This is a genomic window from uncultured Bacteroides sp., from assembly GCF_905207245.1.
Lineage (GTDB): Bacteria > Bacteroidota > Bacteroidia > Bacteroidales > Bacteroidaceae > Bacteroides.
The window spans coordinates 57,672-108,844 of record NZ_CAJLKP010000010.1 but is presented as its reverse complement, the minus strand read 5'-3'; the positions used below and the strand labels follow the sequence as shown (position 1 = coordinate 108,844).

General features: G+C 42.3%; 40 protein-coding genes and 8 pseudogenes (1 of these 48 only partly in view). 36 read left to right on the top strand and 12 right to left on the bottom strand.

Features of this window, described 5'->3' with window-relative positions; translation table 11 throughout:
- Positions 1-74 precede the first annotated feature (74 nt).
- Genes mobC through QZ135_RS05415 form a run of 4 tightly spaced genes read left to right on the top strand, consistent with a single transcriptional unit; the run spans position 75 to position 3,096 of the window.
- Entirely contained in the window at positions 75-446 is a 372-nt protein-coding gene (mobC, locus tag QZ135_RS05430; RefSeq protein WP_005650044.1) for a plasmid mobilization relaxosome protein MobC, read from the top strand.
- A 4-nt stretch (positions 447-450) separates the two neighbouring features.
- A complete protein-coding gene (locus tag QZ135_RS05425; protein ID WP_005944378.1) occupies positions 451-1,371 on the top strand; it encodes a relaxase/mobilization nuclease domain-containing protein in 921 nt (306 codons plus the stop codon).
- Between the two features lie 29 nt (positions 1,372-1,400).
- Positions 1,401-2,162 carry a hypothetical protein gene (locus tag QZ135_RS05420; RefSeq protein ID WP_016270710.1) on the top strand — a complete coding sequence of 254 codons (762 nt, stop codon included), beginning with the start codon at positions 1,401-1,403 and terminating at the stop codon, positions 2,160-2,162.
- A 7-nt stretch (positions 2,163-2,169) separates the two neighbouring features.
- Positions 2,170-3,096 carry a site-specific integrase gene (locus QZ135_RS05415; RefSeq protein ID WP_005641960.1) on the top strand — a complete coding sequence of 309 codons (927 nt, stop codon included), beginning with the start codon at positions 2,170-2,172 and terminating at the stop codon, positions 3,094-3,096.
- A gap of 68 nt (positions 3,097-3,164) precedes the next feature.
- Here QZ135_RS05415 and QZ135_RS05410 read toward each other — a convergent pair whose 3' ends face one another.
- Positions 3,165-4,085, bottom strand: a complete 921-nt coding sequence (locus QZ135_RS05410) for a helix-turn-helix domain-containing protein (RefSeq protein WP_004295301.1) — start codon at positions 4,083-4,085, stop codon at positions 3,165-3,167.
- 279 nt (positions 4,086-4,364) lie between these two features.
- Between QZ135_RS05410 and QZ135_RS05405 the strand changes: the two genes are divergently transcribed.
- The 9 genes and pseudogenes from QZ135_RS05405 (at position 4,365) to QZ135_RS05365 (ending at position 16,594) form a co-directional block, all read left to right on the top strand.
- A complete protein-coding gene (locus QZ135_RS05405) occupies positions 4,365-5,519 on the top strand; it encodes a lactonase family protein (protein WP_016270711.1) in 1,155 nt (384 codons plus the stop codon).
- 24 nt (positions 5,520-5,543) lie between these two features.
- A pseudogene (locus tag QZ135_RS05400) lies at positions 5,544-7,152 on the top strand (carboxymuconolactone decarboxylase family protein).
- Positions 7,153-8,321: 1,169 nt separating this feature from the next.
- The gene (locus tag QZ135_RS05395; protein WP_016270713.1) at positions 8,322-11,018 is read left to right on the top strand and encodes a SusC/RagA family TonB-linked outer membrane protein; all 2,697 of its coding nucleotides are present in this window, start codon (positions 8,322-8,324) and stop codon (positions 11,016-11,018) included.
- Positions 11,019-11,030: 12 nt separating this feature from the next.
- Positions 11,031-12,644 carry a RagB/SusD family nutrient uptake outer membrane protein gene (locus QZ135_RS05390; protein WP_294606553.1) on the top strand — a complete coding sequence of 538 codons (1,614 nt, stop codon included), beginning with the start codon at positions 11,031-11,033 and terminating at the stop codon, positions 12,642-12,644.
- Between the two features lie 9 nt (positions 12,645-12,653).
- Complete coding sequence (locus QZ135_RS05385; RefSeq protein WP_016270714.1) at positions 12,654-13,019, top strand: cyclic nucleotide-binding domain-containing protein; 366 nt, start codon at positions 12,654-12,656, stop codon at positions 13,017-13,019.
- A gap of 97 nt (positions 13,020-13,116) precedes the next feature.
- A complete protein-coding gene (locus QZ135_RS05380; RefSeq protein ID WP_005641953.1) occupies positions 13,117-13,674 on the top strand; it encodes a PPC domain-containing DNA-binding protein in 558 nt (185 codons plus the stop codon).
- Positions 13,675-13,800: 126 nt separating this feature from the next.
- On the top strand, positions 13,801-14,973 hold the full coding sequence (locus tag QZ135_RS05375) for an aldo/keto reductase (RefSeq protein WP_004295292.1): 1,173 nt from the start codon (positions 13,801-13,803) through the stop codon (positions 14,971-14,973).
- Between the two features lie 7 nt (positions 14,974-14,980).
- Positions 14,981-16,012: an alpha/beta fold hydrolase gene (locus QZ135_RS05370; protein WP_005641952.1), complete on the top strand. Its 1,032-nt coding sequence runs from the start codon at positions 14,981-14,983 to the stop codon at positions 16,010-16,012.
- Between the two features lie 42 nt (positions 16,013-16,054).
- Positions 16,055-16,594, top strand: a complete 540-nt coding sequence (locus QZ135_RS05365; protein ID WP_004295290.1) for a flavodoxin — start codon at positions 16,055-16,057, stop codon at positions 16,592-16,594.
- 88 nt (positions 16,595-16,682) lie between these two features.
- Here QZ135_RS05365 and QZ135_RS05360 read toward each other — a convergent pair.
- A pseudogene (locus tag QZ135_RS05360) lies at positions 16,683-17,685 on the bottom strand (phage integrase SAM-like domain-containing protein); the annotation flags it as partial.
- 1,378 nt (positions 17,686-19,063) lie between these two features.
- Between QZ135_RS05360 and QZ135_RS24885 the strand changes: the two are divergent.
- The 14 genes and pseudogenes from QZ135_RS24885 to QZ135_RS05300 all read left to right on the top strand — a co-directional run bounded on the left by QZ135_RS24885 (position 19,064) and on the right by QZ135_RS05300 (position 31,354).
- Positions 19,064-19,273, top strand: coding sequence for a hypothetical protein (locus tag QZ135_RS24885; protein ID WP_004295287.1), 210 nt, complete (start codon positions 19,064-19,066; stop codon positions 19,271-19,273).
- Between the two features lie 161 nt (positions 19,274-19,434).
- A complete protein-coding gene (locus QZ135_RS05355; protein WP_005641945.1) occupies positions 19,435-19,887 on the top strand; it encodes a ferritin-like domain-containing protein in 453 nt (150 codons plus the stop codon).
- 102 nt (positions 19,888-19,989) lie between these two features.
- Positions 19,990-20,637, top strand: a complete 648-nt coding sequence (locus QZ135_RS05350; RefSeq protein ID WP_005650034.1) for a MarC family protein — start codon at positions 19,990-19,992, stop codon at positions 20,635-20,637.
- Between the two features lie 50 nt (positions 20,638-20,687).
- On the top strand, positions 20,688-21,170 hold the full coding sequence (locus QZ135_RS05345; protein ID WP_004295284.1) for a ferritin: 483 nt from the start codon (positions 20,688-20,690) through the stop codon (positions 21,168-21,170).
- Between the two features lie 28 nt (positions 21,171-21,198).
- Positions 21,199-22,248 (top strand): class I fructose-bisphosphate aldolase, encoded by a 1,050-nt coding sequence (locus QZ135_RS05340; protein WP_004295283.1) that lies wholly within the window; start codon positions 21,199-21,201, stop codon positions 22,246-22,248.
- Positions 22,249-22,261: 13 nt separating this feature from the next.
- Entirely contained in the window at positions 22,262-23,011 is a 750-nt protein-coding gene (gene gpmA, locus QZ135_RS05335) for a 2,3-diphosphoglycerate-dependent phosphoglycerate mutase (RefSeq protein ID WP_004295282.1), read from the top strand.
- Between the two features lie 67 nt (positions 23,012-23,078).
- The gene (locus tag QZ135_RS05330) at positions 23,079-23,507 is read left to right on the top strand and encodes an Hsp20/alpha crystallin family protein (protein ID WP_004295281.1); all 429 of its coding nucleotides are present in this window, start codon (positions 23,079-23,081) and stop codon (positions 23,505-23,507) included.
- A gap of 85 nt (positions 23,508-23,592) precedes the next feature.
- Positions 23,593-24,048, top strand: coding sequence for an RNA polymerase sigma factor (locus QZ135_RS05325; protein ID WP_005641942.1), 456 nt, complete (start codon positions 23,593-23,595; stop codon positions 24,046-24,048).
- Positions 24,014-24,088 (top strand): annotated as a pseudogene (locus QZ135_RS24880) (RNA polymerase sigma factor); the annotation flags it as partial. The gene QZ135_RS05325 and the pseudogene QZ135_RS24880, both read left to right, overlap by 35 nt.
- A 25-nt stretch (positions 24,089-24,113) precedes the next feature.
- Complete coding sequence (pfkA, locus tag QZ135_RS05320; protein WP_004295279.1) at positions 24,114-25,097, top strand: 6-phosphofructokinase; 984 nt, start codon at positions 24,114-24,116, stop codon at positions 25,095-25,097.
- Between the two features lie 13 nt (positions 25,098-25,110).
- Complete coding sequence (locus tag QZ135_RS05315; protein ID WP_016270716.1) at positions 25,111-27,357, top strand: cation:proton antiporter; 2,247 nt, start codon at positions 25,111-25,113, stop codon at positions 27,355-27,357.
- A gap of 21 nt (positions 27,358-27,378) precedes the next feature.
- Positions 27,379-29,937, top strand: a complete 2,559-nt coding sequence (gene glgP, locus QZ135_RS05310) for an alpha-glucan family phosphorylase (RefSeq protein ID WP_004295277.1) — start codon at positions 27,379-27,381, stop codon at positions 29,935-29,937.
- A 16-nt stretch (positions 29,938-29,953) separates the two neighbouring features.
- Positions 29,954-30,763, top strand: a complete 810-nt coding sequence (locus QZ135_RS05305; protein ID WP_004295276.1) for an arginase family protein — start codon at positions 29,954-29,956, stop codon at positions 30,761-30,763.
- Positions 30,764-30,817: 54 nt separating this feature from the next.
- Positions 30,818-31,354 (top strand): methylglyoxal synthase, encoded by a 537-nt coding sequence (locus QZ135_RS05300; protein WP_004295275.1) that lies wholly within the window; start codon positions 30,818-30,820, stop codon positions 31,352-31,354.
- A 210-nt stretch (positions 31,355-31,564) separates the two neighbouring features.
- Here the strand turns inward: QZ135_RS05300 and QZ135_RS05295 are convergent.
- Positions 31,565-31,693, bottom strand: a pseudogene (locus QZ135_RS05295) (transposase); the annotation flags it as partial.
- Between the two features lie 128 nt (positions 31,694-31,821).
- Positions 31,822-31,998: pseudogene (locus QZ135_RS05290) on the bottom strand (Ppx/GppA family phosphatase); the annotation flags it as partial.
- Positions 31,999-32,071: 73 nt separating this feature from the next.
- Between QZ135_RS05290 and QZ135_RS05285 the strand changes: the two are divergent.
- From QZ135_RS05285 to QZ135_RS05255, 7 genes and pseudogenes are all read left to right on the top strand, one after another.
- A pseudogene (locus tag QZ135_RS05285) lies at positions 32,072-32,388 on the top strand (helix-turn-helix domain-containing protein).
- A gap of 224 nt (positions 32,389-32,612) precedes the next feature.
- Positions 32,613-32,984, top strand: coding sequence for a transposase family protein (locus QZ135_RS05280; protein WP_005641938.1), 372 nt, complete (start codon positions 32,613-32,615; stop codon positions 32,982-32,984).
- On the top strand, positions 32,938-33,402 hold the full coding sequence (locus tag QZ135_RS05275) for an IS5 family transposase (protein WP_005650024.1): 465 nt from the start codon (positions 32,938-32,940) through the stop codon (positions 33,400-33,402). The genes QZ135_RS05280 and QZ135_RS05275 overlap by 47 nt, the downstream gene beginning before the upstream one ends.
- A gap of 8 nt (positions 33,403-33,410) precedes the next feature.
- A complete protein-coding gene (locus QZ135_RS05270; protein WP_004295270.1) occupies positions 33,411-33,722 on the top strand; it encodes a helix-turn-helix domain-containing protein in 312 nt (103 codons plus the stop codon).
- A gap of 863 nt (positions 33,723-34,585) precedes the next feature.
- Positions 34,586-34,834 (top strand): DUF234 domain-containing protein, encoded by a 249-nt coding sequence (locus QZ135_RS05265; protein ID WP_294606532.1) that lies wholly within the window; start codon positions 34,586-34,588, stop codon positions 34,832-34,834.
- Positions 34,835-35,302: 468 nt separating this feature from the next.
- Positions 35,303-35,602, top strand: coding sequence for a type II toxin-antitoxin system HigB family toxin (locus QZ135_RS05260; protein WP_294606530.1), 300 nt, complete (start codon positions 35,303-35,305; stop codon positions 35,600-35,602).
- Positions 35,603-35,613: 11 nt separating this feature from the next.
- The gene (locus QZ135_RS05255; protein WP_294606529.1) at positions 35,614-35,976 is read left to right on the top strand and encodes a helix-turn-helix domain-containing protein; all 363 of its coding nucleotides are present in this window, start codon (positions 35,614-35,616) and stop codon (positions 35,974-35,976) included.
- A gap of 85 nt (positions 35,977-36,061) precedes the next feature.
- On the opposite strand, the gene QZ135_RS05250 is transcribed toward QZ135_RS05255, so the two are convergent.
- The 7 genes from QZ135_RS05250 to QZ135_RS05220 all read right to left on the bottom strand — a co-directional run bounded on the left by QZ135_RS05250 (position 36,062) and on the right by QZ135_RS05220 (position 48,780).
- Positions 36,062-38,029: an alpha/beta hydrolase-fold protein gene (locus QZ135_RS05250; RefSeq protein ID WP_294606527.1), complete on the bottom strand. Its 1,968-nt coding sequence runs from the start codon at positions 38,027-38,029 to the stop codon at positions 36,062-36,064.
- A gap of 126 nt (positions 38,030-38,155) precedes the next feature.
- A complete protein-coding gene (locus tag QZ135_RS05245; protein ID WP_294606525.1) occupies positions 38,156-40,114 on the bottom strand; it encodes a glycoside hydrolase family 13 protein in 1,959 nt (652 codons plus the stop codon).
- Between the two features lie 21 nt (positions 40,115-40,135).
- Positions 40,136-41,239: a glycosyl hydrolase 53 family protein gene (locus QZ135_RS05240; RefSeq protein WP_294606523.1), complete on the bottom strand. Its 1,104-nt coding sequence runs from the start codon at positions 41,237-41,239 to the stop codon at positions 40,136-40,138.
- Between the two features lie 95 nt (positions 41,240-41,334).
- A complete protein-coding gene (locus QZ135_RS05235; RefSeq protein WP_294606521.1) occupies positions 41,335-42,807 on the bottom strand; it encodes a DUF5115 domain-containing protein in 1,473 nt (490 codons plus the stop codon).
- A gap of 36 nt (positions 42,808-42,843) precedes the next feature.
- On the bottom strand, positions 42,844-44,010 hold the full coding sequence (locus QZ135_RS05230) for a SusE domain-containing protein (RefSeq protein ID WP_294606519.1): 1,167 nt from the start codon (positions 44,008-44,010) through the stop codon (positions 42,844-42,846).
- Between the two features lie 40 nt (positions 44,011-44,050).
- Positions 44,051-45,727: a starch-binding outer membrane lipoprotein SusD gene (gene susD, locus QZ135_RS05225; RefSeq protein WP_294606517.1), complete on the bottom strand. Its 1,677-nt coding sequence runs from the start codon at positions 45,725-45,727 to the stop codon at positions 44,051-44,053.
- A gap of 20 nt (positions 45,728-45,747) precedes the next feature.
- Positions 45,748-48,780 (bottom strand): TonB-dependent receptor, encoded by a 3,033-nt coding sequence (locus QZ135_RS05220; protein ID WP_294606515.1) that lies wholly within the window; start codon positions 48,778-48,780, stop codon positions 45,748-45,750.
- A gap of 1,030 nt (positions 48,781-49,810) precedes the next feature.
- Here QZ135_RS05220 and QZ135_RS24875 point away from each other — a divergent pair.
- Positions 49,811-49,921 (top strand): annotated as a pseudogene (locus QZ135_RS24875) (AAA family ATPase); the annotation flags it as partial.
- Between the two features lie 13 nt (positions 49,922-49,934).
- Positions 49,935-51,004 (top strand): annotated as a pseudogene (locus QZ135_RS24870) (AAA family ATPase).
- A 98-nt stretch (positions 51,005-51,102) separates the two neighbouring features.
- Here the strand turns inward: QZ135_RS24870 and QZ135_RS05205 are convergent.
- A protein-coding gene (locus QZ135_RS05205) for a glycoside hydrolase family 2 TIM barrel-domain containing protein (protein ID WP_294606514.1) crosses the window boundary here: on the bottom strand, positions 51,103-51,173 show its final stretch. The gene runs 2,401 nt beyond the window's last position; only the last 71 of its 2,472 coding nucleotides appear in the window; the start codon falls outside the window, past its right edge; its stop codon occupies positions 51,103-51,105.

Genomic DNA, 51,173 nt, shown 5'->3' with positions numbered 1-51,173 from the left:
CTGGGAGGGCAAATCCGCTCCCGCCGGTCGCAGATTTTGGAATGAAAGAAGTACGGACGAAAAAGAAAAAACATATGACAAACGATGTGAATGGGATGAAGAAAAAATGTGGCCGTCCGGCACTGGGCAGGACGCGTAAATTGACCAGAGGCGTGACGGTGAAGTTCTCCCCCGTCAGCTACGAGGCTCTCAGGTTCAGGGCAGGGAAGTCCGGCCGGAGTCTGGCGGTCTATATCAGGGAGGCAGCACTGGCGGCCACCGTTACGGCAAGGCATACACCGGAGGAGAACGCACTGTTGCGCAGCCTGGCGGGAATGGCGAACAACCTGAACCAGCTGACAAAGCTCTCGCACCAGACCGGCTTTTACAGGACAAGGCTGCTGATAGAGGGGCTGCTGGGAAAGCTGAAGCGGATCATGGATGATTACAGGCCGAAAGGAGGATAGCCTCATGATAGGGAAGATCAGGAAAGGCCGCTCGTTCAGCGGCTGCATACGCTACGTGACGCAGAAGGACGACGCAAAAATCATCGCCTCGGAAGGCGTGCTGCTGGGAACGGTGGAGGAGACGGCACGCAGTTTCCGGTGGCAATGCCTGCTGAATCCGGACGTGGCGAAACCGGTGGGGCACATTGCGCTCAGCTTCAAGCCGGAGGACGCACCGAGGCTGACCGACGCGTTCATGGCAAGGCTGGCGGAGGAATACCTGGAGCTGATGGGGATACGGAACACGCAGTTCATCGTGGTGAGGCATCACGGGACGGACAACCCGCACTGCCACATCGTCTTCAACCGGGTGAACTTCGACGGGAAGGTGATTTCCGACAGCAACGATTTCAAGCGCAACGAGAAAGTGACAAAAATGCTTAAGGACAAGTATTCGCTCACCTATTCCGAAGGCAAACAGTCCGTTAAAACGGAAAAGCTGCATGCTTCCGAAAAGGTGAAATACGAAATATACCGTGCGGTCAAGGAAGCTTTGAGGAGTGCAGATACATGGAAAGAATTTCAAAATAAGCTCTTAAAAATGGGCGTGGAAATGGAATTCAAGTACAAGGAAAACACTAATGAAGTGCAGGGCATCCGCTTTATAAAGAACGGTCTGTCATTCAAGGGAAGTGGGATTGACCGCAGTTTCAGCTGGTCAAGGCTGGATGCGGCATTGGACCATAACCATGTCACGTCCCTGGAAAATGACGTTTCCCAAAAGCAACCGTACCATGAACAAAGTCATGGTTCTGTTATTGATAACCTGGTCGAAGTCACCGGTACGGGTGGCGTGTTCATGCCGTCGGTGGCACCGACGGAGGACGAGAAAGAGGCGGAACGCCTGCGGAGAAAGAAGAAGCGCAGGAAAGGAAGGAGTTTGTGAACCATATGTATAACAAAAAACTTTGAAAGATGAAAGAGGAAAATTATCTGGAAGGCATCTACGGATGCCTTGAAAGGATCGAGAAGAAAGTGGAGACGCTGCCCGTGGAAGGCACAAGCCCCGCAGTTGGAAACCGGACCAGTTCCCCGGAAGGGATTGCGGAACTGAAAATCCGTCTGGAACGCCTGCAATCCGCGGTGGAGAAAAACGGCTTGGAAATAGCAGCGGTACGTAACCATACCGTCCGGTTGTCGGAAGGCTGGCCGTTGTCTGCCGAAACGTTTGCCGGGGAGATGGAAAAGATTAGATACTGCCTGAGTCAAGACTGCCAAGCTGTAAAGGAGACAGTGAGACGGCTGGATGAGAGAATGGTCCTGCTGAAAAAGGAACCGGAGCGCAGACTGGTGACCTACCGTCTGGAAAGCGCATCCAAGGCAGTGGTAACGACAGCTTCAGCACTGATCCTGGCACTGATCATTTCCGTCTGGACCAACTGCAACCAGTACCGCACGAACCGGCTTTTGAAAGATGCCGATTTGAAATACCGAGCCATCAGGATCTGCCTGCCGGGGGATGATCCCGACATCGCCTTCCTTGAGAAGCATTTCACCATCAAGCGGGACGAGGAAAAGATCCGGTGTGTGGAAAGGCTGGTGACCGCTTTTGAGGACTCGGTCAGGAACCGCATCCGTAACCATGAAATGGCAGCCTACAAGGACAGTCTGGCGCACCGGCTGTTCAGGGAGGCACAGGAAATCAGGAAGCAACTGGACAATCCCAATTCAAAATGACTGCACTATGGCAACAATCAGAACCAAATTCAGGTCCTCGTCCGCGGAAGGCAGGGAGGGCGCACTGTATTATCAGGTGATTCATAACCGTGTGGTCAGGCAGATCAGTACCGGATACAAACTTTTCGCTTCGGAATGGGACCAACGTTCCGAAGCGGTCATTCCCTGTCAACATCCTGCAGGGATGGAACGGGACAATTATCTTCTATCGGTAGGGGAACGGATAAGACGGGACAAAATCCGACTGGAAAAGGCTATCAGGACATTAAGCCAATCCGGTCCGTTTACAGCGGATGATATCGTCATACGTTTCCATGACAGCGGACAAGAACCTTCGTTTAACGACTATATCCGGCAACAGATAGTAAGGCTGAAACGTTTGGGAAAGATACGGACCTCTGAAACCTATACAGCCGCGCTCAAAAGTTTCAGCAGTTTTATGAAAGGTAGCGATATACTGTTTGGCGAACTTAGCTCTGACTTGCTCATGGAATACGAGGCTTATCTGAAAAACAGGGGGAACTCACCCAATACAATCTCGTTCTACATGCGCATTCTGAAAGCGGTCTACAACCGTGCGGTGGAGAACGGACTGACCGGACAGCGGAACCTGTTCAAGTCTGTTTATACAGGTGTGGAAAAGACCTTGAAACGGGCCATTCATTTAAATGATATCAGGCGTATCAAAAGACTGGACTTGTCCCTGAAACCCCACCTTGATTTCGCACGTGACATGTTCCTGTTCTGCTTTTACACACGGGGGATGTCCTTTGTGGACATGGCTTATCTGAAAAAGGGAGACATTGCGAACGGAATCCTGACTTACCGCAGGAAAAAGACCGGACAACAGCTGTTCATCCGATGGGAAAAGTGTATGCAGGAGATCATCAAACTTTTTTGTTTATCGGTTCAAGATTTCAAAGTTGTTCATTAATTGCTTTGTTGGTTATATCCAGAGTATTATTTGTAAGAGACTCTACGAATAAATGATGATAAGACCAGTTAGTTTATCGCTTGTTTTATAATTTCATTGCGATATTCGTTCGGTGTGCAACCTTCCATCTTCTTGAACCAACGTGTGAAATGTTGCGGGTATTGGAAACCCATTTCATCTGAGATTTGACTGATACTTTTTTGCGTGTTCATGATGCGCTCTTTGGCTATATCCATAATTTTTTGCTGGATATGCTTGATTGCTGACATACCGGTTTCCTTTTTTACCAGGTCACTGAAATAATTGGTGGAAAGACACAGTTGGTCAGCGCAATACTGTACCGTCGGAATACCTTTACTCGTTGGCAAGGCAGAATGATAGTAATTATTGAGCAACAATTCAAAACGCGCCAACAAATCGTTGTTGGCATTTTCCCTTGTAATGAACTGGCGGTCATAAAAGCGGATGCAGCGGTCAAGGAGAAGCTTCATGGTATCAATAATCAAAGAACGGCTGTGCTTGTCAATAGGATGCCTCAATTCTTCTGCTACATTGTTTATACATTCAATGACTACTTTGCGCTCCTGTTCTGACAGGTGCAGTGCTTCGTTGGCATTATATGAGAAATAAGAATACTCTTTTATTATATGTGCAAGGGAAGTACCGCGCAATAGTTCGGGATGGAACATCAGGGCCCATCCGGCCGGCTGGTGCAGACTGCCATCATCGTCAGAACCCATTACCTGCCCCGGAGCGATAAACAGCATGGAGCCTTTTTCATAGTCATAGAGGCTCCGTCCATAATTCATCGTACCGCAGTCAGTATCTTTCAGCAACACAGCATAAATGTTGTACAGTTTCTTTGAGTGTCTGATGGGCTGCACCTCGTAACAATTCACAACGCTGACCAACGGGTGCAGAGCTTCGACTTCGAAAAGGTCGCAGTACTGCTGAACTGTATCTATTCTTGTTATATCTCCCATAACCATCCTTTTGTTTTTTACAAAAATAAGTATTTATATTGACATTGCTGTCTGAGGAACAGCTGTTTCTTTTCTATCCCTTATTTATTTTATTCCATGACGACAAAGTTAGTTCATTCAATCAACGAACATATAACCCTAATCACAGACTGTCTTACCATTTTCACAGATAACATTTAACCCGGTCCAAGCCCGATGAAAGTGGTAATTTTATCAGTGATTGAGGTCTAATCTTCAGTATGTGAATGCTGTAATTTTGCAAGTGAAACCAAAAAGGTAAATAAGATGAAACCAAAAGCTTTATTTGTCATGTTAATCTTATGGCTTAGCTTCACTACGATTCAAGCGCGGTCAACCGAAGATGTCCCGGATAAGGGAACTTATGCAAAATTTCTGTTGGTAGGATGTTATATGAAGTCAGACGAAGAAGGTGTCAGAATGTACCGGTTTGACGGACAAACTGCCGATGTCGACTATCCGTGTGGGCTGAGAGGGATTTCAAATCCTGCTTTCCTTACATCTGATAGCACTGGTAATCGAATTTATGCCATAGGCGATGATGAAGGGAAAAGTTCGACTGCCAATGCTTTGCTTTTTGATAAGGAAAGTGGTCTGCTGTCTCTGCTTAACTCGCAATCTACAGACGGTGAACTTCCTATTTATATTACTCTCAGTCCAAAGGAATACTTTGTTCTGACAGCAAATTATAAGGGTGGCAGCATCACGGTATTCTCACAGGATAAGAAAGGAAAGTTGCAACGTGATACAAAAATAATTCGTTTTGCTGGAAATGGGCCGAATAAAAAAAGGCAGGAACAATCGCATCTGCATTGCGTGACCTTTACACCTGATGGCAAATTCCTTCTTGCTACCGATTTGGGAACAGATTGTATCTATCTGTTTCCGATAGGCAAACGACCGGAAGCAGGTAAGGCTCATTCTCTGTTGGATGAATCAAGAGTAGTCCGCATACAGATGGATTCCGGCTCAGGACCTCGACATATATGTTTTCACCCGAATGGCAGATTTGCTTATCTCATCAGTGAACTCTCGGGTAAAATAACTGTATTCTCCTATAATGAAGGCAAGTTGGAACGTTTACAAACAATTGTCTGCGACCCTTTCGTTGCAGAGGGAAATGCAGATATCCATGTTTCATCCGATGGCAAATTCCTCTATGCTTCCAAGCACTTGAAAGAAGATGGCATAATTGTTTATTCCATTGATTCCCAAAAAGGAACATTGGTTCAAATAGGATTTCAGCCAACAGGTCTTTATCCGCGAAGTTTTGCCATCTCTCCGGATGGTTGCTATTTGGCAGTGGTTTGCAGGGATGCCAACTGCATACAGATATTCGAAAGAAACCGAAATACGGGGTTACTGAAGAATACGGGAAAAAATATCCGACTGGAAAGACCGGCGTTTGTCAAGTTCTTATAAATTCATCACTAAACAGAAAGCAATATGAACAAGTTAATTACAACCATCGCCTGCCTGATATGCTGTATCGTTTATACGCAGGCACAAAACAAGAACAATATGTTAAGCAAGAAAGAACAAAGTATTGCCGCCATCAGTATGTATGCCGCACGTGGCAATCAGGACAGCCTCAAAGTGATCCTTGCCAGAGGACTTGACTGTGGGCTGACCGTGAGCGAAGAAAAAGAAGTACTTACCCAGCTCTATGCCTATTGCGGCTTTCCACGCAGCATGGGTGCATTGGTTACGCTGATGAATCTCACCAAAGAGCGTGCAGCACAAGGCATAAAGGATGAAGCCGGACGGGAGCCTTCTCCGGTAAAGAGTTCGGATATGTTTGTTGTCGGTGGACAAAACCAGCTGAAACTGTTCGGTCGTCCGGCACTAGGAGAAGTGCTGACATTTGCTCCGGCATTGGACCAATTTCTGAAAGCTCATCTGTTCGGTGACATATTCAGCCGTGACAATCTCGACTGGCGTACCCGTGAACTGTCTACTGTGGCTGCCTTGTCGGTGTTGGACGGCGTGAAGAATGAGTTGAATACTCACATTGCCCATGCCAAGCACAACGGCGTGACACAGGCTCAGATAGACGAAGTACTTATCATGGCGGCACGCTGTCGGAACGGAATGGTGCTTTCTGAATCCGATGAACCGGCAAAGACTTTTCAAACAGATCCGACAATTACTGTCCGTAAGGTCTTTTATAAAAACAGGTATGATATCATGCTTTGCGCCGAAATGTACCTCCCGAAGGATTTCAATGAAGCGCAACACTATGCAGCCCTCATCATCGGACACCCGTTCGGGGCTGTGAAAGAACAGTGTAGCGGACTCTATGCACAGGAAATGGCACGGCGAGGCTACGTGACTCTGGCTTTTGATGCTTCCTATCAAGGCGAAAGTGGAGGAGAACCGCGTCACACGGTATCGCCCGACGCATTGGTGGAAGACTTCAGTGCTTCTGTAGACTGGCTCGGACTACAACCGTTTATTGACCGCAACCGTATCGGTGTGATTGGCATCTGCGGAAGCGGCGGGTTCTCTGTCTGTGCGGCTTCTCTCGACCCCCGCATCAAGGCATTGGCAACCGTGAGCATGTATGATATGGGGCGTGCCACCCGTAACGGTTTGGGGGATTCGATGACGGATGAACAAAGACGCAAACTGTTGGATGAAGTTGCCGAACAACGTTGGAAGGAAGCAGAAACGGGAGAAGCACGTATCCGCTTTGGCACACCGGAGAAACTGCTGGGAAATGCCAATGCCGTGCAGAAGGAGTTTTTCGATTACTATCGCAACCCCTTGCGTGGCTATCATCCGCGCTATCAAGGTATACGCTTTACCAGTCAGGCGGCATTGATGAACTTCTATCCGTTTGCCATGATTAAAGAGATTTCACCACGCCCCGTGCTATTCATTGCAGGCGAGCATGCACATTCGCGCTATTTCAGTGAGGGATGCCTATCAAGAAGCCAGCGAACCGAAAGAACTGTATATCGTTCCCGGAGCCAATCATGTAGACTTGTATGACCGGATGGATAAGATACCGTTCGAAAAAATTTCGGAATTCTTCTGGTATGCTTTGCGGTAATTCAGATGAAAATGGTAATGCTATCCGTGATTATGATACAGCAAAGCGAATACGCAGGAGGGTAACTTTGCAACAGAAACAATTTAAAGATTATAGTATTTGCAACCAGTTATTACTCAATATTTTGTGAGTTATAAGTCAGAAATATGGGCATAACCTTTAGGGGTACATTCTAAAAGGTGAAGATTTAACCTTTTTATTATTTCTTAACACTCAAAGAGCGGTGGTAGAGGGTATTTTCCCTCTTTTCGGTACTTTATTGATGGTTCGATGTTCCCATCTTTCCACATTGCTTGGCTCGTTCGCACAAGCCACTACAAAGGTACTACAATTTCCAATAAAGGCAAGAGGACAGCAATTCAAATCTATTATTTTTGAGGGAGTGAAATCTGCCGCTTGCCAAATTTCTCTCTGTCGAAAATAATAGTCCTCTGAAAAGAATGAAAACAGCATTGATAAAATTGCCTTATTAAGGGGGGGCTATGCTGTTTTATGCTATTATTTCGTCAGTCGTTTATCTCCGTTGCCGGATGCAGTTTTCAGCCAAGCCGATGAATAAGAAAAGGTTTTGGAGCTGTTTACTCTCCAACGGAGGACGAAACTGCTCCAAATGGTTTACCGCTTGAACTTTTCGTTTTCTAAAAGAGGTTTGGCAACCTTTGCATCCGACAAAAGGAGATAAATGACCAGATATATAACAGTAGTATTACATTAAGGTAAAGAACAACCATGGTATAGTATTATTGCAATTTAACTATTTAAAGTTTGTTTATAATCAAATCATTTAAAGATTTTTGTCCTTCTATGATTTTTTGTATTTGATAAATGTCGTAATTAAATAAAAAATATCACGCATAATGACTTTTTCTTTTTTCTAAATTTCTTCAAATGACAAATTATTGTTACCTTTGTAATGTAATGTAGTTAATGGTTGCGCTTATAAAGTCCTTGGAAAGGATTTATGTATAAAAGAGGTAGATGTTTACTCTGTTCTTGTTTGGATTATCAGCATCACTGATATGAAATAACAAAAAAAAATATACAATGGCTAAGCGGACGGACAGGCAGGGAAATAGTACAGATTCCCAATCCCCCTCTTTATAATACATTGCGTATAAGATTTATTAACTGTCTGGTCTGGGGAATCTACAGAGATTTAACGAATCAAGATGGGAAGAGTCAGTCTTTGTCTTGTCATAATGTTCTTCATCTGTAGTGCTCAAAAAATTGATGCACAAGTACAGAATATCAGAGAGAAACAAGATACCATTTCGGCGACTAAATCATTAGAGCATATCAGGCCCGAGAATATCAAGAAGGGACCATTGAATAATGCTTTGGATGTATTGAGTGGTCAGTCTGCCGGTGTGAACGTCACCACTAATGGGACTGACAGGCTCGCTATGCTGAATAGTATCCGTGTGCGTGGTACCACATCCATTATGGGTGGCAATGACCCGTTAGTAATTATTGACGGAGTGACATCTGACATCGCTACGCTATCTACCATATATCCCGCAGACATCGAGAGTTTCACTATTTTGAAGAATGCTACCGAAACGGCAATGTACGGTTCCCGTGGTGCTTCAGGTGTAATTGAGATTAAGACCAAGAAAGGAACGGGGCGAGGTTTCGAAATATCATATGATGGCAACTACGGATTCGAGTCAATGTATAAACATCTGCAAATGCTCAACGGCCCGGAGTATATAGCTACAGCAGAGGCACTTGGATTAGATTACAATAATGGTGGCTACAACACCAATTTTCACGATGTAATTACTCGTACGGGCTTGATACATCAGCATCACTTGGCTTTTAGCGGTGGTTCGGAAAACTCAAACTATCGAGCATCGTTCGGTTTTATGGATCATAATACAATTGTCAAAGTTAACGATTACCGAAATTTAGTGGTAAAACTTGATGCTACACAAAAGGCTTTCGATGGTCGCTTAGTTGGCGATTTTGGTGTATATGGCTACTCGTCAAAGATACACGACATTTTCGATACACGAATACTGTTTTACTCGGCAGCTGCACAGAATCCTACATATCCAGCAGGAACTGATGTTAATGGCAACTGGGTGAAGAACTCGGCTGCATCACACATCAACCACCCCGGAGCACTCCTCTATGAGAAAAATGACTCCGAAGAACGGAATTTCAATACACATTTGGGGCTGAAATTTAATATCCTTGACAATTTGATATTGTCGGCTTTCGGCTCTTATTCATATTCATCTACGGGAAATGCTCAATTTTGTCCTACATGGGTGTGGGCGCAAGGCAATGTTTATCGTGGAGAGTTCAAGGGTGAAGACTACTTTACAAATGTGTCCCTCTCATATAACAATGCTTGGGGAGACTCACACCTTGATGCTGTTGTTGGCGCAGAATATCTTAAACAGGTAAGGACTGGTTTATGGGTGCAGGCAAAAGGAATAACAACAAATGATTTCTCCTATAATAACATCGGAGCAACATCATCGCGTCCTTTCGGTGGTACGAGCAGTAGCTATGAAGACCCGTCACTTGCTTCAATAATGGGTAGTGTCACATATAGTTACAAGGATAGATATTCTATTGCGGCAGCACTCCGTGGAGATGGCTCTTCAATGGTAAGCGATAACAATACTTTCGGATTCTTCCCATCAGTATCACTGGGTTGGGATGTAAAAAAAGAAGGCTTCCTCTCTGATACTGACTTTATAACAATGTTGAAACTAAGAACCGGATATGGTCGGTCAGGAAATCTTGGAGGTATAACATCCTATACAACACTTAATACCGTAAAGGAGAATGGTATCGTATCCATCAACGGTGCACCTACCGTAACAATGGGAAGTATACGCAACACGAATCCGGACCTTAAGTGGGAGACTCGTTCAACATTTAATATCGGTTTTGACTTAGGTATATGGGATAATCGGTTGATGCTTACCTCGGAATTATATTACTCAAAGACAACGGATATGCTCTATGAGTATGATGTTCCCGTTCCGACCTTTGCGTTCGATAAACTGATGGCAAATATCGGCTCGATGTCTAACCAGGGTGTCGAACTAGGAATCTCGGTAGTTCCCATTCAACGAAAGGATATGGAGATGAATATCAACTTCAATATGTCCTACCAGAAGAATAAGTTACTTTCGCTTAGTGGAGAGTATAATGGTATGCATATGACAGCTTCAGATATTACTCCGATTGGCTCGCTTTATGGTGCAGGTCAGAACGGTGGAGACAATAATGTAGTATATCAGATTGTAGGTCAGCCATTGGGGGTATTCTATCTACCTCACTGCAAAGGGCTTAAAGAAAATGAACTTGGTGGCTACAGTTACGATATTGAAGATTTGAATGATGATGGCGAGATTGATTTTAGCGATGGCGGAGACAGGTATATAGCAGGTCAGGCAACCCCCAAGGTAACTATTGGATCAAACATCAGTTTCCGTTACAAGTCCTTTGATATTGCCATGCAGATAAATGGTGCTTTCGGTCATAAGATATTCAATGGCACGGGCTTGGCTTATACCAATATGTCTATATTCCCTGACTACAATGTATTGAAGGGTGCTCCTGAAAAAAATATTATTGATCAGAATGTTTCAGACTATTGGTTGGAAAAAGGTGACTATGTAAATATTGAACATATTACCATAGGCTACAATATTCCAATGAAATCCAAGGCTGTGAAGTCATTGCGTCTTTCGGCAGGCATTAGCAACCTTGCAACAATCACAGGCTATAGCGGTCTTACTCCAATGATAAACAGTTATGTAGTAAGCAACACTTTGGGCATTGACGACAAACGCACCTATCCTTTATATCGTACCTATTCGTTAGGTCTTAGTATTCAATTCTAACCGCTTACAGTTATGAAAAGATATATAAACATATTGATGGTTGCTTTGGCAACGATGATGACCTCTTGTCTTACTGAAGACCCTAGAGATCAACTTTATGAAGAAGACATTTACAACAATGCCAACAACATATATATTAATGCAGTGGCTGTGCTCTACAATTACATTGGTGGCAGTGCAGACAGTGAGGGTTTACAGGGGACCTGTCGTGGGATTTATGACTATAACACACTTACTACAGACGAAGCCATGATACCTATTCGTGGTGGCGACTGGTACGATGGAGGTTTGTGGACGAATATGTATCAGCATAAGTGGAGTCCTAATGATTTACCACTCTACAATACTTGGAAATACCTCTACAAGGTTGTTGTGTTATCGAACAAATCTCTGCATATCATCGATAAGTATAGCCATAACCTATCTGAGGAGCAGAGAGTGGCCTACGAAGCTGAGGTGCGAGCTCTGAGAGCACTTTTCTACTACATTATGGATATGTATGGCAGAGTGCCCATCGTAACATCCTATGAACAACCGCAGGATGAAGTTGTGCAGAGCGAGCGTAGCGAGGTTTTCCGTTTTATCGTGAATGAGTTGCAGGAGGTTGCCGAGTTGTTGCCAAATGAGCGTAGTAATAAGATGGGTAACTACTATGGTCGTATAACAACACCTGTAGCTAATTTCCTTTTGGCTAAGTTGGCTCTTAATGCCGAGATATATTGTGATGATAATTGGACTGATGGCGTTCCACGGAACGGTAAAGAGATATTTTTCACCGTCGATGGTGAGAAACTCAACGCTTGGCAGACCTGTATCAAATATTGCAATAAACTTGCCGAGGTAGGTTATCGGTTGGAGGACGATTATAGCTATAATTTCTCTGTGCATAACGAGAACTCCAACGAAAACATATTCACCATTCCGTTGGATAAGAACCTCTATGCTGCGCAGTTCTGGTATCTCTTCCGATCACGACACTACAACCATGGCGGTGCGTTGGGTGGCTCATCGGAAAATGGTACCAGTGCCAATATCTCAACAGTCTTAGCCAACGGATACGGCACAGATGATGTAGATGCTCGCTTTGAAAAGAACTTCTATGCCGGCATCGTAGAGGTTGATGGAAAGCCTGTAATGATGGACAATGGACAGCAGTTGGAGTATTTCCCATTGGAGCTAAAGTTGAATCTTACGGGAAGCTCCTATGTCAAGACAGCTGGTGCTCGTATGGCAAAATATGAGGTTGATAGGACCTCACATTCCGACGGTAGACAACCGGATAACGACATCGTGCTATTCCGCTATGCCGATGCTCTCCTGATGAAGTCCGAGGCAAAGGTACGTAATGGTGAGGATGGCTCGTTGGAGTTGAACGAAGTCCGAGGTCGTGTTGGTATGCCATATCGAGAAGCTACGCTTGAGAACATATTGAAAGAGCGTTTGTTGGAGTTAGTATGGGAAGGCTGGCGACGACAAGATATGGTGCGTTTTGGAGTTTATCACAAATCATACGATCAGCGAGTCCAACTGGCTGATGAGAAAAATGGGTATACCACAGTTTTTCCTATTCCACAAAAAAGTATAGACTTGAACCCAAAATTGAAACAAAATGTTGGATATAAATAACTTTAGCCTATGAGTATTCAATTTGACATTGCAAAACAGATTATAGCTGAAACATGCCCTAATCGCAAACTTAAGTTGGAGAATATTCGCCTTTTTGCAGATATTATTCAGCCTAAGAAATATCAAAAAGGTGATATAATTCTAAATGAAGGTGATATCTGTAATTGCCTATTTTATATAGAAAAGGGATTTATTAGACAGCACTACCTAAAGCATGATAAGGATGTGATAGAACATTTAGCATGTGAAAAAGATGTTGTCTGGTGTATTGACAGCTATTTTAACCGAGAGCCAACACATCTTATGATGGATGCTGTAGAAAACAGTGTTTTATGGGAAATTCCGCGTGATATAATGGAAGAATATGGAAAATAAGAAGGAAGAGCCAACTTTGAACAAGGTAACGTTCGTAAACGGTGTGCAGATTAAAAACAAAAGTGGAAAGCACTGATGTGGGATAATTTTATCTATTATGGTAAGATTAATCAAAACAGAGACAGTCATAAGTGTACTGATGGGGCATTTTATAAAGAAATTATTGTTTATCTTGCTGTTTGTCGGGGTACTGATTGCTCCGGCAAACGCACAAAACGAAAAGAATATGTATTCGTACAAGAAAATTGGCAACAAGTATATTGTCAGCATTAACAATCATACTGAAATTGTGAAAGCCCTGAATGCTTTCTGCAAGGAGAAAGGAATTCTGTCGGGTTCTATCAACGGGATTGGTGCTATCGGAGAGCTGACCCTCCGTTTCTTCAATCCCAAGACAAAAGCATATGATGATAAGACATTCCGGGAGCAAATGGAAATATCCAACCTTACAGGGAATATATCATCTATGAATGAGCAGGTATATCTTCATTTGCATATAACCGTCGGCAGGAGCGACTATTCCGCTTTAGCCGGACATCTACTTTCCGCAATACAGAATGGTGCAGGGGAGTTCGTGGTGGAAGATTATAGCGAGCGGATAAGTCGCACATATAATCCGGATTTAGGACTGAATATATACGATTTTGAAAGATAGTTGCCTATAAATATCGCTTGGAATACAGGATAATACATCATTCAGCTTAGATGATATATATCAAAAAAAGTTTATCAATTCTGTCACGTTAACTTTGCAACAGAAATAATTTAAAGACTATCAAATATGGATAAAGACAAGGATATGAGCCGCCGGAGATTCCTTAAAATGGCGGCATTGACAGGAGCTGCCATGTGTGTCGGGCCTACCTTGAACAAGGTAACGGCAGCAGAACGGGTATGGATGGGGAAACAACAAGTTGCAAACAACATCCCTGCAGGCATGGCGGCGGTGCGCACTCGGCGAACATTGGGACACGGAAATACGGCATTCACTGTTTCTGCAATGGGATATGGCTGTATGGGCTTGAACCATAACCGCAGCCAGTACCCGAGCAGGGAAAAAGAAATCGCCCTGGTGCATGAAGCTGTTGAACGTGGGGTGACCCTTTTCGATACAGCCGAAAGCTACGGCTACCACATCAATGAAAAATTGGTCGGCGAAGCCTTGAAAGGATATACCGACCGGGTATTTGTGTCATCGAAGTTCGGACATAAGTTTGTAAACGGTGTGCAGATTAAAACCGAAGAGGACAGCACTCCGGCCAACATCCGCCGGGTTTGTGAAAACTCGTTGCGCAATCTCGGAGTTGAAACATTGGGCATGTTCTACCAGCACCGCATAGACCCGAACACACCGATTGAAGCGGTGGCTGAAACATGCAGCAAACTCATCAAGGAAGGTAAAATCCTGCATTGGGGCATGTGTGAAGTAAACGTTGATACCATCCGCCGTGCGCACAAGATATGTCCGGTTACGGCAATCCAAAGCGAATATCACTTGATGCACCGCATGGTAGAGACGAACGGAGTGTTGGAGCTGTGCGAGGATTTGGGCATCGGTTTCGTTCCATACAGTCCGCTGAACCGTGGTTTTTTGGGCGGTATGATCAATGAATATACCAAGTTTGATGTTACCAACGACAACCGGCAGACCTTGCCACGCTTCCAGCCCGAAGCCATACGCGCCAACTATCGTATTGTGGAAGTTCTTAACGCTTTCGGCCGTACAAGAGGCATTACCCCGGCACAGATAGCTTTGGCCTGGCTGATGAACAAGAAGCCTTTTATCGTGCCTATTCCGGGCACCACCAAACTCTCTCATCTGGAAGAGAACCTTCGTGCCTGCGACATCCGTTTCACGGCAGAAGAGATAGAAGAACTGGAAACAGCCGTAGCTGCCATTCCTGTGGTGGGTAGCCGCTACGATGCCTTGCAGGAGTCTAAAATCCCAAAATAATCCGTGTATGAAGAAACAGATATTTTACATGACGTTCATCGCTTTACTGTCGGGCTGTAATTGTTACAAAGGGAATATTCTGCAAATAGAGGAACAAGGCAGTTTTGCCGTAGGTGGCACCGTACTGACCGATTCATTGGGACACAAATACCACGGCGACCATGCTTATGTATTTTATCAGAAACCGGTTGATGCACGGAAATATCCGCTTGTTTTTGCACATGGTGTCGGCCAGTTTTCCAAAACATGGGAGACCACTCCTGACGGACGCGAAGGGTTTCAGAATATATTTCTTCGCAAAGGTTTCTCCACCTATCTTGTCGACCAGCCTCGCCGGGGAAATGCCGGACGGAGTACGGAAGCTGTCACACTGGAACCGGTATTCGATGAAGAAGAATGGTTCAACCGTTTCCGTGTGGGAATCTATCCTGATTATTTCGAGGGTGTACAGTTCAGTCGCGACCGGGAAGCCTTAAACCAGTACTTCCGGCAGATGACGCCGACCATCGGACCTTTGGACTTCGATGTCTATTCCGATGCCTATGCTGCTCTTTTTGACAAAATCGGTCCGGCCATATTTGTCACTCATTCACAAGGCGGTCCGGTGGGTTGGTTTACTTTGCTCAAAACGAAGAACATCAAAGCCATTGTAGCATACGAACCCGGTGGAAGTGTACCCTTCCCAACCGGTCAAGTTCCCGAAGAAGGCAAAGTCTTGACACGGTCTAAAAAAACAGAAGGAATAGAAGTCCCTATGGCAGTTTTCAAGAGATACATGGAAATTCCCATCATCATTTACTATGGGGATAACCTGCCCGAAACAGACGAACATCCGGAACTTTACGAATGGACACGCCGTCTGCATCTCATGCGCAAGTGGGCCGAAATGCTCAATAAGCTGGGCGGTGACGTGACGGTCATTCATCTGCCCGATGTCGGTCTGCATGGGAATACGCACTTCCCGATGTCGGATTTGAACAATGTGGAAGTAGCTGACCTGCTGTCGAAGTGGCTGTATGAGAAACAGCTGGACAGATAGAAATTAACAGAGGATAACCCCAAAACCTAAATAAAAATAGTTATGAAACTGAAGTGCTTATTGGCAATGCTGCTCTTAACCTTCCTTTCGTGCAGCAACACTCCGGCTGTTGAAGATAAGATAGATTCGTTGCCTCACTCAGAGCCGGGGAAAACATTGATAGTCTATTTCTCATGGAGCGGACATACGCAAACTGTAGCCAACATTATCCATGAACTTATTGGATGCGACATGGTGGAGATTGAACCGGAAGAACCCTATTCTGATGAATATAATGAAGTGGTTGACCGTTTCAAAAATGAAAGAGACAATCATATTCTTCCAGCTCTGCGTACAAAAGTAGAGAATATGGATGATTATGATACATTGATTATCGGTAGTCCTATTTGGGGTGGTCTTCTGTCTTCTCCTGTAAAAAGTTTCCTGTCCGGTTATGATTTGTCCGGGAAAAAGATACTCCCATTCTGTACACATGGAGGAAGCGGAACAGCACAAAGTGTGGATAATATCCGCAAACTATGTCCCCATGCTGAAATATTGCTGTTTATGGCAGTCAAACTGCAAACTCTCGGAATGAAGTGAAAAAATGGCTGTCAGAAGCCGGATTTTCTGTCGAATTAAATTACGCCCGTTTAATAGTTTTAATACTGAAATGAAATATCCTTTGTTATCCGCACTCTTTCATCCCCTTTTTCAGAGATTTGCAGATAGACCAGTAGTTGAGATTAGGGAATATGAGATTGTCTTCCTGACAGGGTCGGTAACGCTCGATAATCTGCAAAGGAGTATCCAACAGTTTCACTTGGAACGGCACTTTTGTCTTGTACCGTTTGGACAATATCCACTTCTCACCATTCACTTCTACGATGTTGCTATTGGTTAGTTCCTTGATGTCCACGAAAGAGAGGGCAGTGAAGCTGGCGAAAACAAAAATGTCACGAATATAGAACAGTTGGACATCCCCAACTCGTGCGTCATCAACGTTTTCAGTTCATCTTCCGTCAGGAACTCACGTTCCGTCACATTAGGGCTGATGTGGAATTGGGCAAACGTTTTTTTCGGTATTAGTCCGTTAAAGTGCACACACATGACAACGCCTTTCAGCCACATGCATTTTTCCCATATCGTCCCGTTGTGAAGTCCCGCTTTCGTTGATAGGTAGGCTGCAAACCCCTTGATGAAGTCGGGCTTAATCTCCAGCATGAACATATCCGTCCGTCTGTAAAAAGACTTGATGAACGCTGCCACATGGTTTCTTGCCACCACCCGTGAACGGTGGTTGCCATTACCCTGTCTTTTCCGACACGCTTCTTGAATACTTCGTTCTCACGTCCGGACGCTTTGAGCAGTGTCTCATACTCACTGCCGATACCCTGATAAGCATTGCTCACCATTTCAGCCGTCACGAACGCTTCACGGTCGAATATACGCAGGTAGTGCTTGATGATTTGAGCCTTGATGTTGTCAAGGGCAAGGTTGATATCACGTACTTCCGCACTCTTGCCTTTCGCCCTGTTCCCTTTCACGTCCCAAAGCGTTTTCGGGATACTCTACTTATAGCTGAACTGCGTCACAATCCCGTTAATCGTTACCCGTCCTATGATGCGGACAATATCGTTTTTCTCCTTGTTGCCGTTCACGTAGAACAGCACTTTGAATGTACTTCTTGCCATACTCGTTTTTTAAGTTTAAAATTAAGTATCAATGAGTTATGCCTTGTAAACCAACCGAAGCCATACGGAGAAAAATTCAGCACGGAGTATCAAAAACCACCTTTCACGGGGTAATGATTTAGCAACCTTTCTACTTCATAAATTTACTTTTTTTGCGTTACCTCGTTTTATGCCTTTGTCCTCATTTGTCCTCACAAACGCTTTATTCATAGCCGTTTTAAAAACATTTCCGCCTTTCTATTCCTCTTTTCCACAGATTTTTAGTAAATTTATATCCGTCTAATTTTTAAGGTCCTATGTTCAGACTCAATCTAACCAAACATTGCATAAAGTGGTACTGTTTCATCCAAATGCAACTGATGGACACGTTCGTACATTATTTTGTGCTTGTATCGTTATATCTATTGCAGCTATTATCTGTAGTTCATTTGTATCCATGGCCCATTACAGACAGGCGTTATTCAGTATGACTTATTTTTCCTCCCTGGTGTTTTTTTGTGGAGTATGCATTGCGCATTTGCGGCACCGGTCAAATATCCGGATAGAGACATAAACCGTACACGATGGAAATATATTTTTTCATTCTATGGTTTGTGGACTCCGTGACCATTCTCCCTTATATGTTAACCTATATGTATTGGGATACGAATATTGTCCATGTCATTATCCTCCTTTACATTTTTATTATTGTCAAATAGATAAGATACTTACGGAAGAGTGGGTTATGACCTATATACCTGCGGTATCATGGTCTGTTTTTCTGCTATTCTGCTATACTATATAGAGCTTAATGTACAGCTTGAGGATTTCAAAACATTCGTGACGGGCTTTGGTGGGCAGTAATTCTAAGACTTTAAATAAAGAAAAATTAAGCCACCCCTTAAAAAAAAGAGATATTTCCTTTCAAAGAATTCATTTCTTTTATTACATTTGTATTAGTCTTTTGAAAATAGAAGATTTATAGTAAAGCGTTAAGGCATTATCCAAGTTCAGGAAATCCCCAATTTCGAAACAACAATTGGATAATACATTGGACGCTCCACGTTCTATCTATATGGATTTTTGTTATATATAGGCGTGGGGCTTTGTGTATTATATGTTGTTGAGTATGGGGATACTTCTGAACGGTAATACCAAAGTTCCCACGCTTAACTTTATATAAACACAACTCCAGGGAACAGGGTTGGCTTATAATAAACATTATGAAAGCAACTTGTTTTAAAAGCGAGACAACTGTCTCCAACGACTTTCCCCCTTTGTTTGTTACTGTCTTTTGTGGAATATTCTATCCTTTCATTTCCATTCCTGTCTCTTTCGGAACATACCGTTCATTATCATACAAATTACATGCCAAAGCACTTTTCTGCCTTCTCCTGCTATGGTACTAGATAATAGTAACTCCCCCTATCACATAGAGGAAGAACTTTGGTTACAGATACTTTCTCTGTCAAGAGAGTTGCAGGAGTGTAAAGCTAGTCTGCACCATAATACTTTGGACTGTATTTCCGATAAGATTGAAGGAATAGAAAGAGAACTGGATGTCTTATTGGATATTCTGCAAGGGAGGCAAGACAAAAAGACATCATAGTGCTATTTTTTATGACAATTTGTCTACGCCGATAAGTTATCCTATTATTTAAGCCTCGTTTAAGAATTCCGTTTTATGGGTTACCCACAATCGAATGGAATTTTTATATACTGAGAATAACACATGATATTAGTAATGGATTTTCAATATTCAGAGTGATAATGGATAAACGAATAGAAAACGCCATGAATGAGTTGATCAATACAGAAATATGGTCAACCGGTTTATACCTGTCATTGCAGGTTTATTTTGAAGATGAACGGCTTCCAATACTTAGCTCCTGGCTGAACTCCCAAGCACAGGACAATATGAACAAGGTTTATCAGATGATGAATCGGATATGCCATGATGGAGGATGTGTTGTAATCAATGAAATGAAACGGGATACACATGAATGGACAACGCCATTGAATGCCTTGAATGAATTGCTTGAACATGAGCAGTACATATCACGTCAGGTAAACACATTTCTCATATTATGCTGGAATGTAAGCATGTCCTTCCATTCTTTCATCAGCGGGCTGTATGCAGACCGTATATATGTAAGTACGGCATTTATGGAATTGTTACGTATCCTCGCCAAGGAAAACGAACGGAAACTACCTTATTTTTGACGGTATGGATTTAAGATTGATGTTATGCAAAATTTAATATTGCAGAATGCTATCTGGTATGTTTTTTGCGATATAATAATCGATAATAAACTATATGTCATCATGGATATATTTGTATATTTAACATTGTGTTTCACTTCGCTATTCACCTTGATGGACCCTCTTGGAGTGATGCCGGTATTCCTGCAAATGACTGATGGAATGGATACGAAAGAACGCAGATATATCGCCTTGAAAGCATGTACCATTGCATTTATCATATTAGTCCTTTTTACATTATCGGGCAGGTTTCTGTTTCATTTTTTCGGCATCTCAACAAACGGATTCCGGATTGTGGGAGGTATCATCATCTTTAAAATCGGATATGATATGTTGCAGGCACATTTTACCCATGTGAAACTGAATGAAACTGAACGAAAAGAATATTCCAAAGATATAACCATCACACCTCTTGCCATTCCGATGTTATGCGGTCCGGGAGCGATTTCCAGTGGAATAACATTGATGGAAGATGCTTCGGAATATACTTTCAAAATAGTATTGCTTGGCGTAATCGCTTTGGTCTGCATTCTTTCCTTCTTTATTCTGTGCGCGTCCACCCAGCTTTTAAAAATCTTGGGAGAGACGGGAAACAATGTGATGATGAGACTGATGGGACTTATTCTAATGGTGATCGCCGTGGAATGTTTTATCAGCGGGATACGTCCGGTATTAATTGAAATCTTGAAACAAGCCCATGCTTGTTCTTAAAGAAGAGAGATAATTTGGATTTATTATTAACATTAAAAGTTTGATTCATCATGACTGAAAAATTGCAAAATGCTCTGAATGAGCAAATCACAGCAGAATTATGGTCTGCCAACCTGTATTTATCAATGTCTTTTTATCTGGAAAGAGAGGGCTTTTCCGGAATGGCTCGCTGGATGCAGAAACAGTCTGCAGAAGAGACCGGGCATGCATATGCCATTGCCGGGTACATGATTAAGCGTGAGGCAACCCCGAAAGTAGACAAGGTCGATGTGGTTCCACAAGGTTGGGGTAACCCTGTTGAAGTATTCGAGCATGCTTTGGAGCATGAAAAACATGTTTCCAAACTGATTGATGAGTTGGTACAGGTAGCATCCGAAGAGAAAGACAATGCCACTCAGGACTTCTTGTGGCAATTTGTTCGTGAGCAAGTAGAAGATGAAGCGAATGTACTCAATATTGTTAGTCATCTGAGGAAAGCCGGAGACTGTGCTATCCTTTTTATGGATGCAAAACTGGGTGAACGGGAGTCATAAACCAGAATAATCAATAAAAATAAATAAAATGAAAATAGTAGATTTATTGGGAGGAAAGGCTGAGTACTACCTGAACCATACATGTAAGACGATAGACAAACAACTTATCCATATTCCGGGACCGGATATGATAGATAAGGTATGGATGAATTCCGACAGGAATATCCGTACATTGGAAAGTTTGCAGGCTTTATACGGACATGGACGTCTGGCCAATACGGGCTATGTATCCATTCTGCCTGTAGACCAGGGCATAGAACATTCTGCAGGAGCGTCTTTCGCCCCCAATCCGCTTTATTTCGATCCCGAAAACATCATAAAGCTGGCCATTGAAGGAGGGTGTAATGCCGTGGCATCCACATTCGGTGTGTTGGGCGCCGTGGCACGCAAATATGCACACAAGATACCTTTTATCGTCAAGCTGAACCATAATGAGTTGCTGACTTATCCGAACAGCTACGACCAGGTAATGTTCGGTACGGTGAAAGAGGCATGGAACATGGGAGCCGTAGCTGTCGGTGCTACCATTTATTTCGGTTCGGAACAAAGCCGCCGCCAGATAGTGGAAGTGTCACAGGCTTTTGAATATGCCCACGAACTGGGAATGGCTACTATTCTGTGGTGCTATTTGAGAAACAGCAGCTTCAAAAAGGATGGTACCGACTATCATGCCGCTGCCGACTTGACAGGACAAGCCAACCATATCGGGGTTACCATTAAAGCCGATATCGTGAAGCAGAAGCTCCCATCCAATAACGGCGGTTTCAAGGCTATCGGATTCGGAAAGACAAACGAGTGTATGTATTCGGAACTGACCACTGACCATCCGATAGACCTTTGCCGTTATCAGGTGGCGAATGGCTATATGGGACGTGTCGGATTGATTAACTCGGGCGGTGAATCCCATGGGGAATCCGACCTGCATGATGCTGTCGTAACGGCAGTAGTAAATAAGCGTGCAGGTGGTATGGGGCTGATCAGCGGTCGTAAGGCTTTCCAGAAACCGATGAAAGACGGAATTCAACTTCTGAACACCATTCAGGACGTATATCTGGATTCTTCAATAACCATTGCATAAAGAAGAAGTATCCATGAAAAGAATAGTGTTATTACGTCATGGCGAAAGTCTATGGAACAAAGAAAACCGTTTTACTGGATGGACGGACGTGGATTTAAGCGAGAAAGGAGTTGAAGAAGCCTGCAAGGCAGGCGATGCATTACGGGAGGCTGGATTTTCTTTTGAGGCAGCTTACACTTCTTACTTGAAACGTGCCGTAAAAACGTTGAACTGTGTCTTGGACCGGCTGGATAAAGACTGGATTCCGGTTGAAAAGACCTGGCGGCTGAACGAGAAGCATTACGGCATGCTTCAGGGACTGAATAAGAGTGAAACAGCGGTCCAATATGGTGAAGAACAAGTACACATCTGGCGAAGAAGCTATGACGTGGCTCCCGCTCCGGTAGGCAAAGATGATCCCCGTAATCCGGGCATGGATATCCGCTATGCCGGTGTACCAGATAGCGAACTTCCCCGTACGGAATCCCTGAAAGATACTATTGGGCGTGTCATGCCTTACTGGAAATGCATCATCTTTCCCGCATTGATGTATAAGGACAGCCTGCTGGTAGTCGCCCATGGTAACAGCCTGCGCGGAATCATCAAGCATCTCAAAGGAATTTCCGATACGGATATTTCCAACCTGAACCTGCCTACGGCAGTTCCTTATGTCTTTGAATTTGACGACAGGCTGGTTCTTGTCAAGGACTACTACCTTGGAAACCCGGAAGAGATACGGAAACGGGCAGAAGCTGTGGCCAAACAAGGGATGGCTAAAAAATAAAAATCTGTCTATCAAGCAGATGCTTTTTTTTAAGTTTTAATTATTAACTTTTAAAGAGGAGGTAAAAATGGTACCTGTAAAAACAAACCAGAATTGGTTACCGAGTATTTTTAACGATTTCTTTGACAATGAATGGATGGCAAGAGCAAACGCTACGGCTCCAGCCATCAATGTGATTGAGAATGAAAAGGACTACAAGGTAGAACTGGCAGCTCCGGGAATGACCAAGAATGATTTTAAGGTAAGTGTGGATGAAAGCAACAATCTGGTAATCTGCATGGAAAAAAAGGACGAGAAAAAGGAGGAGAAGAAAGACGGAAAATACTTGCGCCGTGAATTCTCCTATTCCCGATTCCAGCAGAGTATCCTGCTGCCGGATAATGTGGAAAAAGATAAAATTTCGGCCAAAGTGGAACACGGGGTCCTGTTTATCGATATTCCCAAAGTCGTAGATAAGAAGGTTCAGGAAACCACCAAAACTATTGATGTCAAATAAGATATCTTGATGAGACTCTACAGAAGGCATTTCTTATTATCAGGGAATGCCTTCACCCGGATATTTGAATTCCAAAATAAATATAATGAGAGGATTTGATTTCGATAAAGCGCTGGTAGCCCTTCAGAATGAACTGCATTGTTTTGCATATAAACTGACTGCTGACAAGGATGAAGCAGAAAACTTGTTGCAGGAAACAATGTTGAGGACGTTGGATAATAAGGATAAGTTTGATTCCGGTACGAATTTTAAAGGCTGGATGTATACCATCATGCGCAATGCATTTATCAATAATTGCCGGACAAAGAAAATACGAGGGAATTTATATGTATTATCAGAACCTGAATATCATTTCCTGTTAAGGGACGACTCTTTCATTTTCGTGGATAACGGGCATGATGCAAAAGAGATAAGGGAAGCCCTTAAAACATTGCCTAAAGCACATTATGTCGTTTTTATGTTGTACCGGAGTCAAATATCGGGAAATAGCCGCAAAGATAGGAGTGTCACTGAGTACGATAAAAAGCCGTATCTTTTATAGCAGAAAAAGGCTAAAACAGTTGCTTTCTAATTTTGCCTGATTAATTAAAATATAAAAAACAAATTATGGATAACAAGTATATTGGAATTCTGACTTCCGGAGGGGATGCTTCAGGAATGAACGCGGCTATCCGTGCCGTGACCCGCGCCGCCATTTTTAACGGATTTAAAGTGAAAGGAATTTATAGAGGTTACGAGGGGCTGATTGCCGGTGAAGTGAAAGAACTCACGACGGAAGATGTAAGTAGCATTATCCAGAGGGGAGGCACCATACTGAAAACAGCTCGCTCCGAGACTTTCACCACTCCCGAAGGACGCAAGAAAGCTTATAAGGTCATACAGAAAGAGAACATCAATGCTTTGATAATTATCGGTGGAGACGGTTCCCTGACGGGAGCCCGTATCTTTGCGGAGGAGTATGATGTGACGTGCATAGGATTGCCCGGCACCATTGACAATGACCTATATGGTACCGATTTTACCATAGGATATGATACGGCATTGAACACCATTGTGGAATGCGTGGATAAAATCAGGGACACGGCAACCTCCCATGACCGTATCTTCTTTGTCGAAGTGATGGGGCGTGATGCGGGCTTCCTGGCACAAAACAGCGCAATAGCTTCCGGTGCTGAAGCGGCCATCATCCCGGAGGACAGGACGGACGTGGACCAGTTGGAAACATTCATCGGGCGCGGATTCAGAAAGACGAAAAACAGCAGCATCGTAATTGTGACCGAAAGTCCTGAAAACAAGAATGGAGGTGCCATATATTACGCCGACCGGGTAAAGAAGGAATATCCCGGGTATGATGTCAGGGTTTCTATCCTGGGCCATCTGCAACGGGGTGGTGCTCCGAGTGCCAATGACCGTATACTGGCAAGCCGGCTGGGTGAAGCCGCAATCCAGGCCTTAATGGAAGGCCAGCGAAATGTTATGATAGGCATACGGAACAACGAGATTGTTTATGTTCCTTTTGTCCAGGCAATCAAAAAGGACAAGCCTATTGACAAAAGCCTGATCCGGGTCCTTAACGAATTATCGATCTAAAATAACCGTTAATATGTCAGAAGTTGCTCCTTTAATATCGGATCTTGCCATAATTCTGATTATTGCCGGTATTGTAACCGTCATTTTCAAGTGGCTGAAGCAACCGGTCATATTGGGCTACATTGTAGCCGGTATTATGGCGGGTCCTTCCGTTTCTCTGGTCCCGACTGTTTCCGATCCTGCCAATATCAAAATATGGGCGGACATCGGTGTCATTTTTCTGCTGTTCGCGATGGGACTGGACTTTTCGTTCAAGAAATTGATAAATGTGGGCATTACGGCTATCGTTGCCACTGTCACTATTGTATGTGGCATGATGTTCATAGGTTATACAGCGGGGAATGCAATGGGGTTCTCCCACATGAGCAGTATTTTTCTGGGTGGAATGTTGTCCATGTCGTCCACGGCCATCGTATTCAAGGCCTTCAATGACATGGGACTTCTCCAACAGAAATTCACTGGCATTGTCTTGGGGATTCTTGTTATCGAAGATCTGGTGGCTGTAGTGATGATGGTTGTTCTTTCCACGTTGGCGGTAGGCAAACATTTTGAAGGGAAGGAGATGCTGGAAAGTATATTGAAGCTGGCCGCTTTCCTGATTTTCTGGTCGGCATTGGGTATCTATCTGATACCTACCCTGCTGAAGAAGATACGCCGTTTCACCAGCAACGAGATTTTATTGATAACCTCTCTGGGACTTTGCCTGGGAATGGTGATGATTGCGACAAAAGCGGGATTTTCTGCCGCATTGGGAGCCTTTGTCATGGGGTCCCTGCTGGCAGAGACCGTTGAAGCGGAAAAAATCGTACATATCGTACAGCCGGTAAAAGACCTGTTCGCTTCCATATTTTTCGTGTCGGTAGGAATGATGATCGATCCTGCCATGATGTGGGAATATGCCGTCCCTATTCTCATCCTGACATTGCTGGTACTGTCCGGTCAGGTACTGTTCGGGAGCTTTGGTGTCTTGCTTTCCGGCCAGCCGTTGAAAATTGCCATACAGTCCGGCTTTTCACTGACACAGGTCGGTGAATTCGCATTCATCATCGCATCTTTAGGCGTCAGTCTGAATGTTACGGACAAGTATCTCTATCCGGTCATAGTGGCAGTATCTGTCATAACGACTTTTCTTACCCCCTATATGATACGGCTTTCGGAACCAGCATACCGGTTTATAGACATCCACATGCCTGAATCCCTGAAAGATTATCTCGTACACTATACGTCCGGGGCAATGACTGTAAAACACCAGGGTACTTGGCATAAACTGATCCGGTCTATGCTGGTGTCTGTCACACTCTATCTGGTCGTATGCGTTTTTCTCATCACTTTATATTTTTCCTATGTGCATCCTTTGATTAGGAAAAGTCTGCCGGGAATGGAAGGGAACTTGTTGGGCTTCATCATCATCTTTCTTGTCATATCCCCGTTTCTATGGGCCATCATCATGAAAAGGAACAATTCAACCGAGTTCCGTAAACTCTGGACGGACAACAAGTTCAACAGAGGGCCTTTGGTATCAATAGTACTTGTCAAAATACTGATCTGCACGATTATCATGATGAGTATCATTACCCATCTTTTCAATGTTGCCTTGGGAGCCGGGTTGGTAGTCTCTTCCATTATCATTGCCGTCATTTATTTTTCCAAGCGGATCAAGAAACGGTCGCTGACTATAGAGAGACAATTTATGGCAAACTTTCAGGGGACGGACGGGAATGGACTTTCTACAGAAAGTGATACAGGCTCCACCTTTGGCAGCAATATCCCGTTCAAGGAATTACATTTGGCGGATTTCACAGTATCCCCTGATTCCATATATGTGGGCAGAACATTAAAAGAAAGCAGCTTGCGCACCTTGTTTCAGATAAATGTGATTTCAATCACCCGTGGAGAAAAACGCCTAGATATACCACAAGGGGAAGAACATCTCTATCCATATGACAAGGTTACGGTCGTAGGTACGGACCGACAGTTGGAAAGCTTCCGGACATCCATGGAGCAAAAGAAGGTAGAAAGGAACGGGAACGGAACATCCTCGCAGGATGAGATGGAAATAGGGCAATTTCCTGTCGAAGGAGGTTCACCATTGATCGGAAAGACGATCCGGGAGGCAGACATATCGGATAGCATCATTATCGGAATAGAGAGGAGTACCGTGAATATTATGAATCCAGACCCTGATACAATTTTCAAGGAGAATGATACGGTATGGATTGTCGGTAAACGAAAAATAATAAAAGGACTGAATAAAGATTAGGACTTATTTAATTAAAATGTCATGGAATATTCAAGTTATAATGTAAATACCCCTCAGTGGAGGGAGATTACAGTAGGTTCACATCTTCCTGCAGAACTGCGAAAACTTGCAGAAATCGCACATAATCTCTGGTGGACATGGAATGATGACGCAAAGAAACTGTATTGTGATTTGGATTCGGAACTTTGGAAAGAGGTGGAACAGAATCCGGTATTGTTTCTGGAGCGGATAAATTATGAGAAGCTTGTAGCGCTGGCACATGATGAGAACTTTGTCTATAAAATGGATGCCGTCTATTCCGCCTTCAAAAAATACGTAGATGTGGAACCGGATCACCAGCGCCCGTCAATAGCTTATTTCAGCATGGAATACGGCTTGGATGAAGTCCTTAAGATATATTCCGGCGGTTTGGGAATGTTGGCGGGGGATTACCTGAAAGAGGCGTCGGACAGCAATGTGGACCTTTGTGCCATAGGACTTTTGTACCGTTACGGTTATTTTGACCAGTCGCTTTCCATGGACGGCCAGCAGACAGTCAATTATAAAGCGCAGAATTTCGGGCAGCTCCCGATTGAAAAGGTAATGCAACCGGATGGGAAACAACTGGTAATCCACGTCCCCTATGCCGACAGTTTTGTGGTACATGCCAATGTCTGGAAAGCCAGTGTGGGGCGTATTCCCCTTTATCTGCTGGATACGGACAATGAACTCAACAGCGAGTTTGACCGCCCTATCACTCACCATCTGTATGGAGGCGACTGGGAGAATCGGCTAAAACAGGAAATACTGCTTGGCATAGGCGGGATGATAACGCTGAGAGCTTTAGGTATAACGAAAGATGTATATCACTGTAATGAGGGGCATGCCGCACTGATCAATATCCAGCGGCTTTGTGATTACATAAATGGCGGCTTGAATTTCGGGCAGGCCATGGAGCTGGTACGTGCTTCCTCACTTTATACCGTACATACTCCCGTACCCGCTGGTCATGATTATTTTGACGAAGGGCTTTTCAATAAATATATGAAGGGATATCCTGGCAAGTTGGGTATAACCTGGGATAACCTGATGGATCTCGGGCGTCACAATCCGGGAGACAAGGAGGAACGTTTCTGCATGTCTGTCTTCGCCTGCAAGACCTGCCAGGAGGTAAACGGTGTCAGCAAGTTGCATAAATCGGTATCCCAGCAAATGTTTGCGCCGATCTGGAAGGGATACTTCCCGGAAGAGAACCATGTGGGTTATGTAACCAACGGGGTACATCTGCCTACCTGGTGTGCGGCAGAATGGAAAAAGCTTTTCAAGGACAATTTTGATGAGAATTTTTTCTGCGACCAGTCCAATCAGAAAATCTGGGAGGCCGTCTATGGCATCCCGGATGAAGAGATATGGAATACCCGGTTAAAACAGAAAGCAAAATTGCTGGACTATATCAAAAGCAAATGCAGCAAGGACTGGCTCAGGAGTCAGATTGATCCGGCATTGAGCGTTTCCATTTTTGAGAGATTCAATCCCGATGCTCTTCTAATAGGCTTCGGACGCCGTTTTGCTACATATAAGAGGGCTCATCTTCTGTTCACGGATATAGACCGACTTGCCAGGATTGTGAATAATCCGAAATATCCGGTACAGTTCATCTTTGCAGGCAAAGCCCATCCCAATGACGGTGCCGGGCAGGGGCTGATCAAGCAAATCGTGGAAATATCCCGGCGTCCGGAATTTTTAGGTAAAATCATATTCTTGGAGAATTACGACATGGACCTGGCACGCCATCTTATCTCGGGGGTGGATATTTGGATGAACACCCCTACGCGGTTGGCAGAAGCTTCGGGTACGTCGGGCGAGAAGGCATTGATGAACGGTGTGCTTAATTTCTCCGTGCTGGACGGTTGGTGGTATGAAGGATACCGTAAGGATGCTGGATGGGCACTGACTGATAAAAGGACTTATCAGAATGAACAGTACCAAAACCAGCTGGATGCCGAAGCCATCTATTATTTGTTGGAGCATGACATCCTGCCACTGTATTACGAGCATGGGGGGAAGAACTATTCGGAAGACTGGGTCAAGTATATCAAGAACTCAATCGCACAAATCGCTCCCCATTTTACCATGAAAAGACAGTTGGACGACTACTATGACAGGTTCTATAACAAACTGTCAGAGCATTTCCACATTCTGGCAGCCGACAACTTTGCGAAGGCGAAAATGATGGCTGACTGGAAAGCAAACGTCCGAAGCAGATGGGATGCCATAGAAATCAAATCCATAGAGGCAGGGAATGGGCTGAATGCCACGGTTGAAGCCGGAAAGGAATATGAGGTGACGGTTGTCGTTGATGAGAAAGGCCTGGATGACGCAATCGGAATAGAATCGGTCATTATCAGGCGTGAAGACGGTCAGGATCACATATATGAGGTTATTCCCCTTTTGCCGGTTTCCAAGAATGGGAATTTATATACCTTTAAGGCGACATCCGGCATTTTCAACGCTGGAAGCTTCAAGCAGGCCTTCCGTATGTATCCCAAGAATGCTTTGTTACCTCACCGACAAGATTTCTGTTATGTACGATGGTTTTAATGAACAGTAAAAGGATATGCAAAAACAACGTATGAGCGGGCAAAATCAAAAAACAGATAAACGGATAGCATGGCCGATCATCATCATGAACTTCACGGGAGTGTATGACTACGAGGCGTTTGCCCGGAACAATAAATTTATATGGCTGGATTGTCGTCATCTTTATGGTACAGATGGCTACTGTGACAGGGAGGGGGCTTTGGCTTTGAAGGGGATGATTGCTGATTATCCGGCGGAGGGAGTCCATTTCATTGATTCAGGCAATTATCATTATTTGACTAAATTCTGGACAGACAAACTTGAAACTCCGTTTTCGCTGATTGTGTTCGACCACCATCCCGATATGCAGCCACCGTTGTTTGACAACATACTTTCTTGCGGAAGTTGGGTAAAGGATATATTGGACCATAACAACAACTGCAAGAAAGTAATTATCGTAGGTTCTTCAGACAAACTGATACAGGCTGTGCCGAAAGGATATGAAAGACAAGTTCGGTTTTACAGTGAAACTACGCTCATGCACGAAGAGGGTTGGCAGAACTTTTCTTCCGGACATATCAACGGACCGGTTTACATTTCCATAGACAAGGATGTCTTGAATCCGGCTTCGGCAGCAACAAACTGGGATCAAGGTTCTCTCAGCTTATGGGAATTGGAGAAACTGCTGGCTGTTATTCTTCAGAAAGAACAGGTAGTAGGCATTGACATCTGTGGGGAATGCTCCACAACACTCAATCTTTTTGAAGAAAAACGGGAAACCGTCATGGATAGCCAGGCAAACAAAGAATTGCTCAGATTTATCCGGTCATCCTCCGGCCTTCAATAGAATTAGTTTTTTTGTTATTATAATTATCATATAAAAATAAAATAATTTAGCTTTATGGAAACAATTGTTCGTAGAATTGGACTTGTTGCACACGATGCAATGAAAAAAGACATGATAGAGTGGGTTCTCTGGAACTCGGAACGTCTGATAGGACATAAATTCTATTGTACGGGTACAACCGGTACACTAATTAAAAAAGCCCTTGAAGAAAAACATCCTGAAATCAAATGGGATATCACAATCCTGAAATCTGGTCCTTTAGGAGGTGACCAGCAAATTGGTTCGCGGATCGTAGAAGGAGAAATAGACTATCTGTTCTTTTTTACAGATCCGATGACACTACAGCCGCATGATACGGATGTGAAAGCATTGACCAGACTGGCTGGAGTTGAAAATATTGTTTTCTGCTGTAACCGTTCGACTGCGGACCACATTATTACGAGTCCCTTATTCACTGACCCAACTTACGAACGTATTCACCCGGATTACACCAATTACACGCAGCGTTTTGAAAACAAGGGAATCATATCTGAAGCAGTGGAGCAAGTGAAAAAGCGGAGGAATAAAAGTGAGAATAACATTTCTAAATGAACTGTAATAAGTAGTAGAATATTTATAAGGCTATCTAAGAAACAAGTTGTTTACATCTTTCAGAATAGGTATCAGCTGAATAGTAATCTGCTAAGTTTGTGTCAAAACGTTGGCACAAACTCTTTTATATTTTACAGTTCTGCTATATTTTCTTTTGGCTATGCTGCTTTTTCCAGGGGCAGCGGATTTTTCCGGTTGGCAAGCTTTCCTTTAAGCGTATAGCCTAGCCAGTCTGAACATGAAGAATTTCAGATCAGCCACCCCTCTAAACTGGCTTCGAAGAGCTTTGATTTTAGCATTGAACGACTCCGCTGAAGCATTTGTCAATCGTTCTTCAAAATTTTAGGGGAAATACCTAAAGATACAAAAAGCCAACTAATTCGCAATACTTTTAGTATGAATTAGTTGGCTAATTTTATAGGATTTACTGAATATCCCCTAGTTAAAACAGCTATGCACAATTCCTTTTATTCCGTTTTCAGGTATATGGCATACAAATTGTCAATAATACCATCTGCTAAGCCAATGACCGGAACATGGATATACTCAGCTTTGACAATACCTGCAATTATCAGAAATATCTCAGCGGCGGGAACAATAACATCTGCACGGTCAGTTTTCAGATTAAATTCTTCCATGCGCTGTTATACCGGCACCACGAGTGACCGTTTCTCCGGATGGTATGAATTTGAAGTATCAACATAAAATCGGATTGTTATGGAAACCGTATGTTTTGAAAGGAAGGCGTTCGAGGAATTTGCCATGAAAATCGAACGGTTCATACATAGGGTGGAGGGAATCCCCATCTGGATTTGAAAGGCGTGAAGAGGACGGCTGGCTGGCTCGACCACCAGGATGTCTGCCTGAAGCTGAAAATCAGCAAGCGCACCTTGCAGACCTTGCGGGATAACGGCACGCTCGCCTATACCAAGATAGGCAACCGTACCTATTACCTGCCGGAAGACGTGGAGCGTATCGTCACGAAAGTGGAGGACAGACGCAAGGATGCACGCTACAGGGGGCACACCATTTGAAGGAATTGAACTGAAGTATCAACAAAAGACAAATGAGCAGTATGTATAATAGAGTTTATATCGAATAATTGATTAAAGCGTTCTTTGATTTATCTTTGTGATCTAAAAAGTTCAATTGATGTATTACGACAAGATTCGCCACCGTCATAGCCAAGTGCTTGCTGCGACAGGATTAACTCCTGCTGAGTTTGACGCTTTGCTAATAACTTTCAAGTACCATTGGGATGAATATTACAGCCATTTTACCTTGGAAGGTAAAGTGCGCCAACGTATATCTTACAACAGTGTTGTCTCTGATTCAGGACAAAATGTTCTTCATATTGGTATATCTGAAGACCAATCCCCTTCAGGAACTCCATGCTATTCAGTTTGAGATGACCCAGCCCCAGGCCAATAGATGGATTCACCTTCTTTCTGAGATTCTCCGGCGTACATTGAAAACGCTTGGTGAATTGCCTGACCGTAACTCCAAACGTCTGATACACATTCTTCAAGGGTGCGAAGAAGTCTTGTTGGACGGAACCGAGCGACCTATTCAGCGTCCTTTGGATGAAGACTGGCAGTCTGCATGCTATAGTGGTAAAAAAAACTCATAGCATAAAGAATAACCTGTTATGTACTAACAATCTTCGGATTGTATGGTTGAGCTCCACATACAAAGGTCATGTCCATGACAAAAAGATTTGTGATGAAGAACCTCTTCTACTTCCCAAAGGTATTAGGCTCTGGCAGGATACAGGTTTCATCGGACACAAACCGGATGGAGTTGAAATATGCATGCCCAAAAAGAAACCTAAAGGCAAAGAGCTTACTTGTGTTGAAAAACAAGAGAACAAGCGGATTTCCGGAGTTAGGATTAAAGTGGAGCATGCCATAGGTGGTATGAAAAAATGCCGTATTGTCAAAGAACGATTCAGATGCCATAAATTCGGTTTCGAAGATATGGTGATTCTTATTGCTTGTGGATTACACAACTTCAGAATCAGTCACAAAATGAGTCATATAACAAATTAATCTATATAATGTTTAATGAATTGAAAACGAAAGACGATGCGTGGATGCAGTCCATCCACGAGCGTATCGACCGGCTGTCGGCGATGATTGACGGCATTTTCGGAGATGGCGCGGTTCCGCCAAAAGAAGACGTGTACCTGTGCGACAGTGAGGTGGCGTGTATGCTGAAAGTCAGCCGCAGGACATTGGGCGAGTATCGGAGCAACGGCACGCTGCCTTACTATGTACTTGGTGGCAAGGTCTTGTACAAGAGGAGCGAGATCGAGCAGGTGTTGGAACGGGAATATAGGAGTGTCGGCAAGGCGCGGGGAAGCGGATGAAGATTCCATTTACCTGTTTTTTACGCACTTGTACAGGCTGCGGGCATTAAGACTGTCCGCATAAAGGCTGGACGTTTGCGTGCGCCAGCCACAGACTGTTTTTTAGAGGTGAGGGAGTTTGCCGTCTGGAAAAAGAACCTCTTTTTGGACTTTGGCACAAAGTCGTCCCCTGCCCGGTATCAGACTGTAATTCCTGTATGCAATCCTTTTCTGACTGTTCTCGTAACAGTCTGTTTCAATCCTGCCTGACCTTTGTTTACTTTTCATAAAGAGACTGTACCGCCTTTGTGACCGGGATATGAAACCGAAAGATTGTTTTTGACGGTTGCTAAAAAAGAAAAATCAAAGGTGTTTTGCATGTTCCGTAAAAAATCGTACCTTTACATAAAGTGAGTTGCACATCAACGCAATTGATGCAAGTATGTAGAAACCAGAACGGTTGCCAACTCGTTACCTCGTTTTTTGATGATCCGCATAAACTTTTATTCTTAGCGGATTATGTGATTCTTTCAAAAATAATCTCTATTTTGGGAATACGGCTTTCTGAATATCGGAAATTCTATGTGCCTGCCGTTTTACATCCCCTCCCTACAATCTACAACGACATGCTATCAGAACACTTCCCCATAAAATTTCTATTTTTCCTGTGAAATTATTCTCTTATTCAAAAAAAATAGTATCTTTGTCCTATAAAAGTTGTTCATAAGTATGAGACTGTAAAGTACTGAAATTAGCACAATCTCCAAATCGTTACCTTAGACTTTTCAGAACTTCCATAAGCGTTTGTCTTTCAAATTAATCCATCAAATTGATAAGAATTTAAAGTAGAAACATTATTGTTGTATCACATAATATTTGCAGCTATGGAATTTGTTGATAAAATAGAGGAACAGCAAGAAAAGAAGGTTAGCGTCCCGTTTATGGATTTCTACTTTCACTTTGTGGTTCCCAATCGTTCATTAATCGAGCTAGAACGTTCCGCTTTCGTAACGTATGCCATCCGATCGCAATTCTCCCGCTATGCATCCGCCCGGTGGAAAAAACTGTGCCACCAAACGGTCAATGGCAGAGTGATTGGCGGAGAAATGTATAACCTTGCAAGACACTGGTGAGGTAACGTATCGAGGGATGAAACTTCCGTTCCTGAAAGGATAGGAAATTGTTCCGGTGTTATTCCTCAAGCAAAAGCCCGTTCACGGGAATAATGCTCTGGTGATAACGCCTCAACAAATTATTGATATCATCAGTTAATAAGTTCATTTTAATCTTGCAGTTCTTTTATCTCTCTTCAACCACCCTGTCTATCGGCTTTCCGGCTGAAAGAATAATTCTTTGCTTTCAGCCAATACTTCTTTAGCAAACAAGGAATTAGCAAACAAAGAGGATAGTGTTGCAGTAAAATACACAAGAAAACAGGCAATGATATTTGATGAAAAAAGCCACTTGGCGCATAACTATCCAGCAATTGTATTATTCGGAGTGCACTTTCCAATTAAATAAATTCTATATTTCAAAACATTCATATCAATAAATTCTATATTTCAAAATAAAATCTTATATTTGCATCAAATGAGAGAAGTATGAGAGTTGTATCACATAAGAAACTGAAAGAATTTTATGAAACAAAAGGTTCTGAAGATTCGCGCATAGCCTTAGAACGTTGGTATGACATTGCAGAAAAGGCAGAATGGAAAAATTTATCTGATATAAAAGTAGATTTTCTTTCCGCTGATTATATAGGTAATCAACATTATGTTTTTAATATTAAAGGCAATAATTATCGGTTAGTGGTAGTTGTAAAATTTACGATAGGATATATATTTGTCCGTTGGATAGGTACTCATAAAGAATATGATAAAATTGATTGTTCAACCATTTAAGATATAGAATTATGAATAAAGTAACAAAAGAACAATACGAGTTTGCATTAGCAAGAGTGGAAGTGCTTCTACCATTGGTCGATGATAATACCCCTGCAAACGATAAGAATGCAGTGGAACTCACCGTTATGTCTGATATAGTGATTGCTTACGAAAAGGAACATTACCCAATAGAAAAGCCTACGGTTGCTGAACTAATTGAGTTATCTCTTGCAGAACAAGGTATGACGCAGAGACAGCTTGCCAGTGAAATTGGAGTAAGTCCTTCACGCATCAACGACTATCTTTCCGGACGTTCAGAGCCGACTTTGAAAATAGCAAGATTACTTTGCCGGGTACTGAACATTCCTCCAACTGCAATGTTAGGATTTTAAGAAAAGGCTACGGCAGCCTTTAAACCTACTGAAGCTCTTTATCCGGGACTATCCATATGAGATAAAAAAGCTCAATCCTTTCACCTCATTGAACATCCGCATATCTTTTTTCAATATTCATAAAGTTCTCCACTACCCTCCAATATTCTTCCTTATCATGTGGACGTGGTTGCCAATCAGGATCGGGACTATTACTCACAGCTTCATTCCAATTAGTATCATCCATAAACTTATAGTCAACAGTACAAGAGGATAATTCTCTTATTGGTTTAAGGAATATATATCCATCGAACAAATCGGATAGAATAAAATCCTTATGCCCCATTGAATAATAACTATAATCGCGCAATTCACCAATATGAGAACCTTTCAAGTCAAAACCAATGGGTTTATTCCGAGACTTTTCCATTATTAGTTCTAACTTTCCAGCTGCTGGGGAAATTAATGTTGGTTGCTGATTAGGATAATTAAAGAAAGGCTGGTGCAAAGCTACAGATACTACTTTATTGCCATATTTATCGTACAGCAAATTTCCTAAAAAACGATTCTCATAACGTACAAAGCCAGGAGAAGTATAATCATAGTAAGGAAAACGGTAGGACGTAAATGCATGAATAGTCCCAGTCAGAACCAGTATTTTCTCGTGAGCAGATAATACTTCACGTTCCAACAATGCACACCTAAAGTCTTCTGTATTCCCTAAAGGAAACACTTGCTCCATATTTTCCGGAGTCCTTGCTCCTTCAAACTTTTCCCAATTGTAACGATAGCTAATATTTAAAACACGAAACTTTTTCGCTTGCTCCGGTAATGAACGATTCCATTGCCAAGCTGCTTTATAGAGATTCATATATTCAACTATAGCCCAACGGGTATTATAATTGAACATCAGTTGACAAGCTAACTTCTCATTATATCTTGGTGCATTTATCAATGAATCCAATTGCTTCTGATCCTCATATGCTCCAAATTCCATACCTAACATATAGATACCATTCGCATACAACTTCGGTATCATTTTTTTAACGAAGTCCAAGTTTTCCTTAACACCATGGTCTTCAGCCAATAACACGATATCAGCATCTTTAAACTTAGAAATCAAATAATCATCAGGCGACACGTCTGTGTCCTTTTTATCACAAATACAATCTTTTCTATCAGTTCCTAAAAGAAATAATAACGGATTATCTAAACGTTTATTCCAATCCACTTCCGTATGCGCAGCTCCTGGAAACACTTTGGACACCCACATTAATCCTTTCCAGCCTTTCTTCCTCATCAATTTATCCAGTTCATCCTGATAAGGAGGATAATAAGCGTCTAAAGTGGCATCGCCCCTATCCATATAAATCATACGACTATTAGCCTTTGGGAGATTCTTATCAAGGTAATTCCGAAAAGCTTCCGACCATTGGTCCGCTTTTTCTTTAGAAAGTTCCTTACTTAATATCATGGGAAGATGAGTTGACATACAAGCAGCTCCTCCAAACACTTCCGGGTATTCACAAAGTGCATATAGCGAAATTAAGCCTCCCATACTGGAGCCCATCACAAAAGTATGCTCAACACTTTTATTCGTGGAATATTCTTTATCAATAAAAGGCTTAACCTCTTCTACCAGAAAACGAAGATAATTATCCGCATTAAACCCCACATCACCCGGAACCACACTATCCGGTAAGTTCTTCAATGCTTTTTGAGGAAAGTAGTCTGCATATCTCGTTTCCGGAATGTTTGCCACTCCTACAACAATACAAGATCTAATTTTCTTTTCATTCAGGAGTTTTCCTACAACTTCATCAATCCCCCATTCTTGCTTATTCCAAGTGGTATTCGCATCAAACAGCATTTGACCATCATGCATATAAAGAACATCATATTTCTCTTTTGGAGAATAATCAGAAGGTAACCAAACAAAGACATCACGCGGAGTAACAATTGAAGAGCTAAAATCAGGATACTCTATAAGTTTTCCTAAAGAAACAGTTTGCTGTGCCATACCACATTGGCATAGCAGTAGAGCAAATGCTATAAAAAGAAATTTCATTTTCATTGTATTACATATTTAGCCATTACTGATGTACAAGTTACTACAAATACGATTTAGACTGTTTTAAACATATCTCATCTCCAATATTACCTGATCCTAAACCAATTGTCAACTAACAAAACCTCAATATCATAATTCAAGCACAAGCACTTCTTTGGGTTGTAAATGCAGATTTTCCCCTAATGACACATTACTATCCGTCAACACATTTTTCGAATTAACCCTATCTCTTATTACCTCTTTATAAGAAGTTAAATCCAAGTCAACCTCCTTATTTACTCCATTCATTATAACCAATATACTCTTTCCTTTATAAGAGCGCTCATATACATAGACGTTGTTACGAGGCATAAAATGTTTCATCTTACCTTTAGAAATAACATCATTTCCTTTACGCCAATGCAGTAATTTACTCATAAAATTGAAAGCTTCCTGCTGCATAGCCGTTCTTCCATTTCCCTGAAAAACAGAGATTGCATCTCCTTTCCAACCTCCCGGCATATCCAGACGTACATATCCAAAATCTATTTTATTACTACCAGCCATTAGTAATTCCTGCCCATAATACAATTGTGGAATGCCTGGAATTGTCAACAACAGGGTAACTGCCTGCTTATAAGCATCCAGATTTTCCGGATCTTCCAATAAGAAACGGTCCGTATCATGATTCTCAAGTAAACGCATCACATTATTAACATCAGGATAGCAAAAATCATAAGCGAAATGTTCGAAAAGAAGTTGCAGACCGGTATTCCAAGAAGTCTCTTCATGAAAAACTTCACCAACTATTGATCTCAAACGAAAATCCATCACAGATTTCAGCTTTGTATTAGCTTTCTCATTAATTACACTGTTTTGTTGCCAATATGCAGTACCTATAGGGTTATTGGGAATCATTACTTCACCTACAATATTGAAATTTGGATATTCCTCAAAAACTTCTTTACACCAACGAACCATCATATCCGGATCCGGATATACATATGTATCTTGGCGAATACCATCTAAATCTGCATATTCAATCCACCAGATTGAATTCTGAATCAAATAATCAGCAACAAAACGATTCCTCTGATTCAAATCGGGCATTGTGGGTACAAACCACCCATCCGTCAGTTCCTGCTTATCTATATCCGAAGCATAAGGATCAAAAAATACGGTTTTATTATGATTGGTCTCAATATATTTATGCGAATTATTAAACCAATTCTGCATCGGTGGATCAAGCAACCAAGGATGATTGGTTCCACAATGATTAAAAACCATATCCATTATTAGTTTCAGGTCACGTTGATGCATGAGTTCTGCCAAACGGACGTAATCCTCATTAGTTCCCAAACGAGGATCTATTTTATAGTAATCGGTTGCAGCATAACCATGATAAGAGCCTTCACCCATATCATTTTCCAAAACAGGAGTTGTCCAGATTGCCGTAATCCCCAAGCTATCCAAATAATCAAGATGTTGCATAATACCGGCTAAATCACCACCATGACGAGCATTTACATCCCTACGATTTACTGTATAAGGATACTTCATCTGTATATAGTCATTGCTTTCATCACCATTGGCAAAGCGGTCCGGCATTAATAAATATACGACATCAGAAGAATTAAAGCCAATCCTATCTTCTCCTTTACGTTGGCGTTCTTTCAATTCATAAGTATAATTCAGCTTACGTTTTCCTTTAACGAATTCTATCTGAAATTTACCCGGCGCCGCATCTTTTACGTCTAAATACAAAACCAGATAGTTTGAACTCTCCATTGGATACACTTCCTTTAAAGCAACTCCCAAATGATTTATTTCAGGTTTATATGTTGCTATATTTGAACCATATACCATCAACTGTAAACGGGTATTCTTCATGCCAGACCACCAAAAAGCAGGTTCCACTTTTTCTATCTTCTCATTTTTCTTTCCTGAATAATGTGAAGAGAGCCAATCAGAATTATCCTGTGAAGGAATAATAGAAGATTCAAACTTAGAATATTCAATAAGCCTTTCTGACGACATGATTTGTTTAGCAGATCCCAATTGACATAGCAATAAAGCAAAAGATAAAAATAAAGTTTTAGTTTTCATCATACATAAAATAAAAGATACTATTTACAAAGGTTGAACAAACAGACTAAATTCTTTCATTGCAGGAAGAACTTTGCCCGTATGATTATCAAAAAGCCCACGATTAAGCCAACCTTCTGTTACATTATTACCGCAAGCGTTTTCCTCAGGGAACCACCAAAATAATCCCGTCACGTTGGCATGACGACGTAATTCAGCCACAAGTTCGTGAGTGAATATGCGCTGTCCTTCAGTAGTTATAGGATAGAATTCAGAATGTTCATCCGCACTTTTTGCCCATTGGTCATTCTCATGCGAATAGTAGGCGGCAGTCTCCACTATCATCACCTCTTTATTCGGAAAATCTATAGCGAGAGAATCGAGCGTAGCAGCAAGCACACCAACGACTTTATGCCACATAGGATAATAACTAAGCCCAATGACATCGTAATCAAGCTGCCGCAAATGGTTGTAGTAAGTTTTAGTTTTATTCCACTCTCCTGCTTTCTCCGTATGGATGATTATTTTTGCTTTGGGACAAATTTCACGACAAGCCTTGGCACCACTCTCCAGCAACTTCACAAGCAAATCCCAATTTTCCATTCCAAGCGGATCCACCTTTGCCACTGGCCACAACATGCCGTTGGTTATTTCATTACCCACTTGTATGAGGTCAGGAGAAGCTCCCGCTTTCACCATAGCCTCAAGACTATTTTTAGTATATTCATATATACTATCCGGCAATGAAGCTACATCAGCATTCTTCCATCTTTCAGGCATAAATTGCTTACCGGGATCAGCCCATGTATCAGAGTAATGAAAATCAAGCATAAATTGATAACCTTCTTTTTTTATCTGCTGTCCAAATTTAGTTACATAATCTAAATCTTGGCACACTCCTTCACCTTTGTGTTCAGCGGAAGCTTTTGAAGGATCAACAAAGAGACGGACACGAATGGCATTCCAGCCTTGCTCTTCAAAATATTCAAGAGGTTTTACAGCTTTTCCTTTCTCATCGCGATACACAGTTCCTGCCTCTTCGTAACTTGGCAACAAAGAAATATCACCACCCAAAAGGCGCTGCTGGGCATGAGTTCCAGCACATAAAGCAAACAATACGATAGCGAATATTAATCTAAAATTCTTCATAACAATTAGTGATTGTTTTAATAAAAAAACAAAAAACCCTCTTCCTCGTTTTACCATTACGAGAGAGAGGGCTTTTATTCAAAATTCAGATAAGATTATTTGAAAGAGCCCGTACCGGCAGTAAAGTTCAGATAAGCTTTCTGCCCCTCAGCAACCTTTACTCGTTCTTGATCATTACCATTACCTCTATAAACAATCTTTCCATCAAGAACTATGAACTCAGTCTTCCACCAATCATAGCCTCCAAAATTCACACACATACGAACTTCATCAGCAGCAACAAATGCAGGAGATACAAATTCACCGTCTTTCGTTCCGGGAACAGTAAACTTGTTAGCTTCTACAGCATCCCATCCCCCTGCAGTATTACCAATCAGATAAACATCAGGAGCGAGGACATTGACCACACGTTCTGTGCCGTTAATGACATGCAACAAATACCAACCGGCATTTTTAGCTTCCAAATTGTTATCAGTATCGGCCGCCAAACCAGCACCGGCTACATCATTAACCGCAGCTTGACCACCGAAATCATTTCCCCAACCTGCCTGTGGAGCAAACTTGATTTTTTCACCACTTTCTAAGTATACGATACTCCAATATTCACCTTCCGCACCATATACCGGAGTTAACTGTTTCCACGTTTCGCCCCAACCGTAATTGCTACCAGTCATAAAGAGATCATAAGTTTTAATCGCTACCTTAAAAGTCATATTGATCATATCTAACGTAACGATGTATTCATTTATACCACTAATAGCAGGTGACCTTACAGCAGAACAAGAAGGATCATTACGCCACACTAAGAAATTCTCAGTAGCTAAATCACCATCAATTACAGTGCCTAATTCACCGGGATTAATGTCCACATCCCAATTAGGGTTCGTTGTATCATAAGCACGGAAGAACTTAAAATAAGAAGTTGCAGCTACTGTTGTTACAGTCGCCTTATACAATCCGTCACCAATCTTTTCCATTACCACAGGGTTCTTTTCATCCCATTTCTTACCTGAAGACTGTTCTTGAAAATCGCCCAACATATAATACCCTTCCTCGCTAATTTCCGGAGTTACAACTGGAGTTAGCTTTGCTTGTGTAGCGCCTGCCACAGATATAGCTTCACCATTAGTCAATTTGGCAATAGCGTTCACGTTTATATCCAACGTACGCTCAGTATGAGCACGGCTGTTAAAAACTTTACGAACTACTGAATCAAGCTGTACGGTATTTACCTTAACCTGTCCTTCTCTCAGCACTGCGTTAATAGCACTCCCATTAATTGTAACTCCACTTACAAGAATTGAAGCGATATTCGCATTGCTACTTGACAATGCAGCAATCTTCACAGAATCTTCCTTAAGACCTGTTTCATCATCTTTGTATTTAGCGTACACATCATCCATCAGGATAGTAGCATCAGCACCCACAGCATAACTTATCTCATATTTAGCGGCAGCCTCTTCGGGAGAATTGGATTGGGGGTTAGCCCAATCCGTATAATCCTCCGTGCAAGCACCCAGTGTAATTCCCATAAGGAACATTACTGTGATTATCTGTTTTTTATTCATAATGTTTTTCTTTTTAAAATAAGATTATAAATCAGGTTATTTCACTTCGCCCTTCTCAATGGCATCCACACCGGGAGTACCAATAGTCAAGTAGAGTTTTTGACCGGCCTTCGGAGTAACACTATAATCAGCACCTACATTTTCAGCCCAATTATTAGGTATATCAACAGCACGCCAGAACAGTTTTCCATCAAAAAGGGTAAACTCTGTACGCCACCAGTCAAAGGTACCAACTTGAGTGTACGCACGCATCTCACCTCCACCGGCAAATTCGGGAGATACCCATACCCCACTGTCATCAGTTGGAGCAGTCATTTCTGACGGAGTGTCGAAGCCACCAGCGTTAGCATTACCTGTAATATAGAAAGCTGCTTTGTAAACACTAAGCGTATAGTCAATAGCCTCGCCATTAATCTTGGCTTTAAAGTACAGAGTGTACCAACCACCCTTCGCAACTTTAATATTACCGCCATCATCGGAAAGTCCGGCACCAGCCTCATCATTATACACATTCACATCAGCATAACCTAACCACTGCTCAGCATAAGTACCCCATTTAAATGCACCACCATCAGGAATATATACCACAGTAAAATAATTACCTTCAAGGCCATAAACTCCGACAAAAGGCTTCCAAGTTTTCCAAGGGTCACCGATACTTGATCCAGCAACAAAAATATTTTCAGGTAGTTTGATGCTCGGAGCCTTATAAGTAGCTATCACTTGAATCTTGATAACATTAGAGTAACAATTCCCCAAGTCCATGCCATTAACATTGGCATGTAAGCGTACATAGAGATCTTTCACTTCATCAGAAGGATATGTCACTCCCTCATTGGCATCCTGGAACATAGTAATTACAGCATCGTTCAATCTACTACCCGATACTTTAATCGCAGCAGAAGTAGAGCTTGTCACAACTTTGTACACCGGTTCTTCTGCACTGAAATCTTCAAAAGAAATCTCTACATCATAGTTAGTACTCAAAGGTATACCACCGTAATCCGGTTGACTGGTAGTAAAAGTGAGTTCATCAGTATTCAGCAAGTCCAATACATTATTGGCTGCGTTGGCAGGCATATTCAATACAAATCCTGTAGTATTTTCGTGGAATGTAGGATTGCTATCCATATCTTTCTCACATGAGGTGACCAACACCAAAGTAAGAACGGGCAGCAACATTCCTAACAGTATCTTTTTCATATTATTGTTTCGATTTTAGTAAATTCAATAATAAATTCTATTAATAACGCGGGTTTTGAGTCAAGTTCTTATTACCATTGATGTCATCAGCCGGAATAGGATACACGTTGAAGAAATCTTCCACGCTCTTTCCTTCTGCTACACCACCCTTGAAATCCCAAATGTATTTGTCACCTGTAAAAAGACCGAAACGGATCAAATCACTACGGCGACGACCTTCCATATAGAACTCACGACACCATTCATCAATAATATATTGTTCGGTAATGGTAGCAGGAGTAGAAGCACCTGCACGGCTACGCAAAACTTCAATATCAGCACGCGCTTGTTGTGGGTCACCAGTCAGACGGAACTTAGCCTCTGCACGAGTCAGATACATTTCAGCATAACGCATCAAAGGAATATCCACATCGGGGAATTCATTATGTGAAGTCGATGCACCATCCGTGCGAATGTTACTCCATTTCACAATAGAAAGACCGGAGTTAAAGCCTGCAATCTGTTCAGCCTGTAACTTACGAAGTCCACCACCACAACCAGAATAGAACAGTGCACGATGGTCGTTGGCTTTCTCCTGAACATCTCTTGTAGTAGTACCTGCGGCTTCATCAAGTGCGATAATTTGAGCCTCAGTAGCTCCATCGGGGGCTTTTTCAGTAGCAAGCGGACAATCTTCGATAGTAGGGAAGAATTTCTTAACCAAAGCCGCACGGGAGAAGTTGCAACTCCAACCATTAGAAGTACCCATATAAGGCATTCCGGTGATACGGGTAGAACTTACCAAATAGTTAGCGCCACTATAACATTTTGTTTTAGCACCATCCTGACGAATAGGCAGAATGATTTCTTTCATAGCTTGCGGATTTTGGTCATTATCGGCCATAAACACCTGTTCATAACCAGTATAGCCATTCTTTTCAGCTTTAGAAAGTTCATATTTCCCATCAAGCAAATCACAATAGTCAATAGCCTTCTGATAGTCTTTTACCGCACCTTTTGTATAAACAGCAGAGTTCAGAGCCAAACGGGCATGGAGCATATAAGCGGCACCTTTGTCGGCACGTCCAAAGTTAGAAGAGTTATTGAATGCACCTACTTCGGCAAGATCCGGTTCTATTTCGGTCAATTCCTTGTCAATCCAGTCATAAAGTTCTTTACCGGCTTTCTCTACGGGCAACTCATAAATGTCATACGTAGTCTTGAAAGGAGCCTTTCCCCAAAGGTCAAGGAAGTACCACATGTGAAGGGCACGTAAGAAGCGAACCTCGGCACGATACTGTTTATAGTCAGCCTCTTCAGCCTTATCCTCGGTGTTGGTGAGATAGAAATTACAAAGTGTCACATCGAAAGCCAGACGCTGGAATGCCCATTGCACGCGAACAGATGAAGCCGTCCAGTCAATATTGGTGATTTGAGGAATATCAGCATCAGTTTGCCAAGCCCAAAGGCACTCATCGGTACAAAGTTCCTGCAAATTGAACGTAGTACGGTAGAATCCGCTTTCACCTTCATCACTACTGATATCGCCACTGCCCGCAGGACCTTTTTGCCCTGTCAGACCCAGCGTACTGTAAATTTTCGCCAACAGTTCCATATCCCCATAAGTAGAACTGGACTGCGGGTCGATAGACGAAATATTCAAGTCGTTGATGCACGACGTTGCCACTCCACCCATAAGAAGGGCTGCAAGGGCTGTTTTCAAAAATATATGTTTCATCATTATATGCATTTAATAGGTTAAAAATTCAGGCTTAAGCCAATTTGAATACTGAAAGGACGCGGATAGGGATTAGAATCAATTCCGCTTGCCACTTCAGGGTCGATGCCTTTATACTTAGAGATAATGAAGGGGTTTTGAGCAGTTAAGAATGCGCGACCGGAGCAAGTTTCATGACCTGCCACCTTAAACAAAGCAGGGAAAGAATAGCCCAAAGTAACGTTCGAACATTTCAGATAAGAAGCATTACGTACGAAATAATCGCTTAAATAGTTGTCATTACCCACTCCTATACCAGTGAAACCCAGTGCTACAGCCTCAGCAGTAGAGTTATGCAGGGCACTGTTAGAATACAGACCGGACTGGCTGACCACCGCACGGTTCGACAAGAAATCGTAATATACATAATTACCAATAGAGGCACGGAAAGACATACTCAAATCCCAATTTTTATAAAGGAATTTTGTGGTGAGACCCATGATGACATCAGCAGAAGGTTTCTTGTAGAAATAACGGTCACCATTATCGATACGTCCATTGCCATCACGGTCTACGTACATACCTTCAATAGGTTTACCATTCTCATCATATACTTGCTGATACACAAAGAATGAGTTAGTTGCTTTACCTACAGTATTTGCCTGAATCAAGGTATTGTTACCACGGCTGATCTTATCTCCCGACCATGCATAATAACCTGCATCGCCATCCACCAAGTCAGTAATCTCATTATGGTTCCAAGCAATATTATAGCTTACATCCCAAGTAAAGTCCTTAGTAACAATAGGTTTTGCATTGATAGAAAACTCCACACCGTAATTCTTCAACGAACCGATATTCTTAGTCAGTTGAGAACCAAATTGCATACCTACAGGAATAGTGATAGAGTTCAGCAAATCTTTGGTTTCACGGTAGTAACCATCAATATTAGCTGTAATACGGTTATTCAGGAAACCCAAATCTAAACCGGCATTATAAGTAGTTGTAGTCTCCCACTTCAAATCAGGGTTATAAGCCGACGGACGCATAGTGCCATAGTAAGTATCACCAAAAGGATACTGAGCGAAAGAGTCGCTTGAAGTATAGTGAGTTTCATAACCGAAATCAGAATTAATGTCCTGCTGACCTGTCATACCCCATCCCAAACGAAGTTTGAATTCATTCCACCAAGTAAGATTCTTCATAAATGCCTCTTCATTGATTTTCCACGCCAATGCCACAGAAGGGAAGTATCCCCACCTGTTATCACTTGAGAAACGGGAAGAACCATCGGCACGGAATGTAGCAGTAAGCATATATCTGTTGAGCAATGTATAGTTCAGACGACCGAAATAAGAAACTAAAGAGTTGTGCGTAGCCCATGCTTGTTCTTCTCTTAATTTGGCATCATGAGGAGTACCATCGTAAGGATCGGTACCTTGACCATAATCGTAACCACTACGGTGGAAATGACTTTCTTCAGCACCAACCATTATATCGAAATTGTGAGCGCCAATTTCCTTCACATACTGAGCATAAGCATTAGCAGTGATGCTATATTTATAAGTCTGCGTCACACCATTCCAGCCATAATAGTTATTAGAATAAGCGTACTTGGAAATTACATCATCTTGTTTGCTCTCGGTATACTGACCTCCATAGCTGGCATGCAAACGCAAATCTTCAAAGCCATGTATCTTATAGTCCACATCAAAGTTGCCCGTAAAGTCATTGGCAGCAGCCTGTACATCTTTAAGCTTCAACAAAGCCAGAGGGTTCTGAGGAGCATTGGGATTATTCGTATACTTCCATTCAGCATTGAAGTCTTTAGGTGACTGCGAATGTTGGAAATAACCACCAAAAAAAGGAGCACGGGGATCGTCAGCATCGAAATATACGGGCTGCGTGGGATCCATTGAAAGGGCAGAGCCTATTGCACCTCCTGCATCGGCATAACGGTCTTTCTCATACATGTACTTAGCATTAATCTTCAAGTTGAGGTGATCATTGAAGAAAGAGGGAGAAAGATTCAAACCAACGTTGGCACGACGCATCCATGAAGTTTCAACGATACCATCAGAAGAGTTATACCCCAAGCTCAAACGATAAGGTATGTTCTTCAAACCACCGGATACAGACACATTATGACTGTGAGAGATGGCAGTACGGAAAATCTGATCCTGCCAATCAGTATTAGCATTACCCATACCAACTTCACCGGCCTTATCGCCCCAAATGTTATTAACAAGTGTACGGAATTCATCACCATTAAGCACATCATACTTTTTCTGAATCATAGAAATCGTCATGTCACCATTGTAAGAGACTTTGGGAGCAGAACCGCTCTTACCTTTTTTGGTAGTAATAATGATAACACCGTTTGAAGCACGGCTACCGTAAATGGCAGTAGCAGAGGCATCCTTTAAAACCGTAAAGGTTTCAATATCATTCGGATTAACCATAGCCAAAGGGTTACTCATTCCCTTTGGAGTATTGTTATCGATAGTCAGACCATCAATTACAATCAACGGGTCGTTTGAGGCATTAAGAGAAGATCCACCACGCACGCGAATTTGAGCACCGGCACCCGGAGTACCACCCGAAGTAATAACATCAACACCGGCAACTTTTCCAACCAACATATCCTGTGCATTGTTGGTAATACCTTTACTCAGTTCATCCGGTTTGATTGCCGTTACCGAACCTGTAAGGTCATCTTTCTTTGTACGACCATAACCTACAACTACAACTTCACTCAACAATTCAGCATCATCTTTTAGTGTCACCATCACCATGGGAGCAGCTGCTACCTCTTGTGTCTGATATCCAATAAAAGATATTGTTAATGTAGCACCTTTAGGAACGCTCAACGTAAAGTTTCCATCAAGATCAGTGATTGTACCATTGGAGGTATTACCTTTCTCTACGACATTTGCGCCTATCACTTCCAACCCCGTAGCATCTTTCACATGCCCTTTCACGGTGATATTCTGTGCATAAGCGCTAACAGACAAGAATAACCCCATCAATAGGGGAAGAATCATTCGACAGATTCTAAGATTAACTTGCTTCATGCATTTAAAAAATTAAAGTTAACAATATTAATTACCTATATTATATATTCGAAATTATCTCTTGATTACTTTTTCTTTTATAAGGTATCTATAACATGACGCAACAAAAATATGCTTTATATAAATATTAAAATATAAGAAACATAAGAAATATGCAATAGCAACAGTGCAAACGATTGCACGGAATTGTACAACTACAGTCAGATAAAGAATCTATATTTCAAAAGAAGATCTGATAGATATATTAAGCATTTTCAAATAGGAAAACTTCATGAAATATCAAAACGGAGCCTAATTTTACAATTTACCCTCACAATGATTACATTTACATACTTTCCATAACACAAACAAAAATTCAGAACTACATTCCGGCATATTCCATGAATAAATAAAGAATAAGAATTCGCTATTACCGTATATACTTACAACTTTGAAAGCACTTTATGCAGAAAAGGGTTACTACTTATGGGCAATATGGTTACTACTTATAAGTAATATGGTTACTACTTATGGGCAATATGGTTACTACTTCCGGTTGAAACACTTATTTGAATCACGATTTCACTTATAGGAGTAACTTTCAAGGGAGCTTCTACTCCAGAATAAATGTAAGAATTTCGATATTAGCCAATCAATCTGCCACTTACTTACTTTCATTCGTATATTTCAGCTTTCACCAACATCAGGACAGAGACAATGGATTCTCAGCCAACTTAAAATACAATTTGTCAAAACGACAAAGAAATCAAATACAAACACATATTCAATTCCATAGCATCTCCATGCAACCTCCATGCAATCTCCGTAGCGTCTCCGTATCAGCTCCGTACTATCTCCGTATCTGATCCCTTCCTATAGACACGGAGATGATACGGACCTGGTACGGCTTTGATACGGCTCTGATACCTCGTATCTTACATACACTGTTCACATTTACATTCTGTACCCTGCATTAAATTTCCCTCTTTAATACCGAGAATAAAACAGAAACTAAGTACTTTTGTGTATTGATGTACAAAAATAGAAGAATATGAGCAATAAGATTTATCCCATAGGAATACAGAACTTTGAAAGTCTCCGCCAGGACGGCTATTTCTATATTGATAAGACAGCACTGATTTATCAAATGGTAAAAAACCGGACGTTATTACTTCCTGAGCCGTCCGCGCCGCTTCGGCAAGAGCCTGCTCATCTCTACGCTGGAAGCTTACTTTCAAGGGAAGAAGGAATTATTCAGCGGGCTGGCTATGGAAAAGTTGGAAAAAGACTGGATAAAGCATCCGATACTGCACTTGGATCTCAATATCGAGAAATACGACACACCGGAAAGCCTGGACAAAATACTGAACGATAATTTGGCATATTGGGAAAGCCTGTATGGAACCCGTCCCTCCGAGACGTCCTTCTCACTGCGTTTTGCCGGCATCATTCAACGTGCGTGCGAACAAACAGGACAGCGTGTAGTTATTCTCGTGGACGAATATGATAAACCCATGCTGCAAGCCATTGGAAACGAAAAGCTGCAAGAGCAATTCCGCAATACCTTGAAGCCCTTCTATGGAGCGCTCAAGACGAAGGACGGTTATATAAAGTTGCCTTCCTGACCGGCGTAACCAAATTCGGAAAGGTAAGTGTATTCAGTGATCTGAATAATCTGGATGATATCTCGATGTGGAATGAATACATTGAAATCTGCGGCATCAGCGAACGGGAAATTCACAACAACCTGGAAGCTGAACTTCATGAATTTGCCGCCGCACGGAAAATAACCTATGAGAAACTATGCACTGAACTCAAAGAAAACTATGACGGTTATCATTTCACGCATAATTCCATCGGCATGTACAATCCGTTCAGTCTGCTCAATGCCTTCAAACGCAAGGAGTTCGAAAGTTATTGGTTTGAAACGGGTACACCCACCTATCTGGTAAAACTACTAAAGAAGCATCATTATGACCTCGAACGGATGGCACATGAAGAAACCGATGCCCAAGTATTGAACAACATTGATTCCGAATCTACCAATCCTATTCCGGTGATTTATCAGAGTGGATATCTTACGATTAAAGGATATGATGAACGCTTCGGCATGTATCGCTTAGGATTTCCCAATAAAGAAGTAGAGGAAGCTTTCATCCATTTCATTCTGCCGTTCTATACAGACAACAGCAAGATAGACATATTGGAACAAATCAATAGCATAGAATATATACTTCCCTTTTAAAACCAACGAATAGATATTATTCATCCCCACTATGCATTTGTAGTACATATAAATGCATGGTGGGGATAGAAAATTTTCTTAAATCAGATGTTATACGACTATTTTGAAGTACTCAGCACAATCTTACCAGATTTCACCCCTTTAGCCTTAGCCTCGAAAACGATTTCAC

Bases quoted from the DNA above. Each gene is read 5' to 3' on its own strand.
- mobC (WP_005650044.1), top strand. From the start codon at position 75: ATGACAAACGATGTGAATGGGATGAAGAAAAAATGTGGCCGTCCGGCA.
- QZ135_RS05425 (WP_005944378.1), top strand. From the start codon at position 451: ATGATAGGGAAGATCAGGAAAGGCCGCTCGTTCAGCGGCTGCATACGC.
- QZ135_RS05420 (WP_016270710.1), top strand. From the start codon at position 1,401: ATGAAAGAGGAAAATTATCTGGAAGGCATCTACGGATGCCTTGAAAGG.
- QZ135_RS05415 (WP_005641960.1), top strand. From the start codon at position 2,170: ATGGCAACAATCAGAACCAAATTCAGGTCCTCGTCCGCGGAAGGCAGG.
- QZ135_RS05410 (WP_004295301.1), bottom strand. From the start codon at position 4,085: ATGGTTATGGGAGATATAACAAGAATAGATACAGTTCAGCAGTACTGC.
- QZ135_RS05405 (WP_016270711.1), top strand. From the start codon at position 4,365: ATGAAACCAAAAGCTTTATTTGTCATGTTAATCTTATGGCTTAGCTTC.
- QZ135_RS05395 (WP_016270713.1), top strand. From the start codon at position 8,322: ATGGGAAGAGTCAGTCTTTGTCTTGTCATAATGTTCTTCATCTGTAGT.
- QZ135_RS05390 (WP_294606553.1), top strand. From the start codon at position 11,031: ATGAAAAGATATATAAACATATTGATGGTTGCTTTGGCAACGATGATG.
- QZ135_RS05385 (WP_016270714.1), top strand. From the start codon at position 12,654: ATGAGTATTCAATTTGACATTGCAAAACAGATTATAGCTGAAACATGC.
- QZ135_RS05380 (WP_005641953.1), top strand. From the start codon at position 13,117: ATGGTAAGATTAATCAAAACAGAGACAGTCATAAGTGTACTGATGGGG.
- QZ135_RS05375 (WP_004295292.1), top strand. From the start codon at position 13,801: ATGGATAAAGACAAGGATATGAGCCGCCGGAGATTCCTTAAAATGGCG.
- QZ135_RS05370 (WP_005641952.1), top strand. From the start codon at position 14,981: ATGAAGAAACAGATATTTTACATGACGTTCATCGCTTTACTGTCGGGC.
- QZ135_RS05365 (WP_004295290.1), top strand. From the start codon at position 16,055: ATGAAACTGAAGTGCTTATTGGCAATGCTGCTCTTAACCTTCCTTTCG.
- QZ135_RS24885 (WP_004295287.1), top strand. From the start codon at position 19,064: ATGGTACTAGATAATAGTAACTCCCCCTATCACATAGAGGAAGAACTT.
- QZ135_RS05355 (WP_005641945.1), top strand. From the start codon at position 19,435: ATGGATAAACGAATAGAAAACGCCATGAATGAGTTGATCAATACAGAA.
- QZ135_RS05350 (WP_005650034.1), top strand. From the start codon at position 19,990: ATGGATATATTTGTATATTTAACATTGTGTTTCACTTCGCTATTCACC.
- QZ135_RS05345 (WP_004295284.1), top strand. From the start codon at position 20,688: ATGACTGAAAAATTGCAAAATGCTCTGAATGAGCAAATCACAGCAGAA.
- QZ135_RS05340 (WP_004295283.1), top strand. From the start codon at position 21,199: ATGAAAATAGTAGATTTATTGGGAGGAAAGGCTGAGTACTACCTGAAC.
- gpmA (WP_004295282.1), top strand. From the start codon at position 22,262: ATGAAAAGAATAGTGTTATTACGTCATGGCGAAAGTCTATGGAACAAA.
- QZ135_RS05330 (WP_004295281.1), top strand. From the start codon at position 23,079: ATGGTACCTGTAAAAACAAACCAGAATTGGTTACCGAGTATTTTTAAC.
- QZ135_RS05325 (WP_005641942.1), top strand. From the start codon at position 23,593: ATGAGAGGATTTGATTTCGATAAAGCGCTGGTAGCCCTTCAGAATGAA.
- pfkA (WP_004295279.1), top strand. From the start codon at position 24,114: ATGGATAACAAGTATATTGGAATTCTGACTTCCGGAGGGGATGCTTCA.
- QZ135_RS05315 (WP_016270716.1), top strand. From the start codon at position 25,111: ATGTCAGAAGTTGCTCCTTTAATATCGGATCTTGCCATAATTCTGATT.
- glgP (WP_004295277.1), top strand. From the start codon at position 27,379: ATGGAATATTCAAGTTATAATGTAAATACCCCTCAGTGGAGGGAGATT.
- QZ135_RS05305 (WP_004295276.1), top strand. From the start codon at position 29,954: ATGCAAAAACAACGTATGAGCGGGCAAAATCAAAAAACAGATAAACGG.
- QZ135_RS05300 (WP_004295275.1), top strand. From the start codon at position 30,818: ATGGAAACAATTGTTCGTAGAATTGGACTTGTTGCACACGATGCAATG.
- QZ135_RS05280 (WP_005641938.1), top strand. From the start codon at position 32,613: ATGAATATTACAGCCATTTTACCTTGGAAGGTAAAGTGCGCCAACGTA.
- QZ135_RS05275 (WP_005650024.1), top strand. From the start codon at position 32,938: ATGAAGACTGGCAGTCTGCATGCTATAGTGGTAAAAAAAACTCATAGC.
- QZ135_RS05270 (WP_004295270.1), top strand. From the start codon at position 33,411: ATGTTTAATGAATTGAAAACGAAAGACGATGCGTGGATGCAGTCCATC.
- QZ135_RS05265 (WP_294606532.1), top strand. From the start codon at position 34,586: ATGGAATTTGTTGATAAAATAGAGGAACAGCAAGAAAAGAAGGTTAGC.
- QZ135_RS05260 (WP_294606530.1), top strand. From the start codon at position 35,303: ATGAGAGTTGTATCACATAAGAAACTGAAAGAATTTTATGAAACAAAA.
- QZ135_RS05255 (WP_294606529.1), top strand. From the start codon at position 35,614: ATGAATAAAGTAACAAAAGAACAATACGAGTTTGCATTAGCAAGAGTG.
- QZ135_RS05250 (WP_294606527.1), bottom strand. From the start codon at position 38,029: ATGAAAATGAAATTTCTTTTTATAGCATTTGCTCTACTGCTATGCCAA.
- QZ135_RS05245 (WP_294606525.1), bottom strand. From the start codon at position 40,114: ATGATGAAAACTAAAACTTTATTTTTATCTTTTGCTTTATTGCTATGT.
- QZ135_RS05240 (WP_294606523.1), bottom strand. From the start codon at position 41,239: ATGAAGAATTTTAGATTAATATTCGCTATCGTATTGTTTGCTTTATGT.
- QZ135_RS05235 (WP_294606521.1), bottom strand. From the start codon at position 42,807: ATGAATAAAAAACAGATAATCACAGTAATGTTCCTTATGGGAATTACA.
- QZ135_RS05230 (WP_294606519.1), bottom strand. From the start codon at position 44,010: ATGAAAAAGATACTGTTAGGAATGTTGCTGCCCGTTCTTACTTTGGTG.
- susD (WP_294606517.1), bottom strand. From the start codon at position 45,727: ATGAAACATATATTTTTGAAAACAGCCCTTGCAGCCCTTCTTATGGGT.
- QZ135_RS05220 (WP_294606515.1), bottom strand. From the start codon at position 48,780: ATGAAGCAAGTTAATCTTAGAATCTGTCGAATGATTCTTCCCCTATTG.